Genomic DNA, 57,671 nt, shown 5'->3' with positions numbered 1-57,671 from the left:
TGCTGGCCATTCTGGATCGGCGCTTAGTCCAACTGCTCATCACCGATATCCGGATGCCCGAGCTGGGCGGCCTTGCTATGATTGAAGCGCTGCAGAGCAAGCCGCATAAGCCGGTTGTCATCGTCATCTCGGGCCATCCCGAATTCGATTATGCCCAGAAGGCGCTCCAGCTTGGCGTTGTGGACTACCTGTTGAAGCCCATCGACAAAGCGAAGCTTGTCCGGACGGTCGAACAGGCGCTGCAGGTGGACGAGAAGCGGAACCGGATCGAGAAGATGGAGAAGCTTGTAGACACCAAGCTGCTGGAGACGGGCGATGAAGAATCGCGTTACAGCCCACCGGTCCGAGAGGCGATTGCCTATATCGATACCCATCTCGGCGAGGCCATCGGCATGCGGCAGCTGGCGGATATGCTTCATCTCAATCCGAGTTACTTCAGCGTGCTGTTCAAGGAGCAGACGCAGTTGACGTTCAGCGATTATTTGACGCGCCGGCGGATGCAGCGCGCGAAGCAGCTGCTTGCGCAGACGCGGCTGTCCATTGGGGAAATCGCGGAGCAGGTCGGATATCAGACGGATAAATATTTCATTAAAGTATTTAAATCGATGGAAAATACGAGTCCAAGCAAATACCGCAGCAGTCTGATAGACGGCTCGGATATAATCTAATAAAAGTGGAATAATACCTAATCAGCGGTAGCTTATAGTCAGACTTCCGCGGTGTTAGAATCAATGTAAAGCGGTTACATTGTTTCTGGTCGCCGCGGAAATTTTTTTATTTAGGGGGATTACGGCATGACAAAAAAAACGGTTACATCAATGCTGCTTCTTATGCTAGCGCTTACAGTCGTATTAGCGGGTTGCGGCGGTAAATCGAACGACGGCGGTCAAGCGGCGGGAGGCAATGAAAACGCGGCGGACTCCGGCTCGAAGGTTACGATTAATTTCATGCACTTATGGCCGGCCGGCAGCTCGGCGCAGCAGAACAAGCTGGTCAACGATATTATTGCCGAGTACCAGAATGAACATCCGAACGTTACGGTTAAGCAGGAAATATTGGAAAACGAGCAGTACAAAAATAAACTGAAGGTCATATCCGCTTCAAACCAATTGCCGGATGTAGGCGTAACGTGGGCGGCCGGCTTCCTGGAGCCTTATGCCAAAGGAAATCTGTTCGCGCCGCTTGATGATTTGCTGAGCGGTGACCTGAACGGTCAATTCGTATCGGGAACGACGGAAGCTTACGCGATTGACAAAAAAACGTATGCGCTCCCAATCGAGCTGAACATTTCGCCAATCTACTATAACAAAGCGATTTTCGAGAAATATAACCTGGAAGTTCCGCAAACGTACGATCAATTTCTGCAGGTTGTGCAAACGCTGACAGAAAACGGAGTAGCTCCGATCGCGCTCGGCAACAAGGACCGCTGGACAGGCTCGCTCTGGTACATGTATATGGCTGACCGCCTGGGCGGCGCCGATACGTTGAAGAACGCAATCAACCGTACGGGAACGTTCGAGGATCCCAGCCTCATTCAAGGCGCGGCGGAAATTCAAAAGCTCGTGGACATGAACGCGTTTAACAAAGGTTTCAACGGTTTGTCCAATGACGAAGGCAAATCCGAATTCATGAACGAGCAAGCGGCGATGTACATGATGGGAACATGGGAGCTTCCGAACTTTACGACAAACCCGGATATCCCGCAGGAATTCAAGGATAAAGTAGGCTTCTTCAAATTCCCGTCCGTCGAGGGCGGCAAAGGCGACATTAACAGCTGGGTAGGTGGACCGGGCGTAGGCTTGTTCGTAGCCGAGAACTCGAAGGTGAAGGATGAAGCGAAAGCGTTCGTGAACTATTTTGTGCAAAAGTGGGGCGAGAAATCGGTTGTCGACGCGGGCGTTATCCCGGCAACGAAGGTGGACACAGCGAAGGTTGAACTGCCGCAGTTGTACATCGATCTGCTCAATGAGCTGAACAATGCAAGCAACCTGACGCTGTTTGCAGACGTGCAGCTAAAGCCGGATGCGGCCCAGACGCATTTGAACATGATTCAAGCGTTGTTCGGCAAAGCGGTCACGCCGGAAGAATTCGCGAAGAAGCATGAGGAAGCGATTGCGGAGGGGAACTAAGCGACCCTCGTCTCCCTGACGGAGCAAGGGACATGTCCGCAAGTTAAGGATATGTCCCTTCCCTTTTGTGCCAGCTTAGAGAGGAGAACGATTATGGATAAAGTAATGTCGAATAAATACGTCATTGCCCTTTATGTCCTGCCTGCGCTGCTTCTTATATTGGCAATCATCTATGTGCCGATTGTGCTGACCGGGTACTATGGCTTGACGGAATGGAACGGTATCGGAGCGATGAAGTTCACCGGTTTCGATAATTACGCAAGAGTGCTTCAAGATAACGCCTTCTGGCAAAGCGCAGGCCATTCGCTGCTGCTTGCCGTATTCTCGGCGGTCAGCCTGTTCGGTTATTTGCTGGTGGCGCTTGTATTGTCGGGCAAGGTGAAAGGAGCAAATACATTCCGTAAAATTTATTTGATTCCGATGCTGCTTTCATCCGTCGCGATCGCCCAGCTGTGGCTGAAGGTGTATCACCCGACGAACGGCGTGCTGAACAGCTTTCTCGAATCGCTCGGCTTTAGCAATCCGCCGGCCTGGCTGGCTGAAACATCGCTGGTGCTTGGCGCGCTGTTCATCCCGATTTTGTGGCAGTATGCCGGATTCTATATCCTGATTTACTACGCGGCGCTCAAGAACATCCCGGCATCGCTTGAGGAAGCGGCGAAGATCGACGGCGCGAACGCCTGGCAGATCGCCTTCCGCATCAAGCTGCCGCTTATTATGGAAGTGATCAAGGTTACGATCGTACTCGCGGTCGTAGGCTCGTTGAAATATTTTGATCTGATTTACGTGATGACGGACGGAGGGCCTAACGGCGCGAGCGAGGTTATGGCGTCGTATATGTACCACCAGGCGTTCCGCGGCTTCGACTTCGGCTTCGGCAGCGCGGTCGGCTTCGTACTGCTGTTGATTTGCTTGATTATTACATGGATTATCCGTAAACTGACGGAATCTAAAGATACGATTCAATATTCGTAAGGGGGAACGGACATGAAAATAGTAAGCGCAGGTCGTCTCCCGGCGGAGCAGTCCTATGAAGGGAAAAGCGGATTAGGGAAAATCGGCGTCGGCTTGCTGTACGTGGTGCTGGTTGCCGTTGCTTGCCTGCAGGTGCTGCCGCTCGTATGGCTGTTCATATTTTCCTTGAAAAACAATCAGGAGGTCTTTAATTTACCGCCATTCGCGCTGCCGCCGAGTCCGCATTGGGAAAATTACGCCAAGGTATGGACGGAAGGCAACATCAGCCTCTACTTCTTTAACAGCGTATGGGTCACGGTCATTTCCGTCGTCTTTACGGTGCTGCTTGCCAGCTTCGTGACCTTCGCGATCACAAGGATGAAGTGGAAGGGCAGCAAACTTGTGCTTGGCTTATTTATGATTGGCTTGATGATTCCCATTCATTCTACGCTTATCCCGTTATTCAGCATGTTTCTGAAACTGAATTTGACCGACCATCCGTTATCGATCATCCTGTCGTATATCGCCTTTAATCTGCCGATTACGATTATGATATTGTTAGGCTTCTATTACGCGCTTCCGCGTGAGGTGGAGGAGGCATCCGTCATTGACGGCTGCTCCGTGAACCGTATGTTTTTTCAAATCGTGCTGCCGATGACCTCGTCCGTCGTCGCCACGACGGCCATCATTAATATGATCTATAACTGGAACGAGTTCGTATTCGTCAATACGTTCATCAGCTCCGACAAGTTCAAGACGCTGACCGTCGGCGTCCAAAATTTTATCGGTCAATATACGACGGATTGGGGCGCGATCGGCGCGACGTTAATGATCAGCATACTGCCGATACTGATTTCCTTCTTTATTATGAGCAACCGGATCGTTGAAGGCATTGCGGCAGGATCGGTTAAGGGCTAGACGCCCGCCGTCCTGCCGCCCTGCCGGATTACATTAAGTCTCAACGTTGAACGGACGAAGAAACAGCTTGGGGATTTCCGTCTCGAAGCGGACGAGCTTGCCCGTAACCGGATGTGTAAACGCAAGCACGCGGGCATGAAGTCCTAGACGGCCGAGCGTTCGGGTGCGAGCGCCGTACTTCTTATCGCCCGCTACCGGATGGCCGATGTCCTCCATGTGCACGCGAATCTGGTTTTTTCGGCCCGTTTCAAGCTGAACCTCAAGAAGCGAGAAGCTTTTGTTCGAACGAAGCACCTTGTAATGCGTAACCGCATGCAGGCCGTCGTTCGGATGAGAGCTGGAATACATTTTGAGCGTTTTGCTCTCCTTGAGCCAGGAAGTGATCGTTCCCTGCTCCTTCTTGACCTGGCCTTCGACAAGCGCCACGTAGGTTCTCTCCTGCACGGTATCCTGCCAGCTGTTCTGCAGCTGCTGCTGCACGGCCTCGCTCTTCGCGAACATCATCACGCCGGACGTATCGCGGTCAAGGCGATGCACGATGAAAATCCGGTTCTTCGGATGATCCATCCTGACATGCGCCATGAGCTGACGATAAGCGGTCAGCTCATTTTCTTTGCCCGTATCCGAGGCTACGGACAAGAGGCCGGCATCCTTCTTGACGACAATAATATGCTCGTCCTCGAATAGGATGGACAATCCCTCGAACGGCAGCTTTTCTTTCGGCCCTTCCTTACTTACGGTTACCGTCTGTCCGGGCTGCAATTGAAGATTATAGGCCGTTGTCGCTTTCCCGTTCACGGACACCTGGCCGCGTGCCAGAATCGACTTCACCGCATTGCGGCCGGAGCCGGAAATATTTTTTATAAGAAAAGGCAGCAGCTCCATCGGTTCCGTAACCGGATAGGCTTTGCTTTTGTCTGCTTGCGCTTGATGGCTGCTTGGGCGTTTTGTCCCCTTATGCATGTAGGTAACCTCCTCATTTCAATGCTCCTACTATACCACGAGTGGCGGCTGTTGTTCTAATCTATCGGCCCTGATACTCCCGCTGTCTATGAAACCTATTTTCATAGACAAAGCTTTGGTTGGATGATACGATGAATTTGATAGTTTTAACGTGGAGATAACAGGAGAATTTGGGGGAAACATGGCGTGAAAATGAAATTCATGAAGTCGCTGATCAGTCCTATGCTCGTTGCCGGTTTATTGCTGGCTCCGCTGCCTGCTCTGGGTGAAGGAACGGTCTCGGCTGCAAGCGCGGCGAAGGCTGTTACTGCCTCAACAAAGCAATTGCAGGTGTTTGTTGACGGAGAGAAGCTGTCGCTGTCGGCGCCGGCTTTTGCGGAGAAGGGCGTAACATTCGTTCCGGCCCGCGATATTTTCAAAGCGCTGGGGACGTCGTTCACATGGGAGAGCAAGACCCAGACGATTATCGGCCGCAAGGGCAATATTACGGTATCGTTTGCAGTTGGCAAGAAGGAAGCGGTTGTTAACGGGAATACGGTGAAGCTGGACGCTGCCCCCGTCGTGAGAAACAATGTGACATTCGTTCCGGTACGTTCTATAGCAGGAGCGCTGCACGCCACCTTGACGTGGGACAGCGCAGCTAACGCAGTACGCATTACGACCCCGGAGGCGGCTGCCGATGCGGAATATGAGGATTGGCTGGGGGAACAGGAAAGCTTGCCGCTGCTTACAACGGCGGAGATCGTTGACCAATACGATGAAAGCGTCGTTCTCATTACGACGAATCGCGGCCAAGGCAGCGGCGTTGTCATTGGGGACAACTTGATTCTGACGAACTATCATGTCGTCTCGGATGCCTCCTCGGCAACCGTTCTGACGCTTTACGGCGATGAAATAAAGGTTGCGGGTGTTGTGGATTACGACGATCACTCCGATCTCGCGATCATTAAGACGGAAGACGAACTGGATGTTGCGGCGGTTAAGATCACTTATGCGCTGGATTCCGGCAAGGGCGATAAGGTCATCGCAGTCGGAAGCCCGCTCGGATTGCAAAACACGGTATCGGACGGTCTGATCAGCAACATTACGTTCGAAGCCGGCGTCCGATACCTGCAGACAAGCGCGCCGATTGACCATGGAAGCTCCGGCGGCGCTTTGTTTAACGAATACGGCGAGCTGGTCGGCATTACGACTCTTGGCTATTCCGGCACGAATGCGGATTTGAATTTTGCCGTATCGGTATTTCATGCGGCTGTTCTCGTTGAAGATTTGACGGAGGAAATGGTGGAAAAAGCGAAATTCCTTCCGTCCAGACTGCCTTCTACGTTAGTCGGCGCTCCGCTGACCGACATTCAGAAGCTGCTGGCTGACCAGTTCTCCTCGGTATCTACAACCGAAGGCGCGGCTAAATTCACGAAATGGGAAGCAAAGCGGGATGCTGCGGGCTGGCTTGTGCTAAGCGCTGACATCGATCCGCTGTTCTATATGTATTATGGTCCTGCGACGGCGCAGGAGCTTCGGATGTGGGCCATCAATATGGGCTATGATTTCCATGATATGCTGCCGGATGAGAAGATACAGGTGGTTATCTCCTACGAGCGGGAATTCGGCTTCGAGCCGCGCGGCTTCGCGGACGGCGAGGTCACATCGCTCGGCGGGGGGAAATGGCGCGTCCGTTATCCGGTCATCGACATGCAGTTTAAAGATCAGCTGCACATTACAGTAAGAGACTAGCATGATCCGAGGCACTTGTTTCCGCGTTCCGCGGAAAGGGTGCCTCTTCTTTTTTGCGTTGATTTTCGATACAATAGAAGGCATCGCGCAGCAGGCAGGCGTTATTGAACCAAGTTGGAACGCTTCGAAGCGCCGAATGCCTGTTATGCAAATGCATAAGTTAGAGAGGTCCTATTATGAAAGTGGTTTTATCCACGTTAAACGCGAAGTTCATTCACACCTCGCTCGCCTTGCGATGCCTGAAGGCATACAGCGGCGAGCGGTTCGATATCGCTATTGCCGAATATACGATTAAGGATCCGGCGATGAATATCGTGTCGGATATTTTCTCGCGCCAGCCCGACGTCGTGGGCTTCTCGTGTTATATATGGAACATTGAAGAGACGGTAACGGTCGTTAATATGCTGCGCAAAATTATGCCTGAAGTGAAAATCATACTCGGAGGACCGGAAGTCAGCTACGATATGGACTATTGGATGGACCGCGTGCAGGAGGTTGACTTCATCGTTGCAGGGGAAGGCGAGGAGACCTTCCATCATCTGCTGACGGAAATCGAAGGAGACGGCAAATACCATATGGTGTTCGGCATCACCTACCGGAAGCGGCGCGAGGACCGTACGGAGGTCATCACCAATCCGCCCCGGCCGAAGCTGAATTTGAATGAGCTGCCCTCGCCGCACCGTTTTCAGGAGGATATTCCGCACTTGGCGAGCCGCGTCGTTTATTTCGAGACAAGCCGGGGCTGCCCGTTCAGCTGCCAGTTCTGCTTATCCAGCATCGAGGTCGGCGTTCGTTACTATGATATGGAGCGCACGAAGGCGGATATCCTTTATTTGATCGATTCGGGCGCGAAGCTGATTAAGTTTGTCGACCGTACCTTTAACATTAAGCGCGACTATGCGCTGGAGATCTTTCATTTCCTGATCGAAAATCATCGCGGCTGCGTCTTTCAATTCGAGATTACGGCCGATATTATGCGTCCTGAGGTGCTGGATTATTTGGCCGAGCACGCGCCGCCGGGCATCTTCCGGTTTGAAATCGGCGTGCAGTCGACGAATGATCCGACGAACGAAGCGGTTCAGCGGAGACAGAACTGGTCGAAGCTGGTCCGTACCGTAACGAAGGTGAAGGAGTCCGGGAAAATCGATCAGCATCTCGATTTAATCGCCGGACTGCCGCTTGAGAACTACGGCACGTTCCGCGGAACGTTCAATGACGTGTTCGAGCTTCGCCCGGAGGAGCTGCAGCTGGGCTTTCTGAAAATGCTGCGGGGCACCGGGCTGCGCCGCGAAGCCGGCAAATGGGGCTATATCTATATGGACAGATCGCCTTACGAAATGCTGGGGAACGACTTGATGCCGTTTGCCGATATCATCCGGATTAAGCGCGTGGAGGATGTCCTCGAGAAGTATTGGAATGCGCACCGGATGGATCATACGCTGCTTCATCTGGTCGATCGGGTGTTTCCGTCGCCGTTCGATTTCTTTCAAGCATTCGGCGACTTCTGGGAGCGGAGCGGCTGGCAGAAGATCGGCCATCAGCTGGAGGATCTTTTCTCGCGGCTGTGGGCATTCCTTGAATCGCTGCCTGCTTCAAGCCCGGACTCGAATTCGGCGCCGCAACAAGAAGCAGCAGACGAAGGTCACTCGTTCGAGGAGATCATTGCCTATGCGGGTGCCCGTCTGGACCTGGATGTCGTGCTTGGGCTGATGAAATACGATTATTTCCTTAACCATAATTATAAGCCGCGCAAAACATGGTGGGAATTTACGATGGACAAGACGGAGTGGAGCGGATGGATGCGCCGGTTAGCCGAGCGGCCAAGCGAGGTATCGGCTGATTTCGCCGCGCTGGGTATGGGCGACAGGGACCTTCAGAAGCATGCCGTTATTGAGAAGCTTCCGTTTGATCTGGCCGCATACCTCGCTTCCGGCGGGGTGAATAAGGAACGGCACACGCTGCTGGCGGTGCTTTATGCCATTGAAGCGGGCAGCAGCAAGCCGAAGGCTCGTCCTTATATGCTCACCGTAGAGGCAGAGAGCGGAGCTTTGCCGCTGTAGATTTTACAAAAAGAAACTGTTCCAATCGTAACCGGCGGACTGCCGTGCAGCGGTACGATGGCGCAGTTTCTTTTTTGTGCTGCCGCTTATATCTCCTGGGTCGCCAGCCTTCTTGCAAGCTATGATTTACATATGCAGCAAGTCCTCTCAGGAGGTTCATGACTATATTTTTACATAAAATAAGCGGCGCCTAACATAATAAACGTAGAACGAAAAAGCTGGGAGGCATTCTGTTTGAAAATTCAAACCGTCGAAACATTTCCGCTCTTCTATCAACTTCCAAAACCATACGGGGATGCTAACGGCATGAAAGCATATCGGACTTGTTATTTGATTCGGATCACGACAGATAGCGGAGCCTCCGGCTGGGGCGAATGCGTCGATTGGCTGCCAACGCTGCACAAAGGTTTTCAAGAACGGATCATCCCCTATTTGATTGGGCAATCCGTCGCCGACAGGCGCAAATTAGTCCGGACCATCAAAAAATGGCATGCGCGAGCGGCCGCCTCCGTAAGTATGGCCTTAATCGAAATCATAGCTTCTCATTCGAGGCTTAACGTATGCGACCTCTGGGGCGGTAAGTTTCGGGAAAAAGTGCCCGTTTATGCTTCGTTTCAATCCTATTCGGAGGATTCGAGCTGGCAGAAGCAATCCGTTAAAGCGATTGAAAAAGCGGCTGCCGAAGGCTTTAGCACCTTCAAGGTTAAGATAGGCGGCAAGTCAATTGCGGAGGATCAACAACACATCCTCTCCGTACAGAACTTTCTGCTTGGGAAAATGAATCTGGTGCTGGACGCGAACCAAAGCTATGATGCGGCTGCCGCGCTCCAGTGGCAATCGTTGCTTCAGAAATGGCCGAATGTCTTATGGTTTGAAGAGCCGATTCCGGTCAAGCAAGTCACCGAATACCGAACGCTCAGACAACGGCTGGCTGTACCCTTGGCCGGCGGCGAAAATATGGAAAGTACGGCGGACTTTATTCCTCTGCTTTCCGGGCATGCCTTGGATTTCATCACGCCGGATCCCTTGCACATTGCAGGGATAGACGAATATAGAGAAACGGCAAGTCTCGCCCGAACATTTGGCATCCGTATGACGCCTCATGCCTATGATGGAGCACTGACACGTTTATATGCCCTTTTCGTTCAAGCCAGCTTGGAGCCGTGGAGCAAGATGGAGGAGGATGCCATTGAGCCCGTAGAATGGGATGTGATGGAGAACCCTTTTACTCGCTTGATTCCTATTCAGCCTTCGAACGGTGAATTTGCCATTCCATGCGGCAACGGGATCGGGACCGAGATCGATATGGACCTTCTGGCATTTTATAGCTGGGATGGAAGCAGTTACGGATAAGCGAGAACGAAAAGGAGCAGTTTGCTGCGGCAGCTGCTCTTTTGCTTTTCTACGGGCGGTTTACGGCATTAATCGTTAATTTTTCCCATAGTTTGTGTCATAATGTAAGAGTGAGAAGAAAGGGGGATAAAGTTGATCAGACGTTCCCTTCAAGAAATAGTACAGATGACGGATGGAACCGAGTTATTAAACAAATCCGATACTATCCATGAGCTTTCGGTACATGGTGTTTCCATTGATTCTCGAACGATTGTGCCGGGGAATCTTTTCATTCCGATCATTCGATTGGATGACGGGCATAAGTATGTTCAACAAGCTGTCGAAAAAGGGGCAGCAGCTTCTTTGTGGCAAATCGATCATGGACCTCCTCCGTCAGAAATACCCATTATATTGGTGGATGATACGTTCAGGGCTCTGCACACCCTCGCAATGGCATATCGCAATCAAATCCCTTCTAAAATTATTGGTGTCACAGGCAGCAACGGGAAAACAACGGTTAAAGATATGATCAGTTCTGTATTAGGAACCCAGTATAAAGTGTATCGGACATACGGGAATTTAAATGGCGAATATGGGCTTCCCTTATCCATATTAGAAGTTGAAGAAGGTACCGAGGTTGTCGTTTTGGAAATGGGTATGAACAATAAAGGGGAAATCAGTATTCTTTCTAAGATCGCTAAGCCTGATATAGGCATCATTACGATGATCGGCGTTTCTCACCTTTCTACACTTGGATCCAGAGAAGGAATTGCACAAGCTAAATTAGAAATATTGGATGGGCTAAACCCGGAAGGTACTTTTATTTTAAATGGCGATGAATCCTTACTCATTCATGAGCTTGAACATCGGCAGCTTCCGGAAACGTTGAGAATGATCACTTTTGGAGTAGAAACATCCAATGATTATTATTCTGTAGGTGTAGAATTTACTTCTTCAGGTTTGCGCTTCTCAACGAATAAACACGATAGGCCGATCCGTTTATCCCTGCTTGGCAGTCATAATGTACTCAATGCGCTGATAACGATTGCTGTCGCCGACTTATTCGATGTTACTGCAGAAAATATGCAACAAGGTCTTTTGAATCTTAGACTTTCTAGTATGAGAATGGAACGAATTCAATCTGAGAAAGGATTTCTTATTATCAACGATGCTTGGAATGCGAGCCCAATTTCAATGAATGCGGCAATCGACACTGTACAATCCATGGAAGGGTATGACAAGATTATCTTCATACTAGGAGACATGCTGGAGCTCGGAGAAAGAGAAAGGCTTTACCATGTTGAAGTGGCTAACAGTATTGACTTCTCAAAAGTCCATGCAGTTTACACTTATGGAGAGATTAGTAAAGTCATAACGGACACGCTCGCATCATCCGGTTACAGCGGGGTTGCGAAGCATTTTACTTCTAAAGCCGAGCTTGCGGATGAATGCAACCAAATTTTGGGTATAAATGATGTAGTCTTAATTAAAGGATCGCGAGGTTTAAAATTAGAAGATGTATGTTCGATGTTGGGATAATGAATGAAGAAATGGTTTAGACAAATGGATCCACCGCGACAAACGGGCTGCCGAGATATTCGGCAGCCCGTTCATCTGCAATCATGGATTGAGCCACTATGTATGCTGAATCTTAATGCTTAAATATCTTTTGAATAAGATTGTAACGAATAGGCGGTTAGCCAGTCTTATTAATGTAAGGTGGTGAATTAGTGGCTGATTTGGAAAAGATCTACGATCAGTATTTTCAAGACGTATATTTATTTGTTTTGTCGTTAAGCCGAAGCGAGCAGATTGCGGAGGAGTTGACGCAGGAAACTTTTTTTAAAGCGCTAAAAAATATAGATCAATTTAAAGGTACATGTAAAATTAACGTCTGGTTATGTCAAATTGCAAAAAATACCTTTTATACTTATGTAGACAAGCAGAAACGATTCAAACCGAACGTTTATCATGAAAGAGCTGACGGATTAGATATTGAGAAAAAATTTGTCGACAAAGCGGAAACATTGCGGATCCATAAGGTATTGCATGGTTTGGACGAGCCCTATAAGGAAGTATTCACGCTTAGGGTGTTTGGAGAGCTATCTTTTGATCACATCAGCCAAGTTTTTGGGAAGACGGAAAGCTGGGCAAGGGTGACGTTCCATCGAGCGAGGCACAAAATACAAGTTTTATTAAAGGAGGAAGTTCAATGAACAAAATCCCATGCGATGTCATTAAAGACCTGCTGCCGCTTTATTACGATGACGTATGCAGCAGGGCCACTCAAAAAACGGTAGAAGAGCATATTGAATCTTGTACGGATTGTAAAAGGATACTGGATAAGATGCGTATCAACATCGGTTTGTCGCCGGAAACCATTGAAAAAAATAAGCTGGAGGGAGAAGCGCTGAAAAGCATTAAGACATTTTGGAACCGTTCCAAAGCAGCGGCGTTTATCAAAGGCCTCATTTTAGCCACTATAAGTTGCGCTGTATTATCTCTAGGTTATATCGGGTTAACCCAATGGAATATTACAAAGGTACCTGCAGATGTTATTCAGATAACGGAGGTAAGCCGACTGAAAGGTGGAAGAATCGCTTACCATGTTAAAATGACCGACGGTTACAATGTAAACCAAGTGAATTTCAAGTTGGACAACGATGGAAATTTTTATATGACGCCTGTCCGTCCCGTTATTAAATCCAAGAAGTTCGCGGATATCGGACTTGCCAATAGTTATGAATTCGTCGATCTCGAGCAGGTAAATGCCAATCAAAAAGCGAAGGGCAAAGATGTGGAAATTCAAGCCGTTTATTATGGGTCACCTGAAGATCATATACTAATATGGAAAAAAGGGATGGTATTGCCGGCTGCAAGCGATGCTATTGAAGCTCAGTTTGTAAACTTGGACAAGGACTAATAGAGTACATGTAAGGATTTTAAGCTGAAGAGGAGTGATATTTCTGGGCTACATGATGGATTTAAGAGCGTTAGTCGGAACACGCCCCATCGTTATGGCAGGCGCATGTGTGCTGTTAACGGACGGTAAGAATCGATTATTATTGCAACTCAGATCCGACAATGGATTATGGGGGCTGCCTGGCGGTTCATTAGAGCCGGGAGAGAGCTTGCAGGAGGTAGCCAAACGGGAACTGTTTGAAGAGACGGGTCTGACCGCCAACTCATTGAATTTATTTGATGTGTTCTCCGGCAACGATTTCTATTACAAATATCCGCATGGGGATGAAGTATATAATGTTGTGACCGCCTATACGTGCAACGATTACGGCGGGACTTTAGTCCATGATAGGAATGAAGGGATAGAACTGCGATTCTTCGAATTAAATGAAATCCCCCTTGCAATCTCTCCGCCGGACTTGCCGATAATTAAGCAATACCTGCTGAGCTGATAGCTGCAGCTTTAATTTACGTTTCCCCCGACAATAAACGGATTCGTTCATGTGCGATTGGAACAGTCGCCGACGAGCTCGTCGATAATAAATTGAAGCTGAACAAGACCGGCGGTTCGGAAAATGTCTGCCAGCCATCCTAACCCTTTTGTAACGAAATAGGCTTTAAAATAGACTACTTCAGGCTTCAGCTTCCGGCACTTGGTCTTTATCCTGTATTTCATCCAGCAACTTTGACCGAAATCATGCAAATTGGATGCTATCCTGTATTATTGCATTAAAAAGCGGATTAATGAGTAAAATCGGCGTAGTCGGCTGCGATATTGTTGGATGGAATCCACAATAACGGTGAAATATTCGATTGATGAGATTCTATCGTGGATAGTTTCCAATATAACAGTGAAAATATTTTGTTATGAGCTTCTATCGCTATCGTGGATGATTCTATTATTACGATATATGGGATTGGATTGAGCCGTATTCGCATCAAGCCAATCTTGTAAGAAAGGGTGCCCCATAGGGTCTTCAAGACCTGATGGGACACCCCCTTTGATTTCGCCGCGAGCGGGCGGCGTAAGATGTTACTCATGTATGTCAGTTACCGCGATCCGGCATCCGCTTAAGCCGGAACAACGCTGCGGAGAACGGTCATGCTGCCGGACAGCTCATAGCTGCCGAGCGTAGCGGGAAGAAGGAAGCATTCGCCGGCTTTGACCGGCTGCTCGCCGTCAGCCCATTTCAAGCGGCCTTCGCCTTCGGCTACAACAAGAATAACGAAGCTTTCTCGCGATGTGACGAGCGGCCAAGGAGCGGATACAATCCCTTTCTCCACGATAAAGTAAGGGGAGGAAGCAATGTTCAGCCATTCTCCTGCAACCGCGTTATCGGTCTTCATGCGCTGGGCGCCCGCTCCCGTATAAGCGATAACATTAAGCGAATCCCCGATATGAAGCTCGCGCAGCTTGCCGTCAAGTCCCGGGCGGTCGTAGTCATACAGCCGGTAGGTCGTATCGGAATTTTGTTGAATTTCGGCAACGACTACGCCAGAGCATAGCGCGTGAACCGTTCCTGCCGGAATATAGAAGGCGTCGCCGGCTCCCACGGACACTTCCTGCAGCGTATCCATAATGCGGCCTTCGGCAATCGCGGCTTCCATCGCCGCGCGGTCGACGCCGTCCTTCAGACCGTAAATGATTTTGGCGCCGGGCTTCGCATCGAGAATGTACCACATTTCCGTCTTGCCAAGCTCGCCGGCCGGGAGACCCTCGTAGGCGTCGGTTGGATGGACCTGAACGGAAAGGTCGTCATTGCAGTCCAGCAGCTTGATGAGCAGCGGGAATCGTCCGTTTTTCTCGGAAAAGCCTTTCGTGCCGAACCATTCGCGGCCGTAAGCTTCGCGGATCTCATCAAGGCCTGTTCCGGCAAGCTCGCCGTTCATGACCTTCGTCGTGCCGTTCGGATGATCGCCGATCATCCAGCCTTCGCCGATCGAGCCCTTCGGCAGCTCCAGGCCGAAGCCCTCCAGCGCGCGGCCTCCCCAAATACGTTCTTTCATTTCCGGTTTGAATTGCAGCGGATAAGGTTTTACAGTCATCATCATTTCTCTCCCATCTATTCGTTTCTATGTATAATGTTTGGTGCTCCGATAGATTATAAAATTAGAATTGAATGGATCTATCGGAGCACTCGTGTTACCTGCAGTTAAATGGTCTTGCGGCCTGTCGGGATTAGAATCCTCAGAATTAGACGCGACAGCCGCTTCTTCGGCGTCACGGCCGTTGCCGCTTCTCCGCCGCGACCAAATACGGAGCGGTTGGCCGCTGCGGCTGGCGGTAAATAACCGCTTGCGCCAGCGTCTGCGGCAGATTTGCGGCCCAGGCCTCGACGGCAGCCGCTTCTTCCGCGCCTCCAGGGTGGCCGGGATACAGCACGCAGGTGACGATCCCGCCCGGGCGGAGCAAGGTTACAGCCGCATTCAACGCGGCGATTGTGGAAGCAGGTTCGGTGATGACGGACAGATCGCCGCCGCCCGGCAAGTAGCCCAGGTTGAACATGACTGCGGCCGTGCGTCCGATCGCATCTTGTTCGACCGCATCGGCCATGCCGCTGTGGCTTTGAAGCAGAAGCTTCACCTCGGGAAGCGCCGCGGCATCTGCGTAAGCGGCGAAGCGAGCGCTTGTCCGGTCAAGCGCCTCCTGCTGGATATCGAAGGCATATACCTTGCCTTTCGGTCCGACAAGCTTGGCAAGCGCCAGAGTATCGACGCCGCCGCCTGCCGTCGCGTCGATGACAATATCGCCTGGCGAGGTCCGCTCGGCAATCCATTTGTGCGCTATGCCCAGCACGGAGAGAAAGCCCATACCGCACCTCCGCCGGCTGAATGTTTTCCCGCCGCTACAGGTGCATGGCACACAGCAGGCGTACCGGTAGCTTTTAAAGCCTCAGAAGCCTCATAGTACCCGAGCGCTTCATTAGATCCGCTGAGCGCCATGCTGCACCTCCGGCCGCCAAAGCTTGCCCTGCCACGTATTGCGGCGGCGAAGCTCGTCATCGAAGGCATTGAGCACTTCCCACTTCTTAAGGCTCCACATCGGTCCAATCAGCAAATCGCGCGGCGCGTCTCCCGTCAGACGGTGAACGATCATCTCCGGAGGAAGAAACTCCAGCGTATCGACGATCAGCTTCACGTATTCGTCCTGCTCGAGAAAACGGAGCAAGCCTGCCTCATATTGGCGGACCATCGGCGTCTTGCGCATGAGGTGGAGGAGATGGATTTTGATCCCCTGCACATCCATTTGCGCCACGGCCCGGCCAGTGTCCAGCATCATCTCGTGCGTTTCCTGCGGAAGGCCGTAGATGATATGCGCGCATACGCGGATGCCCCTTTCTCTCAGCCTGCGGACCGCATCGAGGTAACACGCCGTATCATGAGCCCGGTTAATAAGCCCGGATGTGGACTCATGCACCGTCTGCAGCCCCATCTCCACCCACAGGTACGTCCGTTCGTTCAGCTCCGCCAAATAATCGACGACATCGTCGGGCAAGCAATCGGGACGAGTCGCGATCGATAGGCCGACGACGCCGGGCTGCTGCAAAATAACCTCATAGTATTCGCGAAGCTCCTCGACCGGAGCATACGTATTCGTATAAGCCTGGAAATAGCCGATATATTGCGCGTCAGGCCATTTCTGATGCTGCCGGTCGCGTATATTGTTGAACTGCGTGACGAGATCGTCGCGCCTGCTCCCGGCGAAGTCCCCTGATCCCCGGGCGCTGCAGAAGGTACAGCCGCCCTTGGCAATGGAGCCGTCTCGGTTCGGGCAGGTAAAGCCGGCGTCCAGCATGACCTTGAATACTTTGCCGCCGAACTGCTCGCGCATCTCGTAATTCCATGTATGAAATCTTTTATCGCCCCAGAGCCGCGGCTGCTGCGACGATGTTTGTAGATCAATCATCGTTTTTCTCCTTCTTTCAAGACATACACCCTATATTTTAACGAAAAACGGTTTGAAAAGCCATTGTTGTTGTTCGGCACGGCCCGGAATGTTCGGAAACCGCTTTATTTGGAAGAAATGTTTGGAATCGAAAATTTAGGCTTGCGTAACCTAACATGAAGTGTTATATTAAAAGTGCGACAAAACAATAAAAAAACCTAACACAGCCCATTTGCACCCGGATAAATGAAACGTCGATTAGTTGGAAATACTGTTATAAAAAATCGATGAGGTGATGTGAGATGACAACAACAAAAATTCCGCACGGTGACGACAAGGTAACGGTTGAGCTGACGGTTAAAGAATTAATGGCATTGACGGGAGTCCGTTTCCATAATAATCACGGCATTGAGATTTCCGCCCGCAAGAAGCTGAACGAAGTGCTGGTCGAGACATACGAGCGCGAGGTGCGCGACGAGGGCCCGATTTCGTATCAAATGCTTTCCTGATCAGTCCGCAGCCGTATACTGATATGACATGAAAGCCGCATGGCCGAGAGGCCGCGGCTTTTTTTGCGTCTATCCCTTTACTTTGCCTCCATTCTTGGGCACAATAAGGACTAGTTTGATAATTGGAGGAATTACTGCATATGCGTTTGAGAGGTAGAAAAGGCATCCGGGAAAGCCTGGAGGCACAACCGGAGCTTGTTGTGCTTGACGCGGCCCCGCATAAGGGAAAATGGCGCGAGTTTTTTGGAAACGATCAGCCGATTTACGTGGAGCTGGGCATGGGAAAGGGCCGGTTCATCAGCCAAATGAGCGCCCGGTATCCGCATATTAATTTTATCGGCGTCGACATGTACGACGAGCTGATTCGCCGCGCAAGCGAGAAGGCGCGTATCGTCTGGGAGCAGAAGGGCGAAGCAAGCCCTCCGAATCTTGCGCTGCTGCGCGCGAATATCGAAGGAATCGAGAATATGTTCGCGCCGGGCGAGATTGAGCGCGTGCATCTTAATTTCAGCGATCCGTGGCCGAAGAGCAAGCATGCCCGCCGGCGGTTGACGCATCCCCGCTTTGTCGCCAAATATATCGAGCTGCTGAACGATCGCGGCGAAATTCATTTTAAGACCGACTCACAGTCCTTATTCGAATTTTCGCTTAACAGCTTCGCGGAGATGGAACTGGTTATGCGCAATATTTCCCTGCACCTGCACAAAGAAGGTCCCCGGGAGGACCTTGTGTTTACGGAATATGAAATGAAGTTTATGGAAAAAGGACAGAACATCTACCGCTGCGAGGTGGTTATCGGCTCCGAGGCGCTGCAGAAGCATCGCGATGCGAAGCATGAGAAGTCGTTAATAGAGGAAGCCGAAGCGCTTGAAGCCGCTGCGGACGAATCGGACGACAACTAATTAACCGGCTGCCGAGGCAACCCAGTAGTAGTTGACCGCGAATGCGGTCGCCGTGCCGATGAGCGCTCCTGCCGCGACGTCGGATGGGTAATGCAAGCCGAGGTACATTCTCGACCAGCCGACCGATACGCCGACGACAAGCGCTGCGGGTATTAAGACCGTCAGCCAAATGCCGCTCGTCAGCAGGATCGGAACAAGCCAGGCGAAGATGGCCGTTGTATGGCCCGACGGGAACGAGGAGTCGACCAGCGGCTTTAGACATGTATTGACATCGGGCAGCGCTTGGTATGGGCGCAGCCTTTTGAATTTTCTTTTGACGACGGCAACGGGTATATGGCTGATGATGACCGCGGTCAGACATTGCCACCCGGTTATGCTCCAAGGAGCAGGCGCCAGCAGCGCGTAAAGGAGGGCGGTAGCAAGCGTAAAGGTTGCGCCGCCCATATGCGTAATCGTGCTGAACCAACGTTCGAGAAACTTGTGGCGTTTTCCCCCCGATGGTCTGCGATTAGCCCAAATCAGCATTCTCTGCTCATTCGTTTTCAGCCAGCCTATCATTCTTTCCATCGTTGTTATCCCCCCAAGTGGCTTACTTCTTGCATCTGTTCATCAAGTTTAACATGTTTTTGTTTCGCCGGCGTAAACTATTTCTTGTACCGATATTAAAGTTTCATTTAAATATGATGATGATTTCGGTTTAATAAGGTGCATCTAATGGTAAAACTGATACGGTTAGATTTGTGAAAAAAGTGTCGAATCGGCGAAGTCTGTCGGACAGGCGGTATCTGCTCGTTTTCCTGCCCGGGATTCTAAAAAACTTCTCAGAAACATTTACAAACCTTTTTTCGTAAATAAGGACGTTAGTGCTAAAAATTTAGAAAACGGTTGAAAATAAGGCTGAGTTGCCGTAAAAGGAGGGAATGTGATCATTCACCCGATATGCAAGCGCTTTTCCGGCGGGATTAAGCGTAATCGCGCCGTATATTGCTTTTGACAAAGACGTTGTTTCTGTGGAGAATCAGTAATGGTCACGAGGCGTTTACAAAGCACGCCCATACAAAAAGAGAAAATATATAATAAAAAGCTTGTCGGCCTCCCGCAGCGGATGTGTTGAAGCAAGCAAAAAAATGGGGTCTCAAGGGGGCAGTACCTATGGTTTTGAATGTTATTTTCATTGCATTTCAGGCTGTGATGGCGATCATCGCCGTGTATCAGTTCGGGCTTTCGATTTTCGGTTTGTTCAAAAATAAAAGCAGGAAGCGGCATGCGCCTCAAAAAACGTTTGCCGTACTGGTAGCCGCCCACAACGAAGAGCAGGTTGTAGGAGCGCTAATTGAAAATTTGAAAAAAATGGATTATCCGGAAGAACTGTTCGATATTTTCGTCATATGCGACAATTGCACGGATAAAACGGCAGATATAAGCAGAAGCCTTGGCGTTCAAGCTTGTGAACGTACCAATCTTCTTTTACGCGGAAAAGGATATGCAATTGAATGGATGCTCAAAGAGCTCTGGAGCATGCCTCGCCAATATGACGCTATCGTGATGTTTGATGCGGACAATCTGGTAAACCCGGACTTCTTGCAGCTCATGAACGACGATTTGTGCGAAGGCCATCAGGTGATCCAAGGCTACTTGGACACGAAGAATCCGGCCGACTCTTGGGTTACGGCCGCATACGGCATTACCTACTGGTACTGCAACCGTCTGTGGCAGCTGTCGAGAACGAATTTGAAAATGAGTAATTTCCTCGGCGGAACCGGGATGTGCTTTGATTCTGCCTTGCTTAAGGAAATGGGCTGGGGAGCAACGAGTCTGGTTGAGGATTTGGAATTCTCCATGCGCTGCGTGCAGCGGGGAATCTATCCGATTCTTAATTATGACGCAAAGGTTTACGATGAGAAGCCGGTTTCGTTTAAAGCATCTGCAAGGCAGCGTCTGCGGTGGATGCAGGGACATTTTAACGTCGCCCGGAACTATTTTATTCCGCTGCTGTGGGCAAGCATTAAGGAACGGAACTTCGTTAAGTTTGATTCCGCCATATACACCATCTCCGTATATAATACTTTATTAGGGTTCTTGCTGACGTTGTTCATGTGGATCGATATCGCAGTGCCGTCGCCTAACGTATTGAACTCTCTATACAGCTACATGCCATGGTGGATCCTCGTGATCGCGGCTTCTGCCACAATTCTGCAGTTTCCGGTGGCCATGCGGCTTGAAGGCGTGAAATCGTGGAAGATGTACGCGCAACTTCTCACCTTGCCGATTTTCCTGATTTCGTGGTGGCCGATTACGTTCTATGCGTTCTTCACTCAGAACAATAAAACATGGAGCCATACGCAGCATACCCGCGTCGTCCGGATTGAGGAAGTACAAGGGAAGTAGCGCTGAACCGTCACCGCTCTCGAAGAACTTTCATATGAGCTGTTGACACCGCTTTGAAGGCTATGGTATAGTAACACGGTAACATTTTAACTAATAATTCATGACGCACAAGCAGAAGCGCCCGCTTCTCACCTTTCGGCTCTGGCTGGCTGGTTCGCGATAATCGATTGGTCATTCCATTGTTTCCACTGAAATAATGTACTGGCATAAATGTACGGTTATGAGATGCGGGTTCGAGCGAACCCGCATTTTTTTTATTGTGTAAGACATGAAACAGACCAATTTTGGAGGTGGCACGTTATTAGCAGAGAACATCAAATCAATGATGAAATCCGGGCCAGAGAAGTACGCCTGGTCGGCGCAGACGGTGAACAAATCGGGATCAAGTCAATTCGCGACGCCCTGCAGCTTGCAATTGAGCTTAATCTGGATCTGGTGAACGTCGCTCCGACGGCCAAGCCGCCGGTTTGCCGCATCATGGACTACGGAAAGTTCCGTTACGAGCAGCAGAAGAAAGACAAGGAAGCCCGCAAAAACCAGAAGATCGTTGATCTGAAGGAAGTCTGGTTTCGCGCTAACATCGAGGAGCACGATTACCAAGTGAAATTTCGCAACGTCGTGAAGTTCTTGAATGAAGGCGATAAAGTGAAGGCTTCCGTCCGATTCCGCGGCCGTGAAATCACGCATGCATCGATCGGACAGAAGATTCTGGATCGGCTTGCGAAAGAGGTTGCCGAAATATGCAGCGTAGAACGCGCTCCCAAGCTGGAAGGCCGGAGCATGATTATGATTTTGGCACCCAAAACAACCAGCTAGCAGCTGACCACGACTATTAAGGAGGATAAACTGATATGCCTAAGATGAAAACTCATAGCAGTCTGAAAGACCGCTTCAAAATTACCGGAACAGGTAAAGTAAAACGTTACAAAGCTTACCGTAACCACTTGCTTTCGCACAAATCCGGCCGTCAAAAACGCGTACTTGCAGGCCAGCCGCTTATGGCTCCCGGTGACGTTAGCCGCTTGAAGCAAGGCCTTGCTAACTTGAAATAATCGGTTTGATCAAATAAAGCAAATTCAACCTACAGGAGGTTTCCACTCATGGCAAGAGTTAAAGGCGGATTTGTCCGCACTCGTCGTCGCAAAAAAATTCTAAAGCTGGCTAAAGGTTATTTCGGTTCGAAACATCGTCTGTTTAAATCCGCAAAGGAGCAGGTTGGCCATTCCTTAATGTACGCTTACCGCGACCGTCGCAACAAAAAACGCGACATCCGCAGACTGTGGATCGTTCGTATCAACGCGGCTGCCCGCGTTAACGGCCTTTCGTACAACAAATTCATGCACGGCTTGAAGCTTGCGGGCGTAGAAGTTAACCGCAAGATCCTTGCTGATCTGGCAGTTAACGATATCACTTCGTTCAACTCGCTAGCAGGCGTTGCTAAAGCAAAAATTAACGCCTAGGCGTTATGAAAATAAGGGCTGTCCGCGCATCTTTTCGAAGATTGCGGGGCAGTCTTTTTTTTTTTGCGCACATTTCGAGAAGACATCGGACAAATATACAATCGATAGACCTCCTTTCTGAATATGTTGAAGAACAACAGGAAAGGAGGGATTTTGCATGCGTAAGGTTTCCAAGCAGCAGGTAAGGAAACTGATCGGCAAATCCATTTATGCAGTACGCGGGGACGGATCGGTCGTAACCGGCAAGCTGGTACGGATTCACCAAAATAAACTTATTGTGGCTCCGCTCAAAAAGGATAAAGGCAGGGTTGTGCGGACAAAAGCGATTTTGCCTCTCGTTTTATTCGATCTACTGGCTATCGGTACGCTTCCGTTGTGGGGCGGCGGTTATGGCGGCGGCTTCGGCGGGGGATACGGCGGCGGCTTCGGCGGCGGCTACAACCAGTGCGGTTGCGTAGAACCCTACGGCGGCTACGGCAAAGGGTTTTATTAATGACGGTTAGGTCATACCAGTCAATTTAACGGCTTAAGCAGCTCAAAGCAGCGAAGCTCCGGGTGATAACGGACGGTTTCATAGCCAAGCTTAGTATAGAGGAGATGAGCTTTGGTATTTTTTTGATCCACGAACAACCGGGCGATTCTGCAGAGCTGCGCTTTGCCGTATGCTTCGCTGTAAGCCATCAGGTTCTTTCCGAAGCCCCGGTTCCGGTGATCGGGATGCGTGACCATCATATCGAGATAAAGCGCCTCTCCCATGACTTCAAAATGAATAAAGGCGACGGGTGGGCTTTTTGCGGATAGACAGCCTACATAAGTAATACCGCTTCTGAATCGTTTAGGCAGCTCGCGAATCGTCTGGGCATCGAGCTGATGAACGGTATGAGACAGCGGGATCAGCTCGGTCCTTATTAGACGAACTAGCTCGGCTTGATCCCGTCTTGGGTCGTATAATCGAATCATGAACATCATTCCGTTTCGGCTGCGCGTTTTTTTGAAGGAAACGCTGCATGAGTTACCCTTTCCGGGGCTAGACTAGTATATGTGCCGCGGCGGCGAAGTGCGCCGAGTACAAATTCAGGTTACATCGGATTAAGCTTCTTGACGTACAGGAATTATCGGCATATAATAAAGAAAGTCTTATCTACCACGTACCGGTATATGAACCATGTGGTAAATACACAATCGGCAATGATGAGGACGAAGTGTTAAGGGCTCTTTTGATCAGAGAGCGGACAGATTAGCTGCAACTGTCGCCAAAATCCCTTTTCTACGAGCTCACCTCGGAGCTGTTCCCTTGAAAAGCAATAACCGTTGCGTATTAGGGGGAATCGCAGGGCAAGCGTTACAGTGCCAATGGTATGAACGATCTGTGCACTCGTTCTTACCTGTGGAGGTTATACATCGAGAGATGTATAACGAATTTGGGTGGTACCACGGAAGATCAACCTTTCGTCCCTCGTTGCTTCTATTTTGAAGCAGGAGGAACGAAAGGTTTTTTTGTATTTTTATACGCTTGAGAGGAGGATGACTGATGGTAACGCAAGGATCACTGCTAAAGTCAAAAGAGGAATTAAAGGAAAAGCTCTCGAAGCCTGAAGTTATTTCCGGATCGGAAATATTGCTTCGCAGCTTATTGCTGGAGGATGTGGATTGCGTATTCGGATACCCGGGCGGAGCGGTATTGTATATCTACGACGCCATGCACGGCAACCCTGATTTCAATCACTTGCTTACCCGTCATGAGCAAGGCGCGATCCATGCGGCTGACGGCTATGCGCGCGCAAGCGGCAAGGTTGGCGTATGTATCGCGACATCAGGCCCCGGCGCTACAAATCTGGTAACGGGCATCGCTACGGCATTTATGGATTCGGTGCCGCTCGTCGTCATTACGGGCAATGTCATGTCGACTCTGATCGGAACGGACGCCTTCCAGGAGGCTGACATTACGGGGATTACGATGCCAATCACGAAACACAGCTATTTAGTTCGTGACGTTGCGGAGCTGCCGCGCATCATTCATGAAGCGTTTCATATTGCAAACACCGGACGCAAAGGTCCTGTGCTGATCGATATACCAAAGGATGTATCCGCGGCGAAGACATTGTTCAAGCCGGTAACCGAAGTAAGCATCCGCGGCTATAATCCGACCGTAACGCCTAACAAGCTGCAGGTCGACAAATTAATTAAAGCGATTGTAGAAGCGGAGCGTCCGCTTATCCTAGCCGGCGGCGGCGTCGTTTATTCCGGCGCTCACGAAGAACTGTTGGAGTTCGTAACGAAAACCGATATTCCGATTACGACTACGCTGCTTGGCCTTGGCGGTTTCCCTAGCGGCAATGATTTGTGGCTCGGCATGCCAGGCATGCACGGGACGTACACGGCGAACAATTCGATTCAAAACGCTGATCTGCTCATTAACATCGGCGCACGATTCGACGACCGCGTTACCGGCAAGCTTTCCGGCTTCGCTCCGCTCGCGAAGATCGTGCACATCGATATCGACCCTGCGGAGATCGGCAAAAACGTTCCTACGGACATTCCGATCGTAGGCGACGTCAAGACGGTCCTTCAGCTTGCGAACAAGCAAGCGAAGCGCGCGGATAAAGCCGATGCATGGCGCGCGCATATCCAGGCGTCGAAGGCCCAGTATCCGTTCAGCTACAAGGATTCGGATGTGGAGCTGAAGCCGCAATGGGTCGTGGAGATGATTCACGATACGACGAATGGCGACGCTATCGTAACGACTGACGTAGGCCAGCACCAGATGTGGGCCGCGCAGTATTACAAGTTCAATAAACCGCGCTCATGGGTAACTTCCGGGGGCCTTGGCACGATGGGTTTCGGATTCCCTTCGGCTATCGGCGCCCAAATGGCGAATCCGGATCGCGTTGTCGTATCCATTAACGGCGACGGCGGTATGCAAATGTGCGCGCAGGAGCTCGCGATTTGCGCGATCAATAACATCCCGGTGAAGGTGGTTATTCTGAACAACCAGGTTCTGGGCATGGTTCGCCAGTGGCAGGAGCTTATTCACGAGAACCGCTTCAGCCATATCGACCTGGCGGGCAGTCCGGATTTCGTGAAGCTTGCCGAAGCGTACGGGGTGAAGGGCTTCCGCGCAACGAACAAGCAGGATGCTCGCGACGTATGGGAGGAAGCGCTTCGTCATCCGGGGCCGGCTGTCGTCGAATTCGTCGTTCGCAGAGATGAGAACGTCTATCCGATGGTAGCGCAGGGCAGCACGATCGATCAAATGATCATGGGGGATGCGGAATGAAAAAGCATACGATCGCAGTAATCGTCAACGATCAGCCCGGCGTTCTGCAGCGCGTATCCGGCTTGTTCGGACGCCGCGGCTTCAATATTGAGAGCATTACGGTAGGAACAAGCGAGGAGCCCGGCTTATCGCGCATGGTCATCGTCACTTCAGGCGACGACCATACGCTGGAGCAGGTCACGAAGCAGCTGTACAAGCTGATCGACGTCATCAAGGTTATCGACCTGAGCGCCAATCCGATGGTAGCGCGCGAGCTCGCGTTGATCAAAGTCAACGCGGAGCCTGCGTCCCGTCCGGAAATTCTCGGCGTCGTCGAGACGTTCCGGGCGGCTGTTGTCGACATCGGCACTCATTCGCTGATGGTTCAAGTCGTCGGCGACACGGAGAAAATCGACGCCATGATCGAGCTTCTGAAGCCTTACGGCATTCGCGAGCTTTCCCGCACTGGCGTGACAGCGCTGATCCGCGGTAACGTGAAGTAGTCTTGGATTAAATGAATCGAATACCATCCCGTTTTGAGCGGGAGTTTAAGGGGAGAACCGCTGCTAATGCGTCATTCTCTGCTTAAACACCCGTTCAAAAGGGTTAAATAAAAGGAGGCAATTATTATCATGGCAGTTACAATGTATTATGAAAAAGACGCTGACCAAGGCGTGCTTCAAGGTAAAACAATCGCAGTTATCGGTTACGGCAGCCAAGGACACGCGCAAGCTCAAAACCTTCGCGACAGCGGCCTGAAAGTCGTTATCGGTCTTCGTCCGGGCAAATCCGCAGACGTAGCTAAAAAAGACGGCTTCGAAGTGCTTACGGTTGCAGAAGCGGCAAAAGTGGCCGATGTTGTTCAAATTTTGCTTCCTGATGAAACGCAAGCGAAAGTATACAACGAAGAAATCGCTCCGAACCTGAAAAAAGGTGCGGCTCTGATGTTCTCCCACGGATTCAACATTCATTACGGTCAAATCGTGCCTAACAAAGATACAGACGTATTCCTGGTAGCTCCGAAATCCCCTGGCCACATGGTTCGCCGTACATACCAAGAAGGCTTTGGTGTACCCGGACTAATTGCAATCGAGCAAGATGCTACTGGCAATGCTAAAGCAATTGGCCTTGCATATGCTAAAGGTATCGGCTGCACGCGTGCGGGCGTTATCGAAACTTCATTCAAAGAAGAAACAGAAACAGACTTGTTCGGTGAGCAGGCCGTTCTATGCGGCGGCGCGACCGCACTCGTTAAAGCGGGTTTCGAAACGCTTGTTGAAGCTGGTTACGCTCCGGAAATGGCATACTTTGAATGCTTGCACGAGCTGAAGCTGATCGTTGATATGATGTATGAAGGCGGAATGGCGTCGATGCGCGATTCTATCTCCAACACTGCTGAGTATGGCGACTATGTAACAGGACCTCGTATCGTAACCGAAGAGACAAAGAAAGAAATGAAGCGCGTGCTGGAAGATATCCAATCCGGCCGTTTCGCTCGCGATTTCATCTTGGAGAACCAATCGAACCGTGCCATGCTTACGGCTACCCGCCGCAATGAGGCTGCGCACCCGATCGAAAAAACGGGTGCTCAACTTCGCGAATTGATGCACTGGATCAAAAAGTAATAAACAGACTCAGAACGAAATCGTTTTCAGAAGAACGATATGATCCCGGTTCGCCGGAGCGTGTGACAAAGCGATTGACGCTTGGCTCATGTCTCAGCGCGTGCCGGGATGATTCTGTTCACGGAGGTGCAGGGCACAAATGCGGAAAATTTATATTTTCGATACAACGCTTCGTGACGGAGAGCAATCTCCTGGCGTAAACCTGAACACGAAGGAAAAGGTAGAGATCGCCCTTCAGCTTGAAAAGCTTGGTGTGGACCGCATCGAAGCGGGTTTTCCGGCAGCATCGCCCGGCGACCTGGCGGCGGTTAACGCAGTTGCCCGCGCAGTGAAGGACGCGACGATTATCGGTCTGTCCCGTTCGCGCGAGCAGGATATCGACGCGGTGCGCGAAGCGCTGACCGGCGCTCAGGATCCGTGCATCCACTTGTTCCTTGCGACAAGCCCGATCCACCGCAAGCATAAGCTGCGGATGGAGAAAGAGCAGGTGCTGGAAACGGCGGAGCGCGCGATTCGATACGCGAAGCAATATTTTGACAAAATCGAATTTTCGCCCGAAGACGCCGGCCGCACGGAGCTGGACTTCTTATGCGAGGTAACGGATATGGCGATCAAAGCGGGCGCTACGGTCGTTAATATTCCGGACACGGTCGGCTATATGAACCCGCAGGAATTCGGCAACATCTTCAAGATGCTGAAGGAAAATGTCCCGAACATCGAGACCATCCAGCTTAGCGCGCACTGTCATGACGATCTCGGTATGGCAACGGCAAATGCGCTGGCGGCGATCTTGAACGGTGCGGATCAAGTGGAAGGCACGATTAACGGAATCGGCGAGCGCGCGGGCAATACGGCGATCGAAGAGATCGCGATGGCGCTTGCGACCCGTCCGGACTTCTTCGGAGCCCAAACGACGCTGAACCTGAAGGAAATCGCGAAGACGAGCCGGCTAGTCAGCAGGCTGACAGGCATGGTCGTACCGGGCAATAAAGCGATTGTCGGAGCGAATGCGTTTGCGCATGAATCCGGCATCCATCAGGACGGCATGCTGAAGGAGAAAACAACCTATGAGATCATCTCGCCTGACGTCATCGGCTTGAAGGAATCGAAGCTGGTTCTCGGCAAGCACTCCGGCCGCCATGCGTTCCGTGAGAAGCTGATCGATCTGGGTTATGAGCTTGACGATGAAGCGCTGAATGAGGCGTTTGCCAAATTCAAGGATTTGGCCGACCGGAAGAAAACCGTCAGCGACGAGGATATTCGCGCCATGCTCGAGGAGAAGCTGATCGATACGCCGGAAGTGTTCACGCTGGAGGCGATCCAGGTGAACTACGGCAATCAATCGACGCCAAGCGCCTCCGTACGCATTCGTAAAGCTGATGGCGATACGGCGCAAGAGGCGGCAATCGGCAACGGTTCCGTCGATGCGATCTACAACGCGATCGACAAGGTTACGCAGGAGAGCGTAGAGCTTGAGGATTATTCGATCAAATCCGTATCGCAGGGCAAGGACGCGCAGGGCGAGGTCCATGTCGTGCTGAAGCAGGATGAGGTATCCGCGCAAGGCCGCGGCCTCAGCACGGATATCCTCGAAGCAAGCGCCCGCGCCTATATCGACGCGCTCAACCGTTTGATTGACAAACGGAAGACGCCGAGCAGACGCGACAAAATGAGCTTGATTTAAACCGGTTACCCGAAAAGACAGTAAGCGGAGGCACTGCCTCCCCGCTTGCTGTCTTTTTTTATGACTTTATAAGTTTGCACTTATATAGCCTTATATTTCATGACAACCGCAAACAATCGTCATAAGTTCACAACATATGCATGATAAGCTTACGGAAGATCAACAGCAAGGGGAGGAATATAGAAAATGATCAACCGGTCCAAAAAAACGTTTAACAGCATAACGATGCTCATCGTGATCATACTGCTCGTCACGGTTGCGGCGGCCTGCGGGTCTTCGATCAGCCTGAAGCAGCCGGAAGAAATAAATATGGGAGATATGAGCGGGCATGCCAGCCACGCACAAGGAGGAGGAGGCGCCGCTGCCGACAACGCCGCATCCTGCGCCGAGAAGACGGAACCGGCGTCGAATGCGCCGGTGAAGCAATTCGAGCTGACGGCTGCGGTTACGAAGCTTACGTTAAATAATGGCAAAAAAGTCGAGGCGTGGACCTTTAACGGTTCAACGCCGGGTCCCGAGCTGCGCGTTCAGGAAGGCGACCGCGTTGTCGTCAAGCTAAATAACAAGGATGTAAAAAAAGGAGTTACGATCCATTGGCACGGCGTCGTGCTGCCATGCTCGCAGGATGGGGTAGCCGGGGTTACGCAGAATGCGATATGGCCGGGCGAGTCGTTTACGTATGAGTTTGTCGCGAAGCATTCGGGGACGTACTGGTACCATTCGCATCAGCAGAGCTCCCAGCAGGCGAACAAAGGGCTGATCGGCCGGCTGATCGTGGAGCCGAAGACATCCTCCTTCACGTATGACCGCGATTATGCGGTGACGATGCAGAAGCTGGAAGACAAGCATGTGTTGACGAACGGCCAGACCGGCGGACTGCATCTTGATGCCGAGCCGGGCGAGACGGTTCGCCTTCGGCTCATCAATTCCTCTAATCTTGTGCAGTGGATGGGGGTAGCCGGGGCACCGTTCCAGGTGATTTCCATGGACGGACAGGATTTGAACGGACCTGGCCTACTCGAGGGCGAATGGGTAGGCGTCGGCGGAGGCCAGCGGTACGATTTGAGATTTACGATGCCGGCATCCGGCAAAGTGCGTGTATACAGCAAAGAGGAATCCAAGTGGAGTATTACGCTCGGCGAAGGCGCAGAACCGGAGAAGCACCGCGAGGATGCCAAAACCTTCGATTTCACTTCCTACGGCACGCCGAAGGATGACGGAATTACCTCCGACATGGCATTTGACCGTACGTATAAGCTGGTGCTCGGGCCGATCGACATTAACGGGAAAAGCGGCCACCAAATCCCGCATCTGATGGTGAAGGAAGGCGAATGGATTAAGGTTCGCTTCGAGCATCAAATGGGGCAAGAGCACCCGATGCATCTTCACGGGCATCTGTTCAAGGTTTTATCCAAAAACGATAAGCCGCTGACCGGCAGTCCGATCTATGCGGACAGCATCATGCTGTTCAAAGGCGATGTGTACGAGGTCGCGTTCAAGGCGGATAATCCGGGCTTATGGATGGAGCACTGCCATAACCTGGGCCATGCCTTCGTCGGCATGACGATGATGGTCAATTACGAAGGAGTGACGACGCCCTACCGCGTCGGAACGAAATCGGGCAATCTTCCGGATTAATCCTTACTTCTTAATATCGGCAACGAATCTAGAATTGCATCCATAAACAGGAAGGGGGTTGTGTCAATGAAAAAAGCAGGGATCTTCGTTCTTTCATTAATCGGGGGCTTGATCGGCGGCTTCGTACTGTATGAAATGATCGTAAGAATCAGTTTGCAGCTGCTTAACCAAGTGCCGATCGTCTTTATCGCGATCCTATCCGCCGTGATGCCGCTCGCGGGAGCGGTAACAACCGTTATTCTTACCAGACGGCATTGGTCGGGGCAACGGCCTTAAGCTGCGCTCATTGCCCTCCCGTCTTACTCCAGCAGCTTCTTCAACAGCTGCGTTCGATTCGAAGCATTCAGCTTGGCAAGCATCGACTTCATATGTTTCTTAATCGTCGCCTCGCTTAAATAGAGCTTGGCAGCGATTTCTATATTCGTCAGTCCTTGCTCGAGCAGCTTGGCGACTTCCTTCTCCCGCTGCGTGAGGTTGTTTCTTGCCATAATCCGGTCTTCGCCCGGAGCAGCCGCTTCCGCGCCGGCAGCCTTTCCGCTCCAATCGCCTGCAATATCGCCGGCTGACATTCCTGCTCCCGTATTCCGAATCATCCGGTGGATGTAACTGATCAGCTTTTCATTTCGCATATCGATAACGAAGGTATCCGCTGGCGTCCGGCCGTCATAATGGGTATGGGCCGCACCGGGAACGGCTTCGAAGCCTAAGCTTTTGTGCGTCTCAATGAAATACGAAATCGGAGCGGGCGATTCGACGATAAGCTCCTGCGTGAAAATAAGCGCATGGAGAAGGTGGCCGATCGCCGTCTGCTGCGAGGCATCATTGAAGCTTTCCGTATCAATCGTTTCGATGAACCAGCCCGAACGGGTCGTTGCCGGAACGGCGAGCTTCGCCTCCTCGCCGGCGGACAGGCTGGAGAAATAAGCGCTGCCTCTCGGCGATGCTTTTAAATAAGGAAGCGTTTGTCTATTTATGGGAATGACGACGGCAACGCCGACGATTCCCTTTAACGGATCCCTGATCACGCGAACAACATCGTAGCCAAGCGAGAACAGCTTGTCAAAATCAAGCCATTTTAACGTGTAACAGGTCTGCTCGGCCGTCATGCTGAAGTTGAATTGGCTGTTCGAATGGGAATCGAACAGCTCGATTCGAACCTCTTTCGCCTCCCGGCGCCTTCGCTCCACATACGCCTTCAGCTCATCGATGCTGTTAACGCCAACCTGCTCGAATAACCGCGGAACGACGTCGAACCAATTCATAAACGCACGAACAAGAGCGTCACCGATATAATACATCAGCTCGGTCGCATCTCTCGGATTCGCATCGAACGAGCGGGATTGCTTGAAACGGTCGTAATAAAAGCGCAACCCCCTTCCTCTCAACTGCTCGTATCGCTGCGGCGCCCGCGCAAGCAGCTCTTGGTTAACGGCTTCCCTCATAAGGGAGTGTACCGTCCAGCCCCGGTCCGCCTTCCTGATAAACGAGAAACGAACGAGCCGGTAAAATTCTGTGGGCGAAATGTCCCTATCCAAGACGTAAGAGAGGCTTTCCTGGTTGAAATGCCTCAAGACGGAAGCCGCTTCGATCAGCGGGCGCAAATGCTCGCCCGGCACCTCCCGCAGCCACTGCTCTACGATATAAGGCAGCATCTCCTGACCGCCAAACGACATGCCGTCGTAGATCGGTCCGCCCTGCTGAAGCATGAAGGTGATGAGGGAAAGCGTGAGCGGATGTCCCTGCGAATAGCGCCACAGCCGGTTAACCGAGACCTCGTCCGAAACGCCGCTGCGGCCTGCATATTGGACGACGGCTCTTAATTCGAGCTCAGCCAGGGGCATTTTCGTCACACATTGACGCCATAAAGGCGACAGGAACCACGGCTCCGCGAGCGGGGTTCTTCCGGCTATGACCAATAATACACCGGGGTGGAGCTGCCTGAGAAAGTAATCTCTGAGCCACTGGTCCAAGCTTTCCATCTTCTCATATTGATCCAGGAAGAGGACAATCCGCTGCGAAGCGGCCAGTTCGTTCAAAGCTTGGATGCATGCTTCCGGAGGCGCGTGCCCGCTCTCCCGTTCCCGGCTGCCGGGAGGAATGGCCTGCAGAAGGTGCCGGCAGAAGGAGTCGGGAGAGGCCGCAAAGCCGTCGCAGTCAACGGTGACCGCTAGCGCTTGGCAGGATCGCGCATGCCGCACGAATTCGTCGAGCAGGAAGCTTTTGCCGATTCCGGCCGTCCCGTATACGTTTAAAATGGTGATGAGAGGCGAAGCCTCGGTTAACTTATGTATAAACACAGCGATTTCGTCACATCGTCCGACTAGAAATCGGCTCTCCAACACATCAAGCGATTCGTCTTGCCTCATTCCGGTTCACCTGCTCGTATAAAATAAAATCATGCCAGCTTCATTTTACACGATATGGCGATCGTCGACACGAACTTCTTTTGCGGGAGCAAAAGTATCCGGATGGATACCGGAAAGGAACCGTAAGGGTAATGGGACCGGCGGCGGTTCGATGATACCCTTAAGGTAATGAATCGAGCAGGATGCTGCGGAGTACCAAAGGCGAGAGAGGAAGATGGACGGATGGTTGAAAGGTTAGTGCGGGAGCTGGTTGAGGGCGACGTATTGGCGAAGCCGATACTGGGTCCGAACGGGATGATGATTTTAGGACGGGGGACCGAATTGACCCGTCTTTATATCGAAAAATTGACCGAGCGCGGGATTGCGAAGGTATATATCGAGAACTCGGCCGAGTCAAGCGAAATGGAAGCGGCGCGTACCGTTCCGGTCGGCCAGCGGGATAAACAAAAGAAGGATTTTATTTATAACGATTTAATGGACCGCATTCATTCGAAACGCTTCAACACGGTGGCGATGAGCAGCGAGAAGGAGAACCGGTTTAAACGGCTGTTCCGAAACGCCGTCATCGATATTTTATCGCAGCCTCAGGTCGTCGATCTCTTGTGCAGGCTGTATGAATGGGATCCCTACATCTACGAGCATTCCATGAACGTTGCCGTCTTGTCCGGTATCATCGGAACGGAGTGCCGTTATGACGGCGCCAAGATGCTGGAGCTGACGATTGGCTCTCTGTTGTTCGATATCGGCATGACCCGGCTTCCGGCGTCCATCGTGCAGAGCAGCGGGCGATTGAGCGGGGACGAGCGGGCGGTGCTCGAGAGACATACGGTTGACGGCTACAATCTGTTAATGGCTATCGAGGGCATGCCGCAGTTGTCCGCACGGTGTGCGCTGCAGCATCATGAGAAGTTTGACGGCTCGGGGTATCCGCTCGGCCGGCAAGGGAATGACATTCCGGAATATGCGCAAATCGTCGCCATGTCCGATATATACGACGCATTAATTTCGCCGAGGCGGTACCGGGAAGCTTATAAGGCCGATAATGTGATCGAATTTATGTTAGGATCGGGGAATACCTATTTCAATGCGGATTTGGTGAAAATATTTCTAAAGCATATCACGGCTTTCCCGCTCTCCAGCGTATTGAAGCTCAGCAGCGGGCAGACGGGAATCGTAACGGCTTACAGCTCATCCATTGCGCACCGTCCAGTCGTGCAAATCATTCGCGAAGCGAACGGCACGAACGTGCCTTCTCCGTACGAGCTCGATTTGGCGGATATCCGGAACATTACGGTCGTTTCCTGCACCGGCTGAGCATGACCAATCTCATATGCGGAAACCGCTGGCTCTATAGACTGTGTCTATAGAGCCAATAGATTTTATATCTTTGTAATCAAGTTGGTTTTATGGTACAAATGATAATAGATTGAGAATGAATAGGAGATGTTATTTATATTATGGCAGACGTGAAAAAAATCGCAGTCATCGCCGGCGACGGAATCGGTCCCGAGGTTGTTGGCGAAGCGCTTAAAGTGCTCAAGAAGACAGAAGAGCTGTTCGGCTACCAATTCGAGACGGAGCACGGCCTGTTCGGAGGCATTGCAATCGACGAGAAAGGCACGCCGCTGCCGCAGGAGACGCTCGAGCTTTGCAAAGGCGCGGATGCCGTGCTGCTAGGCGCGGTAGGCGGCCCGAAATGGGATAACAATCCGAAGGAGCTCCGTCCGGAAACAGGCTTGCTCGGTATTCGCAAGGAGCTGGGCCTGTTCTCGAACATTCGTCCGGCTACCGTATTCGACTGCCTGAAGGAAGCTTCCACGCTGAAGCCGGAAGTGCTCGAAGGAACGGATCTGATCGTTGTCCGCGAGCTCACGGGCGGCATTTATTTCGGCGAGAAGTTCCGCCGCGAAGGCGCTCACGGGGAAGAAGCGGTTGATACCTGCGTATACAACGTCAAGGAAGTGGAGCGCATCGTCCGTCAAGCCTTCGAAATCGCGATGACCCGCGGCAAGCGTCTTGCTTCCGTCGACAAAGCAAACGTTCTTGAGACCTCCCGCCTATGGCGCGAAGTCGTTAACCGGATTGCTCCTGAATACCCTGAGGTTGAGCTTGAGCACGTACTGGTCGATAACTGCGCGATGCAATTGCTCCGGCGTCCGTCGAGCTTCGATGTAATCGTGACGGAGAACATGTTCGGGGATATTCTGAGCGATGAGGCGGCTATGCTGACAGGCTCGATCGGCATGCTTTCCTCCGCATCGCTTGGAGAAGGAAGCTTCGGCTTATACGAACCGGTACACGGTTCGGCTCCCGATATTGCCGGACAAGGCATCTCCAACCCGATCGCGACGGTTTTGTCGGTAGCTCTTATGTTCCGTCTTACCTTCGGCTATCATGACGCGGCGGCGGCAATCGAAGCAGCCGTTAAGGAAGTGCTTGACGCCGGCCACCGTACGGGCGATATCGCCGTGGATAAGAGCAAAGCGATTGGAACGACGGAGATGGGCGATTTGATCGTGGCGTCGATCAGAAAATAATATTCAGATTATAATTATTATAAAAAAGTATTTATTATAATATTGACTTCATTATAGTCTAGTGATACTATTTATTAGGTAAGTCACACATAAATGAAGTGGCAGAAACAATAAATCTATGGATAGGTCAAGGAGGTTTTCGAAAATGGCAGAACGTTTGGTAGGCCGTAAGGCACCGGATTTTACAATGGAAACAGCAACAGGTAACGGACAAGACTTCGGTACAGCATCCCTTTCCGATTACAAAGGCAAATGGCTGGTATTGTTCTTCTACCCGCTTGATTTCACGTTTGTTTGCCCGACTGAAATTACAGCGCTCAGCGCTGCAGCCGCAGAATTCAAGAAGCTTGACACGGAAATTCTTGGCGTCAGCGTAGACAGCAAACATAGCCACCGCGCATGGATCAACACGCCGGTGAACGATAACGGTCTTGGCCAATTGGAATTCCCTCTTGCCGCAGACATCACGAAGAGCGTTGCCCGTGATTACGGCGTCCTGATTGAAGAAGAAGGCATCGCGCTTCGCGGTCTGTTCATCATCAATCCGGAAGGCGAAATCCAATACCAGGTGGTTAACCACAACAATGTGGGCCGCAGCGTTGAAGAAACGCTTCGCGTATTGCAAGCTTTGCAATCCGGCGGACTTTGCCCAATCAACTGGAAGCCAGGCCAACAGCACTTGGTTGCGAAGTAAGCTTCATACAAGAATAGAGACGGTATCGTGCCCGAATGGGTACGATGCCGTCTCTTTGCGTTTTTAACCCTTAACAGCCCCTGCCCTCATCCCTTTCATGACCTGCTTCTGGTGCCGCGATACATAAAAATTTTAAAAATATCTTACCATACTTTTTTTTAGGTTAACAGATTTTTTGTTTGATTTTTTTTGCGAGTCATAGTACCATGTGGGCAACGAGGCATGAGGAAAACGGGAGAGTGGCGGAAGTGGAAGCGATATCGCAGGAATTTCTTTTTTTTACGGAGATGGCCAAAGGCATAGCGGCACAATTCGGAGACCGCTGCGAGGTTGTCGTACACGATTGGTCGAAGCCGGTTGACAGCACGATTGTGGTCATCGAGAACGGGCATGTCACTGGACGAAAGGTCGGGGATCCCGGCACCAATCTGGGATTGGAGATTATGCGGGGGACGTCGGAGGGCGACAACCGCCATAACTACGTGACGCAGACGCAGGACGGCCGTATTCTCCGCTCCACCTCCATGTATGTCAAAAATAACGCCGGAGCCATTATCGGAGCGGTGTGCATCAACTTCGACATCACCGATCTGATGGTAGCGGAGAAGACGCTGCAATCGCTAACGGCAAGCGGATTAACGCCGGTTCGGGAATCCTTCGTCAGCAACGTGGGCGACCTGCTCGATACGCTTATACAGGAAGCGCAAGAAACGATCGGCAAGCCGCCGGCGGCGATGACCAAGGAGGACAAAATCAAAATCATTCAACTGCTCGATCAAAAGGGCGCTTTTCTGATTAAAAAGTCGGGTGAAAAGGTCTGCGGCTATTTAAGCATTTCTAAATTTACGCTGTACAGCTACTTGGAGGAGTCCAAAGGCGCGGACAGTGAAGGAGGAGCTGTAGAATGAACGGCAATTTGAACGTATCCCTGGATGATGTCGGCATGCTGGAAACGCCCTGCCTCGTCATTGACGGCATGCGGGTAGGGGCTAACGTCTCCGCGATGCAGGAGAAGATCAATTCCTTAGGCGTGAAGCTGCGTCCCCATGCCAAAACGCATAAGCTCCCGGAGATGGCAATCCGTCAGCTCGCCGCAGGCGCTGTCGGCATTACCGTTGCGAAAATTTCCGAGGCTGAAGTGATGGCGGGCAGCGGCATTCGCGATATCTTTGTCGCTTACCCGGTGATCGCCAAATCCAAGCTGGAGCGGGCCGTGCGTTTAAGCCTGTTGGGCAATCGGATCATTATAGGGGTGGAAAGCCTGGAGGGGGCCATGCGGATATCCGAGGCAGCCGCCCGTGAGGGCGCCGAGCTGGAGGTGCGCCTTGAGCTGGATACCGGATTGAAGCGCACAGGAGTGACGGTTGATAAGGCCGTGCCGCTCGCCAAACAAATCTCCGGGATGAAGGGGATCAGGCTTAGCGGCATTTTCACGTATCGCGGCGCGATACTTGCCGGAGAATCGACGCTCGACGTAAGATCCGCCGGTCTTGAAGAAGGCCGCTTGACGGCCGATGCGGCGAAAGCCTTGCGAAGCGCCGGCATCGCGATAGAGGACGTAAGCGTCGGCTCCTCGCCGACAGCGGCCGCCGCTGCCGAGGTAGAAGGCGTGACGGAGGTTCGGCCCGGCACTTACATTTATCAAGACCGCATGCAAGCCGCATACGGCGTCTGCGCCCTGGAGGATTGCGCAGGAGCCGTGCACGCAACGGTCGTCAGCCGTCCCTCGGATGATTTAATCATTATCGACGGCGGCAGCAAAACCTTCGCGACCGACGTGCAGCCAGATCAATCGCCGTTGTTTCTCAAGGGCTTCGGCTCTATCGTCGGAGACCCCGATGCGGTGCTCGTGCGAATGAATGAAGAGCACGGCATGATTCAGGTGCGGCCGAATTCGGCCTATCGGGTCGGCGATGTCATTCGCGTCATCCCCAATCATATTTGCAGCACGGTTAATTTACATAACTTCATATACATCAAGGAATCGGCGGGCGTTCTGCGCAGAATGGCCGTAGCGGCGAGAGGAATGCTCGAATAACGAGAAGGAGGAGGATCGAGGCATGCTTGATCTTATTCTGAAAAACGGCAAAATCGTCGATGGCAGCGGCAATCCTTGGTATAGCGGAGACGTTGGCGTAAAGGATGGCCTGATCGTCGCTATCGGGCGAATCGAGCAAGAGGCTGACCGGGTGATTGAAGTGGAACGAAAAGTCATATCCCCCGGCTTCATCGACGGGCACTGTCACTCCGACCTGATGATTATCGATCATCCCCACAGTGAAATAAAGCTGCAGCAAGGCGTAACGACCGAGGTTGTCGGCAACTGCGGGCTGGCTCCCGCTCCGTTCGTCCGGGAGAAGGCAGGGCTGCTGCAGACATACGTGCAGCCGGTGCTTGGCAGCACAAGCTGGGAGTGGCCGTGGGAAACCGTCGGTCAATATATGGACTTTGTGGGCCGTTCGAAGCCATCCGAGCATATAGCCGCCTACGTCGCGCACGGAGCGCTTCGTATCGCGGCAATGGGCTTCGAGAACCGCCCTGCGTCGAGAGCCGAGATCGAGCGGATGAAGACGCTGTTGGAAGAAGGGCTGCGCGCCGGGGCGATCGGTATGTCCATCGGCCTGTTGTATGCGCCGGGAAGCTACGCCTCCCGCGAGGAGCTTGCCGAGCTGTGCAGCGTGCTGCCGAAGTATAACGGCCTGCTCTCCACCCATATTCGCGGAGAAGGCAACAACCTGCTGCCATCCGTCGCCGAGGTCATTTGGATCGCCGAACGGGCCGGCATCCCGCTTCATATCAGCCATTTGAAGGCGGCGGGACGCGCCAACTGGGGCAAGGCGCTTGATGCGCTCGAGCTGGTGGAAGCGGCAAGGGCGCGCGGCATGGATGTAACCGTCGACGTGTACCCTTACGCTGCCGGGTCCACAACATTGACGACCGTCCTTCCTCCTTGGGCGCTGGAAGGCGGCATTGATGCGACGCTTGAGGCGTTCCGGGATAAGGCGCTCCGCGCGCGCATCCGGGAGGAGCTCAGCCGCGAGCAGGATACGTGGGACAATCTCGTCTGCTCTACCGGCTGGACCAGCATCATCATCTCTTCGATGCAGACCGAAGCGAACAAAAGCCTGGAAGGCCGATCAATTGCAGAGGCTGCCGCGCTTCGAGGCCAGCATCCGGTCGATTGCATGATGGATCTGCTGCTGGAGGAGAACGGCCAGATCGCAATCGTCTACTTCCATATGTCGGATGACGACGTCAAGCAGGTCATCGGCTATGAGAAATCGCTCATTGCGTCCGACAGCCTGAATTGCGAGACCGGGAAACCGCACCCGAGGACATACGGCACCTTCCCGCGCGTCTTTGCCAAATATGTGCGGGAGGATAAGGTGCTGTCCCTGGAGCAAGCGGTCCGCAAGCTGACTTCATTTCCTGTCCAGCGCTTTAAGCTCGGCAAACGCGGTTTGCTTGTGCCGGGCTACATCGCCGACATTACCGTGTTCGACCCGGCCGTGATTCAAGATACGGCTACCTTTGAAGAGCCGCGTCAATATCCGTCGGGCATCTCGCAGGTGATCGTCGCCGGACAGCTTACGCTGGAGCACGGCACGCATACGCATAAGCGTGAAGGGCGGCTCATTCACGCGCAGCATTGCCGTACGCATTAAAGCTTTCCGTTATCGTTCAAATATAAGAATCTATTCGTATAAGGAGATGTTCCAATATGTCCATTATTGAAAGACGTCTCGCCGAGCTTGGCATTACATTACCCGAGACGACCAAACCGAAATTTTCCTACATCCCGGTGAACCAGACGGGCAATCTGCTCTATACGTCGGGCTTCGACTGCCGCATTGACGGCGTTCTCATGTACGAAGGGAAGGTCGGCTCCGATCTGACGGTCGAGCAAGGACAGGAAGCGGCAAGGCAAGTCGTTATTAATCTGCTTGCGGCGATGAAGGCTCATTTAGGAGATCTGGACCGCGTAGTGAAAATCGTCAAAATTCTCGGCTTTATTAACAGCGCTCCCGGGTTTGGCGATCAGCCGTATGTGCTTAACGGGGCATCCGATTTGTTAATCGCCGTATTCGGGGAAAACGGCAGGCATGCCCGTTCAGCGATCGGCACCAGCGACCTTCCGTTCCATACGCCGGTTGAAATCGAGCTCATCGCAGAGGTCGGGGAATAGCACTCCATGCCTACGCCCAAAGGGGTATATTGGGTAGGTAGGTGCCTTAAGATCTTCCGTGCTTCCGCTCCTGCAGGGGTACGGTTTTTTTTACCTACCGGCCGGCAGGCTGGAAAAGCAGGAATTTCAGCCTTATGAAGCGAATAAGGTATACTTAGCTTTCCGTTCATTTGGTGCATTTGCGGTGCAGAACCTGCATACGCAAACTTAAGCTCATGCTTTCGAAGCCAGGTTTGCATCCGCAAACCTAAGCTCACGCTTACGAAGCCAGGTTTGCATCCGCAAACCTAAGCTCACGCTTACGAAGCCAGGTTTGCATCCGCAAACCTTTTGGGAGGGGTTGCAAATGAGTTTTTGCTGTGGAGCTAGTATGATCGGTACGAAAGGCACTTTAAAGCATTTTCGCACGCACATCCATAATGTGCCTATCTTGTTTTGTCCGGTTTGTCAGCGTGTAGACATTCATTACTTAGTCGAGAACGAATACGAAATATTAGCCGAATTTGCGCATGGCGACGGTGCCTCCGAGGTTGATTTTCAGGAGTATGTGGAGCATGACGAAAGCTCGCTGCTTGAAAACTGCGTGAATCATGAAAGCGAAGACCCGATGGACGTCGTTCACAATCAAATCGATATGGCTCTTGACTTGCTCAGCTTTGCGAAGCAGATTGAGGATACGGAGTGGCAGTTTGTTTTGAAGAAACGGCTCGGCATGCTGAACAGCAGAAGGAATAAGCTTCGACAACGCCGGACTTCCGTTTAATGTATGCGAAACGAAATGTGAGCCTCCTTTTCGGAGGCTTTTCTTTTTTCATAATTTTAATCTTTTTTTCAAAGTACCCCCTTACCCGAATGAGCAGAAACGAATCCTACTAGTAGTGAGGTGGAGCGGTTGTTACTTGTATTGTTCAAACGCTTCCTGCGGGGATCAGACAGCGCAGGAGCCGAGGAGGGCGGGCAGCAGCTTGCTCCCGAACAATGGGTTGCTCGAATTCGTCAAGGCGACGAACTGCTTCGCGAGCAGTTCATAGCAGATTACAAGCCTTATATATTGAAAGTAACAAGTCGATTTTGCAAGCGGTACATAGATCCGACAAGAGATGATGAATATAGCGTGGCGCTCCTGGCATTTAATGAAGCGATAAATCAATTCGCCAGTCATGCCGGAAAATCATTTCTCGGATTTGCCGAAACCGTTATTCGCCGTCGGCTTATTGACCATGTCCGAAAAGAGCAAAGGCATGCGCAGGTCGTACCTTACAGCATGTTCGATTCCGAAGATGAGGAGCAGCCGCATTACAACTCCGTAGAGACGAAGCAGGCGCTGTCAGCTTATGAGATGAAGCGGACGGAAGATGAGAGACGGCAGGAAATCGGAGATTTGAATCTGGAGCTGGACCGGTTCGGCATCACGTTCGCGGAGCTGGTCGAGCTTTCACCGAAGCATTCGGATTCCAGAAGGCTGTTGATCGGAATTGCTCAGACGCTTGTCAGCCGCGCGAGTCTGTTCGAGTCTTTAAAGCAAACGACGAAGCTGCCTGTGAAGGAGCTGACCGAATTATGCGGAATTTCCCGTAAGACGGTCGAGCGGAACCGGAAATATATTATATCGATAGCTCTTGTATTATCGGGAAGCTATCCTTTCATGCACGATTATTTAAGCATATCCGCAGATCAGATGGAAACGAAACGGGAGGCGAGCAAATGAAACGCGGAGTCGTTATGAGTATTCAAAAGCAGCATGCTGTTGTTATGACAGCAGACGGCCAATTTTTGCGAGCTCCAATATCGGGGATGCCGAAAGTAGGCGAAGAAATTGTTTTTGATGAGGAATATAAGCATCAACGCAAATTCAAGCCGGCTTATTGGTGCGCTGGAGCCGCAGCCGTGTTATTCATTTTATTCGTACCGCTGCTGCTGTTTATTCAGAGAGATACCCATCCCGTTGTCGCCTATTTGAGTATGGATATTAACCCGAGCGTTGAAATCGGAGTGGACGGCGAAGAAAAGGTGCGCGAGCTTCGCGCATTAAATGAAGACGGAAAGTTGATTATTGAAGGGCTGGCCTATAGGGGAATCGACGTGCAAACCGTTGCGGCTTCGATTCTGGAGAGGGCTAAAGGCTCACATTACTTGGATACGCCGGATAAGGATATTGTCGTGACGAGCGTTATCATTGGGGATAAAGCAAAGCTTAAACTCGATTTTGAGAGCATTCTGACGAAAAAGGTCGACCAAACGCTTCGCGAGCTTCTCACGGCATTAGCGGAAGAGGAGGCTGAAGCCAATGTTACGACGTTGTCCGTGCCGAATGAGGTTCGCGATGCCGCTTCCGCTAACGGCATATCGTCTGGAAAGATGGCGGTGTACCTCATGGCCAAGGAGGAAGGCTACGAGCTGGAGCTAGAGCAATTGAAGCTCCAGTCGATCGATCAGGTAACCGAGCAGCTTGGCGGAGTAGAGACGATTATCGCGAATGCGGCGGATACGAGCAAGGAAAAGCTGAAAGAGCTCGTTGCCCGCGAGCAAGAGGAAAAAGTCAAGCAGAAGGAAGACGATAACAAGTCCGATTCAGCCGAACCCTCTGCTAGTCCGAAGCCGAATAAACCGGATAAAGCCGAGAAACCGGGAAAGCCAAGCAGCAGCGGAGCCGATAAAGCCGGTGAGACGGATAAGCCTAATAAACCTAATAAACCGGATAAGCCGGACAAAAAGTCGAATCAGGGCCAATCGACCTCATCGGCAAATCAGCCGAAGGATAACGGGAAGGACAAAGAAAATCGCGGTGACCGGCGCGACCGGAAGGACGATGACTCGGATAAGCGCAATAGCGAAGATAACAATAGTGACGATGGTCGCAGTGACGACCGGAAGAACGATAGCAACGACAGGGATATGGATAACAAGAAGGATGACGACAATCAAAGAGGCTCGGATCGTGACCGCAAAACCCAAGATGATCGAAACGACTAAATAATTAGGGTAAATAGACTCTTGGCTTTGCAGGTGAAATAAAGAAGCATATACATCTTAGAACGGGGGGGCTGCGGTCCTATCCGGTTAACAGGATGTCTTTATGCCTATTTGGCGCACAAAATTCGACAGTATTTCCGATTGACAGCGATTGTAAACTCCCCCTATCATTAGTATTAACTGTTACCGTTGTTCATAGATGTTGCCGGGGAGGAGTAGATGATGCAAGCCATTCGAAAGCGCTATTTCCCGGCGCTTGCCGATTATATCCGAAATGGAAAGGAAGCATCGTTGTATCATGCCAATGAACTTGGCAAAGAGCTTTACGGGATAAACCCCGAAGAAATTATTGCGGTACATGAAGAGTGTATACAGTCTTTGGTGGCGAATGTCGATTCGGATGAAGCTTTGCGATTATATAATCGATCATTTGTTTTTTTGATGGAAATTATGGTTGCCTGCAGGTTCCGACTTCAGCCTGAGCCATCATCCGAGCAGAAGTTCACAGAGATGCGCGAAATGCTGTTTCGATCCAATCGTTCCTTTGAGATGGTCAAGAATAAATACGAAAACGTATTGCAGCACATGGACAGCGGTATTGCTTTATTTGACAGTGACGGTATATTGTCGTTTATTAACGTTCAGATGGCCAAGCTGCTTGACATACCACGCAAAACATTAATCGGTTGCAATATAAGAGAAATGTTAAGGCACCCGCAGCTTACCAGGAGCACGAAACGTACGGTTCTCAGGCTTTATAAGGAAATGTTTCTAAGACACAGCAGGTATTATGAGTTCCAGCACAAGGACGGCAAGCACCTTCTCGTTACGGTAACCTACGGCGATCAACTAGACGGAGATTTTTTATTCAGCGTCAAGGATGTATCCGAATATAAACAGATCGAGCAGACCGCCTTGCAAAATGACAAGCTGGCCATGCTTGGCAAAATAGCCGCTGCAATTGCTCACGAGATCCGCAATCCCTTAACGAGCATTCGCGGTTTTATTCAATTGCTGCGCCCGTACTTGCTTGAGGTCGGCAAGGAGGAATACGCCCGCATCATATTAACGGAAATCGACCGGGCGAACGACATTATTTATGAGTTTCTAAATTCGTCCAAACCTTCCGCCCCGATGAAGCAGCTGATCCCGATCGATCACCTCATCAAGGAAGTCGTCTTGCTGACCGAAAGCGAAGCGCTTATGCGTAACTGTGAGATTAAGGCCGAGTTCTACAGCTCGGAAAACGTCGTGTCGATCGATGTGAAGCAGGTCAAGCAGGTGATTTTGAATATTGTCAAAAATTCGCTCGATGCCATCGAGGAGGTACACAACGACCGGAGAGGCCTCATTGAAATTATTACGCGCAGCGAGGGTCAATTCGCCCAAATAATTATAAAGGATAACGGCAAAGGCATGGATAAATCAACGATGAACCGGCTGTTCGATCCTTTTTTTACAACGAAGCAGGAAGGTACGGGGCTCGGATTATCCGTAAGCTACCGCATCGTACGCAATCATAACGGGACGATTCGCGTCGACAGCCAAGCAGGCGTCGGAACGGAGTTCATTATTTATTTGCCGTTAGCGGAATAAAAGAACAGCAGACTGCATAAGCCAACATGGCTTTGGCAGTCTCTTTTTTGTTTCATTTCAAATATGTAGCAATTTAAAAGAAATTTCTTGTTTTTTTTATGGTATGGTAAGTTTAGTCGAGAATGTCGAGGAGGAGATCTTTATGAAAATGACAGAAACGTTGATCGCAGAACTCAAACAGGAAGCGGAATTGACCCGGAGAGTGCTCGAAAGGATACCCGCAGACAAGCTTTCATGGAAGCCGCATACAAAGTCGATGTCAGTAGGTCAGCTTGCTTTGCATACCGCGGGCGTACCTGGAGGCTTGGCTGAGTTTTTGGATGAACCTTCACGTGAAGTCCCGGTCGTTCCTCTACTTGAGGCGGCATCGCTGAACGAGATCCTTACGGCATTTGATAGATACATGCTTGTGGCTGAGAATAAGCTTCTCGAATGGGGAGAAACCGGCCTGACGGACACATGGAAGCTCACTCGCGATGGCATCACGATCCTTGAGGCGCCCCGAATCGGGATGGTTCGCACGTTAATGCTCAATCATTGGTATCATCATCGGGGGCAGCTAACGGTGTATCTTCGACTGCTTGAGGTCCCGGTTCCGTCCATCTACGGCCCAAGCGCCGACGAGAGTTAGCAAGAACGCGCGTATGTCTCACGAATGTGAAACAACGGAATTCGAGCTGCTGAGTCATCGGCATGAACAACCAATGGAGGAAAAATGTTAACGACACAACAATTAGAAGAGATTGAACAATTGCAAAAAGAGTGTGAGACTCATGATCGCATACAACTGAAGCTTAACTGGGAAATGCTCCGAAATCGCGAGCTCGGTCAGCAGGATTTTTTTCATTATGAAAATGGCGAACTTGCAGCGTTTTTAGGTTTGTATGCTTTTGGTTCTACAGTCGAAATATGCGGCATGGTGAAACCAAGCGAACGGCGGAAGGGGCATTTCCATCGATTGTTCCAACAAGGAATGGAAAAAGCCAAACAAAACGGCTTCAAGAACATCCTGTTGAACGCGCCTGCGGGATCGGATGCGGCAAAAGCTTTTTTGAGTAAACATGGCGCTGCGTATGCCTTCTCGGAGCATCAAATGGTGTGGCAAGAAAAGGTTCTTGAAGAAACGAACGGTATTCATTTGAGGCGGGCGACATTGGAAGATTATGAATTGCGCGTACGTTTATCCGTTACGGCGTTCGGATTGAGCGAAGAAGACGCCAGAGCGATGGAGGGCATAGTCTTTGCGGATAACACCGATATGCTGATGATTGACGCAAGCGAAGGAACGGTAGGGAAAATCAGGGTGAGCCGGGATAAGGGGCAAGCGTGGATTTATGGATTTTCCATTTTGCCGGAACACCAAGGCAAAGGAATAGGCCGTAAAGTGTTGCGCCAAATCATTAAAGAGCAAGTCTCGGCCGGATACTCGGTACACTTGGAAGTCGAAACGAAAAACGACCACGCGTTAGGGTTGTATGAATCGGTTGGATTCAAAGCGGTACATTCGCAGGACTACTATAGTTTTCAACATGGATGAAAACGAATCTATATTTTGTTTATTCCGCTTCCGGACATTATAGCTTCATACATCAGAGCGAGGCTGCCAGCATAGAACTGGAGCCTCGCTGAGCATTAAATTCAAAAATTTTGTTTTGTACTATCAAATTGTTGAATAGAAACACCGAAACCCTTAAACCTTCTGATTGCCGCATCAGGCGATACAAGCGTTTCAGGCAAAAACACGCCGCCATCGACAGCAGATTGGCCGTCTAATCCTAGAATCCGCTCAATTGCAACCAATACCCCAAGACCCGTAAGATGTGCCTGACCATTTGGATCGGACACAACGATCCTCCGAGTGGCGGTGCTCCCGGTATTCATAACGCCTTCAATATCAATATAAACATCGTGCGATGCTTTGATTCCGGCTCTGGTGCCCATGGATTCGCCATTAACGTAATCCCAGCGGACTCTGGATGCACGAGTGATTCCTGCCAAACTAGGCACGTCAAGCAATGGAACGGGATAACCTTCCAAAAAATCATTCGCGATCCGGACTTTGCGTATATTGGCACTAGCATCCACCCAAGCCCATATTCCGGCATTCCGGAGGAGTACCCGATCCGACAATCCTGCGTTATTATCGAAATCACTGGCGTTCATAGGACCGATCGGATCGAGAGGATCATAGAGTGCAGCCACTTCAATGGAGTGTATAGATTGAAATTCCTCAGCAGCCTTTTGTGCAACGATCGTATTAACTCCGCCATCCGAATGGCCCAGTAGAACGATTGGTCGCTTCGGTGGCGATTGCATGGCAGCAAATGTGATGGGTCCAATGTCTCCAGCCAGTTTTGTTATACCGATATGTGCTATATTTCGTTCGATAGCAGCATGGATGAGGGTATCGGCAGGATCTTGCAGGGCTGCCACGATGAGGTCGATCTTGCCAACATCGCTTAATGTTTGATCGATATTATTAATATCAAGATAGACCGTCCGGGTTCCGCCCAATTCCCGTGCAAGCGCCTCACCCTTCTCAGGACTTCTTCCGGCAAGTATGATCTCGACTTCCTTGTTGATCTTTCTTAGATGCCGCGCGATGTTACTCCCGATAAGCCCATACCCGCCAGCGATTAGGATACGCAAACTCATACCTGCTCCTCCTCATAAACGGTTTGGGTTTTGATGACCTCATAAACACTCGCAATCCCGTTGGAACCGTGCCCTGCCGCTATTCCCCGATCAATCAGAGTCTTAAATAGAGACGGCACATCTATACGGATTCCATTGGCCTGGCTGGTATGAATAAGATGATCAATCGCCCCCGCGTGAATGTCAAGCGTGCCCTCTCCATTTGGGTAATGTCCATCTTCGATCTGATGCGAATAATCGGTCATGAGCGAAGTTACGAATGGCAAGTATGCGGTCGCCACAGCTGCGAAAGTGCTTGCATCGACTTCTTTGCCAACCAGGGAGACGGCGTGGAAAAAGCCGCTAAGCACTCCCCAATTCATGCCGTACAGGGCCGTATCGTAGAGCGAAGCCAATCCGGGATCCTCTCCAAGGTGTGTTGCCTCGCCAAGACTCTTCAGCAAGGATTGATGAGCCGTAAAGGCAGATGGCGAGCCGCTGTAGAGGAATAAGGCTTCAGGCCTTCCGACAAGTCGGGTGCCGCTCATGGCCGCGCCGTCGAGATATTCAGCGCCGAGAGATGATACCCACTTGGACATCTCACGTGCTTGTTCCGGCGTACCAGAACTCAGGTTCACGAGGGTTCGGCCAGAAAGAAAATCACTGTAGGGAGTGAGAGTCTCTCGTACACTATCGTATTCAGATACGCATATCACCACAACCGGGCTCGCTGACAGCGCTTCTGCGACATCGGCGGCACGTAACGCGCCATTGGCGATGAGGTCTTGGCCTTTGCTAAGCGAACGATTCCAGACAGTCGTCCGGTGCCCCTCTTTTAAGAAAGCATTGGCCAGCGCATTGCCCAACATTCCCAAGCCGATGACTGTCACTGCCGAAAGGCCTTCGATTGTCGTCAATACTGAACCATTTTCCGCTTCATTGATTGCTTTGTTTCCTTCTTTCGTTACGTTCATTCTTATCACTCCCTGGTACTGGTATGAGGGTATTATGCAGCATATAATGGTTATAGGGAAGAACGCACTTTTTTGTGATATTAACACTTAATAGTACCGTAGGAACCAAATAGTACCCATGAGAAAATCTGAAGTACATTTCTTGCCGAGTAGAAAATTCCATTATTTTGATTCTGCGAAAACCGTGCTAAAACTGCTGTCTATGCCTTCGATAAACAAAGGCACATATTATTGAACCGTTTTTTTGTGCTGGATATCCTTTTAGTCATATTTCCATATCGAGGGGGCAATAATATTGCATTTACAAGCGAACGTAGAAGAGGCAGCCTTTGAAACTCTTAATCAATATGTGTTGGAGATAAAGAATCTAATTGCTGCGTCGGCTGCATCTGTATTGATTATTCAAAATGATTCGATTGTTCATGAATGGTATTCCGGTCGTCATGAAGTAACGGAAACCGGTCGTATTGTTGATCAAAAATCACAGTTTAATGTTGCATCGGTTCGAAAAACGTATATCGGATTTGCTATTAGTCTGGCTCTTTATGAAGGAAGAATAAAAACCCTCGATGACTATGTTTCATATTATCTTGATAACCTGGACGAAAACGTAACTGCCGGTACAACCATCCGCCATTTATTGACGCATACACACGGTTTGTATAGTCCAATGAAAAGATTGTTCCCGGCGGGCAGCGATTGGGAATATAACAACGTTGGTGTCAACTTTCTAATACAGATTGTACAGAAGGTTTTCGATCAGCCCCTAGCTAAGGTAATGGAAGAGAAGGTATTATTGCCATACGGATTTTCAGAAACAGGCTGGAGAAAAGAAAAAAGGAAGGAACTCGTGTGGGTTAACGAAACCTATGCGGGAGAGCTGGGAGGAGAAGCGAATCTTTTTGTAAGCACGAGGGAATTGGGTTATTGGGGATATTTACATCTTACAAAAGGCATTTATGGAGGGAGACAAATATTACCCAAGTCCATATTCGAACAAGCAGTAACTATGATTACTCCTCCCTCACTTGATGTTAGCTTGCCCCGTAATGCATTTTTCTGGTGGGTACAAGATAAGGCCCGCCACCCTATGTCTGAACTTGGCGGCCAACTTCCAATGGGTTCTTATCAATCTCTTGGAATTTATGGAAATGCCCTGTTAGTCATTCCCGAATATAATGCCGTAGCCGTAAGAATGCTAAATCAAACCGAACGGAATCCCGCAGGTTATAATTATTTGAAAGACATACAAACCTTTGGAAATAGGGTTCTTCATTGCATCTTGTCAAAAAAATGATTGCCTGCCAGAAGGGATAGGCAGGACTCCCAGCTCCGAAATGCTTTGTCGTATCCCTTTCCTTGTCCCATTTGAACCCCGTTCTTCGTTACTGCAATTCGGGATCGATTGGGGTTGTATGGTGGTTTATTTTTGTTTCTAGGAATAAACTGCTTTGTTCCATTGCCGCTCCGGATTTTAAATTAAGAATACGCTCCAATTCCCCAATCGTTACAGGTTTGGCATGCCGCATTAACTCGTACCCGACTTGACCATTGGGTTCGAGTGTAGCGAATTTGACATCGCTTATATTAGAAATTCCATTTTGCCGCAGCCGCATTTCTAACTGATCGACTGTCATTCGAATGGAGCGTAAATTATTGGAATTGATTTGACCATTTTCGATGATGATTTTAGAACGGCCGCTCAAGAGATACTCCAGCCAATCAAATTTCAATTGCAAATATTCAATGATTAGCAGTGAAGCAATAAAGATCGCAGCGGAGCCTATGGCTTTCCAAAGTTGATTGTTGGCAATCGGTTGAACAATGGTTGTACCAATCGAGATCATGATTACAGTAGTAGCTATGCTCATCTGAGAAATTGATTTTCTGCCGGCAATACGGAGAAGTATCATTCCGGCAACGACCAATAAGGCTGATTTCCAAATCCAAGCTATATCCATTGCGTTGCCCCCTAAAAATAAGAATCCAGAATTAGGATGGGTACCTTTGTCTAGATTTATTCATAGCGCGAAGGAAGGCAACAGCAGAAGGGTTGAACCGCCGGTTTAATCCTTCTGCGCTCATCGAGAGATGTCTGGAGGCATCTAGTCGGTTGCATAATCAAAGTTATCGTCCAAATGCTGACGAGATAAGACTGCATAATGTTCAATTGTATAGTGTGCATATTTATAGCATATATTTAGCTGAAGGAGTGGTATTTTGTGCGTGAAACCTGTGTTCCGACCGGCGTGGAACTAAAAGACACCGGCTTTGGATATACGTTGTCCTTAATAGGCGGTAAATATAAAATGATTATCATGTATTGGCTGTCTGAAAATAAGGTTATACGGTTTAATGAGCTGAAGAGAAGTATCGGAACCATTCCCTATAAAACTCTAAGCATCATGTTAAAAGAGTTGGAGGCAGATGGCCTTATCATGCGCAAGGAATTTCCCCAAATACCTCCAAAAGTTGAATATTCATTAACTGACCGCGGTCTTTCGCTCATTCCATTATTAACCATGATGTGCGAGTGGGGGGAGAAAAACAGTCCGTCGGCTCTTGAGGCTGTACACCGGTAGGCCTATTACAGATTGTCAATAAAATTCAAATAATCTTGTGCGCTTTTTTCCAATTCGCTTACAGACGGCTCAATTTCTGTATCAGGCGTATTTTCTCCAGGCTCATTTTCTGTGCCGTAAAACGCAAAAAACGAACGATAATCTGCATTGCAGTATAGGAAGGTCGTTTCAAAAGGAGATAATAAATGTTCAAGCGTATAGCGATATCTTCCCTCCTCCCGGTAGTCTTCTTTTTTAATTCCGGCAGATACGGCTAAAGCAGCTTTGCGATTCTTTAATTTATCGCCTCCATTTGAACCATAAGCCCAACCGTAGGCAAAAACATCGTCAAGCCATTTTTTTAGAAGGGGCGGACAATTAAACCAATAAATAGGGAACTGTAATACAAGATTACTATGCGATTCAATTAATCGCCGTTCTTTTTCCGCATCCATGTTTCCGTCGGGATACACCTTATGCAATTCGTGTACCGTATACTTTTCCGGATATTTGTTGAGCTCTTCTACCCACCGCTTATTTATGACGGATCTATCTATGCTTGGGTGTGTTACGATAACAAGAGTTTTCAAAACTTTGTCCTCCTAAAGTATGATTTCATTTCTTTTTTGAGTATAGAGTTTACACGGCAATTATGTAAGTATGCACTTTTAGTTCAGGTACTTTCCTAAAGGTGAGTGTCATCCCGAGCTTCCATGTTCATTAGAGAGAGCCAATCGTTCTGGAGAAACGAAATGGTCGCTTTTTGCAGTCCAAATGGTTATCTAACAGGTTTACCTATACAGACCATTTGGCTGGAACAGCGACCGTAAGAATGATTTGCTCTCGCAGCGATAACAGCTGATGTAAATCAATCGTTCAACTTATATAGGTAATGTTTATGTTCTGCGAAAGGCGAGACAAGCCTCTTAAAAATTTTTTTTCATTCTGCGATAGAAAATATGAGCGAATGGCATCCATAGGTTATGGACGCGGAAGGAGCGAGTGGATTGCAGGCTGCAAATAACGGGATGCAGGAAGCTTATATTAAGCTATCAGCTGACAATCGGGCGAAAGAGACGTCTATATCCGGCTTCCGCGGCGAGCCCGCCCCTGATGGGGGCGGGTGTCCGGAGCCGGCGAGCGAGAAAGAATTGGTCGAGAAAGCGAGGACCGGGGATCCTGACGCATTCGGCGAGTTGGTACGCCGGCACCGCGCCAAAGCGTTCGGGATCGCGCGTTCGCTTACGAAGGACCACCATCTGGCCGAAGATGTCGTCCAAGATGCCCTTGTTCGCGCGTTTCTCCATCTTGGAACGCTGATTGACACTGCACGCTTCTCGCCTTGGCTGGCGAAAATCATTCGCAACGAGGCCTACATGAAGATACGCCGGGGCGGTCCGCATGGGAAGGAACGGCCGTTCACCTGCCTGGAAGGCGCCGCTTCCCCGAATATCGGCGCCGACGATTGGCATGACATCGACCGCGTCCTCTTCCGGCTAAGCCGCTCGGCGTTAGAATCCGCGAGGCAGGCGCATGATCCATCCGCCGCTCTATTGCGCAAAGAATTGATTAACGGCATCCGCAGCCTGCTGCACTGTTTAAGCCCCAGGGAGAAGCGGATTTTCGAAGCCTATTTCTTTGAGCAGCTTCCGCCGAAGGATATCGCCATTCTATTGAACACCGCGGTTGCAAACGTGTATAACAGTATCTCCCGGGCGCGCGGCAAAATGCAGCAGGAGCTCATTCGCGCCCACATCAGCATGTATGTGAAGCATCGCAAGAAAATGGGCAAACCGGCCAAAAAGCTGCTTGCCCCGCCTTTATTCAAACCAGTATGGAAGGATTGAGAGATCGCATGGGGAAAAGAACAAGGGACGATTTTACATGGAGCAAGAATACGGATACGAGCGCGATCCACAGCATGATTCAGTACACGGACAAAGCAGGCATGTCGGTGGTTGACGTTATGGGCTACACTGCCCATGCGTTTCGCATCATTATTGACCGGGAAGCGGTCGAAGTAGGCAGCTACTCCGCTTTCGATTGGCCGCTTCATCATGCGGAGCAGCTGCAAAATCTCGGCTTTGCGGTGCAGACCGCGGGCAAACCGAACCATATCCCGCCTACTTCGGAAGAGTTGGAGGAAGCGCTTGGTTACATTCAGACGAGCCTTGACAAAGGTGTTCCCGCGCTTAGCTGGGATCTGTTTATCCCTGAGTGGGGCGTTATTTATGGCTATGACGACGAGAACAAAGTGCTTCGCTGCCGCGACGTAAGGAAGGACGGCGATCTTCCATATGAGAAGCTTGGCCGGGGCGAAGTAACGGAAATGTATGTGTTGACGATCACCGGCTCCTACCCTGTCGATAAGCGCAGCATGCTGAAGGGAGCGCTAAAGCTTGCAGTCAAACATGCATACCGGCAAAGTTTCGAGAGCGAGCACGCTAGCCATCGTAATGGCCTGGCCGCATACGACGCTTGGATCGAAGCGTTCACGAAACGGACTGTCGATCCTTTCGGAAACGGCGTCAACACCGGCAAAGTGTGGGACACGCGAGAGTTTGCGGCCCAGTTCCTACTTGAGCTTTCGCAGAACTGGGAAGGGTCATCCCCGCAGGACGACCGGCTCCGCACCCTCGCTTTGGAAGCGTCGGAGCAGTACGCCGCCGTAGCCGAACGGCTTGGCGAAATGCGCGATATGTTTCCCTTCCCGCATGGCGGCGAACCGAACAGCGACGCTCAAGCCGGGCGCGCTCTGACGCTGCTCGGGGAAGCTAAAGCCGCGGAGACGTCCGGTATCACGCTGCTCGAACGCATGCTGGAGATCTTAGAGCAGCCGCCGGCAAGCGAGGTTATCGAATAATAGGAGCCATGATCACAATTATCGGCAGCTTCGATTTGCTAACGGAACATGACAGTTAACAAGGAACAACCGCCGTGCTTTACGGCGGTTGTTCTTTGCTTGGCGGAAACGGGTCTAAAACCCGTTCCAGATGATCGTCTGTTCTACCGGGAAGCGGGAGGTAGGCCGGGCAGGCCTGGCCGCCTTGCCAATGGCTACGAGCAGGACCGGAACATAACGCGGCGGGACATGGAACGCCTTGACGAAAGCTTCGGCGTCGAAGCCGACCATCGGGCCCGAGTCAAGACCTTTCGCTTTCGCGGCGAGCATAAGCTGCATGGCGGCCAGCGATGCGTTGCGGATCGCTTCGTCGCGCCGATAGGAGGAAGATGCGCCTTCGATTTGAGCGATCATGGCCTGATAGGAAGAATAGCCTGCGTAAGTATCTTCAAGTCCGGCCTGGACGGCGGGTCTGTACACCGCTTCTGCATTCCGATTGGCCTGCAGGTCCCCGAGTATCGCGACGGTAACGGAAGCGTCGATGACTTGTTTTTGGCCGTTCGCGACAGGAAGCAGCTTTTCCTTGGCTGCCGCCTCGGTAATGGCGACGAACTTCCAATGCTGAAGATTCCAAGACGACGGGGCGCTGCCCGCAATTGTCAGAAGCTCCTTGATTTCTTGTTCGCTGAGTTTGTGCGACTCATCAAAATGTCTGACGGAATGACGTTCACGGAATAGGGTGATAAAATCGGTATGCGCAGCGGATGACATATCCAAATCGACTCCTTTAAATGAATTATCTGAACGGACTCTTGCACCTCCTGAAAAGTTGGATCCTGTTCGCGAACTTGAATCCGTTACTTGACATGTTAGGCCGATCTGCGGTTTGGAACAATAGCATTTTTTCCAAAGTGTATCGATACAGTTGACCGAGTCTAATATAATGGTTATAGGAAAGCGAGGGGAGCGGAATGAAAAAGTATTTGGATATTCTCTCCGATATGGAGCAAAAAATGAATGAAGGGCAATTCGTTTCGGGTCAAAAGCTGCCTTCCGTCCGCGACGCCGCGAAGCAGTACGGCTGCAGCGTCAGCACGATTACACGGGCATACTCGGAACTTACGAAACGCCACGCCATTTACTCGATTGCTCAAAGCGGCTTCTACGTGGTGGAGAAGCCGGGGAACCGGCTGGACGTCCCGGAGAGCAAGACGACCGATTTCGCCTCTGCGATGGCGGATCCGGGCGTTTTTCCGTATTTGGATTTCCAGCACTGCTTGAACAAAGCGGTAGACACTTACAAATACGACCTGTTCACCTGCGGCGATTCGAAAGGAATGGAGTCGCTTCGTCATACGCTTGTTTCCCATTTGGCCGGAGATCAAGTGTTTGCCAAAGCGGAACAAATCATCGTTATGTCAGGTGTCTCGCCTGCGCTCGAAATATTGGCGAGAATGCCCTTTCCGAACGGGAATCCGGTCATCCTGGTCGAACAGCCGAGCTATGATATTTATTTGCGGTTTCTTGAAGCGGAGGGCATTCCGGTATGCGGAATCGCCCGTACAAAGGCAGGCATTGATTTGCGGGAATTGGAGGAGAAATTCAGACAAGGCGGAATCAAGTTCTTCTACACCATGCCAAGGTACCACAATCCCCTCGGCACCTCGTACAGCGCGGAGGAGAGGAAAACGATCGCCCGTTTGGCGAGCAAGTATGACGTATATATCGTAGAGGACGATTACATGGCCGATTTGGGCGAAGAACCGGGCCTCGATCCCATTTACGCCTATAACGGTACGTCGCATGTCGTTTATTTGAAAAGCTTCTCGAAAATCATTTTCCCGGGACTCAGGCTCGGAGCCGCCGTTTTGCCGGAAAAGCTGCTGAAGGCGTTCTGTGAGCGCAAAAGATACGCGGACACCTCGCTCCTTTCCCAGGCGGCACTCGAAGTGTATATCAAAAACGGCATGTACGAGCGGCACAAACGCAACATATACAGCCAATACGCAGCGCGGATTCGCGCTTTGAACGAGGCGGTGCGGCTGCATAACGATGCAGGACTGCTCGAAATATCGGATATCCGCACCGGTGTGTTCGTGCAGTTCAAGCTGCCGCAAACGGTCAATCTTGAACGGCTGATCGAGCGGCTTGCGTCGAAGAACATCAATGTCGTCTCCGGCAAGCGGTTTTATTTATCGGATTATTTGGAACGGGAGAAGTTTCTGCGGATCAGCATCTCGCGAGCGCAGCCGGAGCAAATCGAGGATGGGGTTTGGGAGATCATCGATGAAGTGCATCGGGAAGTCAAGCGGCAGAATACCTTCAAAAAATAAAGCCTTTGGAAAAAATCCAAAGGCTTTTTGTACGGCTATTTTTTTCGAGACCTTATTCAACATCATAACAGAGCGGGAAGAAACAGTCTATACTTTTCTTTTAATTTTAGATACAGTTGGGTTGCCGGCAAAAATATAAAATTTGGAGTGTTGCTCGTTGGACATAAATTGCCATCTCGATCATGCTGATTTGCAAGATGATTTGAGGAAGGTTTTTGGTACCGGTTATTTCATTGAGAATGTCTCGAAAATGCATGGCGGCGCGCAAAAGGCAGTTTACAAGGTCGACTGCACCAATGGATTTTGCTGCGTGTTGTATGTGTGGGATCTTGCTGTTAATTTTTTTCAAGAAGAAGTACGGAAAAACGAAGATATAATTGAACGATCCTACGGCGCTGACTTATTCAAGCTAAATAATGAATATTTAACGCAACAAGGAATCGGAACTCCGACGCTATACGATCTAAATACGGAGAGAAACCGTTACCCGTTCGATTATGCACTCGTTGAATATGTGGCTGGACAAAAAGCGGAAGCTTATTTTCACGACTCCAATTCACGTGTTCGAGATCAACTGTTTCAGCGAATTGGCGATATGCTGACCGGCATGCATGCCGATGTTAGCGACGCTTACGGGAAACTGAACCTCAAGGCGTCCAATACGGAAAAGTGTCATCAATTACAGATGAACAATGCCATAACGCAGTTGGCTTATGCCTCCCAATATATGAACCGCATCAGGGAAAATCAAGATAGATTACTCGATATTTTGTATAAACTTGAATCAAGAATCTTACCTAGAGCCCAATATGGATTTATACATGGGGAGCTGGGTCCTGATCATGTTTTGGTTAACAACAAACTTGAACCGTTATTGATCGATATCGAAGGGGCTATGTTTTTTGATATTGAGCATGAACACAGTTTTTTAGAAATGCGGTTCGGGGATTATTACCGATATTTAAAGAACGATGCTCTCGATCCTAACAGGATGTTATTTTATCGATTTCATCACCATATCTCATTAACATCAGGCGGGTTGAAGTTGCTTCATAGAGGATTCCCAGACAAGCAATTCGCCAAAGGTCTAGCCGATCACCATTCCCGGCTTGCTTTGAGGTTTATGGAATAAAGGGTTAAAATCTACAGGTTTTCCTCGGGACAAACATCGATGAGCAGGCGATGCGTTAGGGTGCTCAAGAAGGATACGGGAGAGGAGGAGCTTGCTATCGAGAGGCTCCTCTTTTGGTTTATTGAAGTTATGCTGGAAATCGTACATGATCAAAGAGAACGGCGGTCCGGACATATATCATGTCTGGACTGCCGTTCCACACACATGTTCGTCTGCCGTATTACAGGCAGGCGTACACGATATTTTTCAATCGCGGAAACACGTAGGGCTCCTGGTTATTCAGCAAATGCTGCGCATACATGACGGTCAGCTGCGAATCCGGATCGATGATCGCCAGGCATCCGGCAGCGCCGCTCCAGCCGAATTCGCCGAGTGGGCTTAACGAGCCGCTATCGGCTTTGGAGATATGGGTTCTGACGCCCAGTCCATAGCCATAACCGGCAA

The 57,671-nt window shown here is 50.6% G+C and carries 56 protein-coding genes and 1 other annotated feature (2 of these 57 running past the window's edge); of the genes, 43 read left to right on the top strand and 13 right to left on the bottom strand.

The window, feature by feature from the left end; translation table 11 throughout:
- From H581_RS0123270 to H581_RS0123255, 4 genes are all read left to right on the top strand, one after another.
- Positions 1-668, top strand: the 3' portion of a protein-coding gene (locus H581_RS0123270) for a response regulator transcription factor (RefSeq protein WP_036719624.1). The gene continues 124 nt to the left of window position 1, outside the view; 668 of the gene's 792 nt are visible here — the last part of the coding sequence; its start codon lies beyond the left edge, outside the window; its stop codon occupies positions 666-668.
- A gap of 126 nt (positions 669-794) precedes the next feature.
- A complete protein-coding gene (locus tag H581_RS0123265) occupies positions 795-2,129 on the top strand; it encodes an extracellular solute-binding protein (RefSeq protein ID WP_028612108.1) in 1,335 nt (444 codons plus the stop codon).
- Between the two features lie 93 nt (positions 2,130-2,222).
- Complete coding sequence (locus H581_RS0123260; RefSeq protein ID WP_028612107.1) at positions 2,223-3,104, top strand: carbohydrate ABC transporter permease; 882 nt, start codon at positions 2,223-2,225, stop codon at positions 3,102-3,104.
- 12 nt (positions 3,105-3,116) lie between these two features.
- Entirely contained in the window at positions 3,117-4,001 is an 885-nt protein-coding gene (locus H581_RS0123255) for a carbohydrate ABC transporter permease (protein ID WP_028612106.1), read from the top strand.
- 33 nt (positions 4,002-4,034) lie between these two features.
- Here the strand turns inward: H581_RS0123255 and H581_RS0123250 are convergent, their stop codons facing one another.
- A complete protein-coding gene (locus H581_RS0123250; RefSeq protein ID WP_028612105.1) occupies positions 4,035-4,964 on the bottom strand; it encodes an RluA family pseudouridine synthase in 930 nt (309 codons plus the stop codon).
- Positions 4,965-5,156: 192 nt separating this feature from the next.
- Between H581_RS0123250 and H581_RS0123245 the strand changes: the two genes are divergently transcribed.
- From H581_RS0123245 to H581_RS0123215, 7 genes are all read left to right on the top strand, one after another.
- Positions 5,157-6,698 carry a stalk domain-containing protein gene (locus H581_RS0123245; RefSeq protein ID WP_028612104.1) on the top strand — a complete coding sequence of 514 codons (1,542 nt, stop codon included), beginning with the start codon at positions 5,157-5,159 and terminating at the stop codon, positions 6,696-6,698.
- Between the two features lie 176 nt (positions 6,699-6,874).
- The gene (locus H581_RS0123240) at positions 6,875-8,758 is read left to right on the top strand and encodes a B12-binding domain-containing radical SAM protein (RefSeq protein WP_028612103.1); all 1,884 of its coding nucleotides are present in this window, start codon (positions 6,875-6,877) and stop codon (positions 8,756-8,758) included.
- A gap of 234 nt (positions 8,759-8,992) precedes the next feature.
- A complete protein-coding gene (locus H581_RS0123235; RefSeq protein WP_028612102.1) occupies positions 8,993-10,111 on the top strand; it encodes a mandelate racemase/muconate lactonizing enzyme family protein in 1,119 nt (372 codons plus the stop codon).
- A gap of 132 nt (positions 10,112-10,243) precedes the next feature.
- Positions 10,244-11,629 carry a UDP-N-acetylmuramoyl-tripeptide--D-alanyl-D-alanine ligase gene (locus H581_RS0123230; protein ID WP_028612101.1) on the top strand — a complete coding sequence of 462 codons (1,386 nt, stop codon included), beginning with the start codon at positions 10,244-10,246 and terminating at the stop codon, positions 11,627-11,629.
- Between the two features lie 191 nt (positions 11,630-11,820).
- Positions 11,821-12,306, top strand: coding sequence for an RNA polymerase sigma factor (locus tag H581_RS0123225; RefSeq protein WP_028612100.1), 486 nt, complete (start codon positions 11,821-11,823; stop codon positions 12,304-12,306).
- Positions 12,303-13,013: a zf-HC2 domain-containing protein gene (locus tag H581_RS0123220; RefSeq protein WP_028612099.1), complete on the top strand. Its 711-nt coding sequence runs from the start codon at positions 12,303-12,305 to the stop codon at positions 13,011-13,013. The genes H581_RS0123225 and H581_RS0123220 overlap by 4 nt, the downstream gene beginning before the upstream one ends.
- Positions 13,014-13,056: 43 nt before the next feature.
- Positions 13,057-13,503: an NUDIX hydrolase gene (locus H581_RS0123215; RefSeq protein WP_028612098.1), complete on the top strand. Its 447-nt coding sequence runs from the start codon at positions 13,057-13,059 to the stop codon at positions 13,501-13,503.
- A gap of 619 nt (positions 13,504-14,122) precedes the next feature.
- On the opposite strand, the gene H581_RS0123205 is transcribed toward H581_RS0123215, so the two are convergent.
- From H581_RS0123205 to mnmL, 3 genes are all read right to left on the bottom strand, one after another.
- A complete protein-coding gene (locus tag H581_RS0123205) occupies positions 14,123-15,097 on the bottom strand; it encodes a type I phosphomannose isomerase catalytic subunit (protein ID WP_028612096.1) in 975 nt (324 codons plus the stop codon).
- Between the two features lie 175 nt (positions 15,098-15,272).
- Positions 15,273-15,863: a tRNA 5-(aminomethyl)-2-thiouridylate-methyltransferase MnmM gene (mnmM, locus tag H581_RS0123200; RefSeq protein WP_028612095.1), complete on the bottom strand. Its 591-nt coding sequence runs from the start codon at positions 15,861-15,863 to the stop codon at positions 15,273-15,275.
- Between the two features lie 111 nt (positions 15,864-15,974).
- On the bottom strand, positions 15,975-16,958 hold the full coding sequence (gene mnmL, locus H581_RS0123195) for a tRNA modification radical SAM protein MnmL/YtqA (RefSeq protein WP_028612094.1): 984 nt from the start codon (positions 16,956-16,958) through the stop codon (positions 15,975-15,977).
- A gap of 281 nt (positions 16,959-17,239) precedes the next feature.
- Between mnmL and H581_RS0123190 the strand changes: the two genes are divergently transcribed.
- Both H581_RS0123190 and trmB read left to right on the top strand, forming a co-directional pair.
- Complete coding sequence (locus H581_RS0123190; protein WP_028612093.1) at positions 17,240-17,446, top strand: hypothetical protein; 207 nt, start codon at positions 17,240-17,242, stop codon at positions 17,444-17,446.
- A gap of 140 nt (positions 17,447-17,586) precedes the next feature.
- Complete coding sequence (trmB, locus tag H581_RS0123185) at positions 17,587-18,348, top strand: tRNA (guanosine(46)-N7)-methyltransferase TrmB (RefSeq protein WP_028612092.1); 762 nt, start codon at positions 17,587-17,589, stop codon at positions 18,346-18,348.
- On the opposite strand, the gene H581_RS0123180 is transcribed toward trmB, so the two are convergent.
- Positions 18,349-18,915 carry a phosphatase PAP2 family protein gene (locus H581_RS0123180; RefSeq protein WP_028612091.1) on the bottom strand — a complete coding sequence of 189 codons (567 nt, stop codon included), beginning with the start codon at positions 18,913-18,915 and terminating at the stop codon, positions 18,349-18,351.
- A gap of 585 nt (positions 18,916-19,500) precedes the next feature.
- Between H581_RS0123180 and H581_RS0123175 the strand changes: the two genes are divergently transcribed.
- The 5 genes from H581_RS0123175 to H581_RS0123155 all read left to right on the top strand — a co-directional run bounded on the left by H581_RS0123175 (position 19,501) and on the right by H581_RS0123155 (position 22,689).
- Positions 19,501-20,736, top strand: a complete 1,236-nt coding sequence (locus tag H581_RS0123175; protein WP_028612090.1) for a glycosyltransferase family 2 protein — start codon at positions 19,501-19,503, stop codon at positions 20,734-20,736.
- A 103-nt stretch (positions 20,737-20,839) separates the two neighbouring features.
- Positions 20,840-20,997: a sequence feature (ribosomal protein L20 leader region), on the top strand.
- Entirely contained in the window at positions 20,962-21,552 is a 591-nt protein-coding gene (infC, locus tag H581_RS0123170) for a translation initiation factor IF-3 (RefSeq protein WP_084134754.1), read from the top strand. Its footprint overlaps the feature before it by 36 nt.
- A gap of 35 nt (positions 21,553-21,587) precedes the next feature.
- On the top strand, positions 21,588-21,788 hold the full coding sequence (gene rpmI / locus H581_RS0123165) for a 50S ribosomal protein L35 (RefSeq protein ID WP_028612088.1): 201 nt from the start codon (positions 21,588-21,590) through the stop codon (positions 21,786-21,788).
- Between the two features lie 48 nt (positions 21,789-21,836).
- Positions 21,837-22,196: a 50S ribosomal protein L20 gene (rplT, locus tag H581_RS0123160; protein WP_028612087.1), complete on the top strand. Its 360-nt coding sequence runs from the start codon at positions 21,837-21,839 to the stop codon at positions 22,194-22,196.
- Between the two features lie 157 nt (positions 22,197-22,353).
- Positions 22,354-22,689, top strand: coding sequence for a hypothetical protein (locus tag H581_RS0123155; protein WP_028612086.1), 336 nt, complete (start codon positions 22,354-22,356; stop codon positions 22,687-22,689).
- Positions 22,690-22,709: 20 nt separating this feature from the next.
- Here the strand turns inward: H581_RS0123155 and H581_RS0123150 are convergent, their stop codons facing one another.
- Positions 22,710-23,156 (bottom strand): GNAT family N-acetyltransferase, encoded by a 447-nt coding sequence (locus H581_RS0123150; RefSeq protein WP_028612085.1) that lies wholly within the window; start codon positions 23,154-23,156, stop codon positions 22,710-22,712.
- A gap of 571 nt (positions 23,157-23,727) precedes the next feature.
- Here H581_RS0123150 and ilvB point away from each other — a divergent pair.
- The 6 genes from ilvB to H581_RS0123120 all read left to right on the top strand — a co-directional run bounded on the left by ilvB (position 23,728) and on the right by H581_RS0123120 (position 30,675).
- Positions 23,728-25,473: a biosynthetic-type acetolactate synthase large subunit gene (gene ilvB / locus H581_RS0123145; protein WP_028612084.1), complete on the top strand. Its 1,746-nt coding sequence runs from the start codon at positions 23,728-23,730 to the stop codon at positions 25,471-25,473.
- A complete protein-coding gene (gene ilvN, locus H581_RS0123140) occupies positions 25,470-25,955 on the top strand; it encodes an acetolactate synthase small subunit (protein WP_028612083.1) in 486 nt (161 codons plus the stop codon). Before ilvB ends, ilvN begins: the two co-directional genes overlap by 4 nt.
- Before the next feature lie 129 nt (positions 25,956-26,084).
- Positions 26,085-27,077, top strand: coding sequence for a ketol-acid reductoisomerase (ilvC, locus tag H581_RS0123135; protein ID WP_028612082.1), 993 nt, complete (start codon positions 26,085-26,087; stop codon positions 27,075-27,077).
- A 139-nt stretch (positions 27,078-27,216) separates the two neighbouring features.
- Positions 27,217-28,761 carry a 2-isopropylmalate synthase gene (locus tag H581_RS0123130; protein ID WP_028612081.1) on the top strand — a complete coding sequence of 515 codons (1,545 nt, stop codon included), beginning with the start codon at positions 27,217-27,219 and terminating at the stop codon, positions 28,759-28,761.
- Positions 28,762-28,947: 186 nt separating this feature from the next.
- Positions 28,948-30,399, top strand: a complete 1,452-nt coding sequence (locus H581_RS35135; protein WP_051251255.1) for a multicopper oxidase family protein — start codon at positions 28,948-28,950, stop codon at positions 30,397-30,399.
- Positions 30,400-30,465: 66 nt separating this feature from the next.
- Complete coding sequence (locus H581_RS0123120; RefSeq protein ID WP_028612080.1) at positions 30,466-30,675, top strand: DUF5957 family protein; 210 nt, start codon at positions 30,466-30,468, stop codon at positions 30,673-30,675.
- 23 nt (positions 30,676-30,698) lie between these two features.
- Here H581_RS0123120 and H581_RS0123115 read toward each other — a convergent pair whose 3' ends face one another.
- Positions 30,699-32,765, bottom strand: coding sequence for a helix-turn-helix transcriptional regulator (locus H581_RS0123115; protein WP_028612079.1), 2,067 nt, complete (start codon positions 32,763-32,765; stop codon positions 30,699-30,701).
- A 222-nt stretch (positions 32,766-32,987) separates the two neighbouring features.
- Here H581_RS0123115 and H581_RS0123110 point away from each other — a divergent pair, with 222 nt between their 5' ends.
- The 13 genes from H581_RS0123110 to H581_RS0123045 all read left to right on the top strand — a co-directional run bounded on the left by H581_RS0123110 (position 32,988) and on the right by H581_RS0123045 (position 46,288).
- The gene (locus H581_RS0123110) at positions 32,988-34,079 is read left to right on the top strand and encodes an HD-GYP domain-containing protein (RefSeq protein ID WP_028612078.1); all 1,092 of its coding nucleotides are present in this window, start codon (positions 32,988-32,990) and stop codon (positions 34,077-34,079) included.
- Between the two features lie 143 nt (positions 34,080-34,222).
- On the top strand, positions 34,223-35,302 hold the full coding sequence (leuB, locus tag H581_RS0123105) for a 3-isopropylmalate dehydrogenase (RefSeq protein WP_028612077.1): 1,080 nt from the start codon (positions 34,223-34,225) through the stop codon (positions 35,300-35,302).
- 145 nt (positions 35,303-35,447) lie between these two features.
- Positions 35,448-35,996, top strand: a complete 549-nt coding sequence (locus H581_RS0123100; protein ID WP_028612076.1) for a peroxiredoxin — start codon at positions 35,448-35,450, stop codon at positions 35,994-35,996.
- Between the two features lie 248 nt (positions 35,997-36,244).
- Entirely contained in the window at positions 36,245-36,904 is a 660-nt protein-coding gene (locus H581_RS0123095; RefSeq protein WP_036719911.1) for a helix-turn-helix transcriptional regulator, read from the top strand.
- Positions 36,901-38,034 carry an alanine racemase gene (locus H581_RS0123090; protein WP_036719618.1) on the top strand — a complete coding sequence of 378 codons (1,134 nt, stop codon included), beginning with the start codon at positions 36,901-36,903 and terminating at the stop codon, positions 38,032-38,034. The genes H581_RS0123095 and H581_RS0123090 overlap by 4 nt, the downstream gene beginning before the upstream one ends.
- Positions 38,035-38,056: 22 nt before the next feature.
- Positions 38,057-39,661, top strand: coding sequence for an N-acyl-D-amino-acid deacylase family protein (locus H581_RS0123085; protein WP_028612073.1), 1,605 nt, complete (start codon positions 38,057-38,059; stop codon positions 39,659-39,661).
- A 56-nt stretch (positions 39,662-39,717) separates the two neighbouring features.
- Positions 39,718-40,182, top strand: a complete 465-nt coding sequence (locus H581_RS0123080) for a RidA family protein (RefSeq protein ID WP_028612072.1) — start codon at positions 39,718-39,720, stop codon at positions 40,180-40,182.
- A 346-nt stretch (positions 40,183-40,528) separates the two neighbouring features.
- Positions 40,529-40,945, top strand: coding sequence for a hypothetical protein (locus H581_RS0123070; RefSeq protein WP_028612071.1), 417 nt, complete (start codon positions 40,529-40,531; stop codon positions 40,943-40,945).
- 120 nt (positions 40,946-41,065) lie between these two features.
- The gene (sigI, locus tag H581_RS0123065) at positions 41,066-41,890 is read left to right on the top strand and encodes an RNA polymerase sigma factor SigI (protein WP_425414632.1); all 825 of its coding nucleotides are present in this window, start codon (positions 41,066-41,068) and stop codon (positions 41,888-41,890) included.
- The gene (locus tag H581_RS0123060) at positions 41,887-43,155 is read left to right on the top strand and encodes an anti-sigma-I factor RsgI family protein (protein ID WP_028612069.1); all 1,269 of its coding nucleotides are present in this window, start codon (positions 41,887-41,889) and stop codon (positions 43,153-43,155) included. Before sigI ends, H581_RS0123060 begins: the two co-directional genes overlap by 4 nt.
- A 222-nt stretch (positions 43,156-43,377) precedes the next feature.
- Positions 43,378-44,751, top strand: a complete 1,374-nt coding sequence (locus tag H581_RS0123055; protein WP_028612068.1) for an ATP-binding protein — start codon at positions 43,378-43,380, stop codon at positions 44,749-44,751.
- Positions 44,752-44,893: 142 nt separating this feature from the next.
- Positions 44,894-45,382, top strand: coding sequence for a DinB family protein (locus H581_RS0123050; protein WP_028612067.1), 489 nt, complete (start codon positions 44,894-44,896; stop codon positions 45,380-45,382).
- Between the two features lie 84 nt (positions 45,383-45,466).
- Positions 45,467-46,288 (top strand): GNAT family N-acetyltransferase, encoded by an 822-nt coding sequence (locus H581_RS0123045; protein ID WP_028612066.1) that lies wholly within the window; start codon positions 45,467-45,469, stop codon positions 46,286-46,288.
- Positions 46,289-46,389: 101 nt separating this feature from the next.
- On the opposite strand, the gene H581_RS0123040 is transcribed toward H581_RS0123045, so the two are convergent.
- Both H581_RS0123040 and H581_RS35130 read right to left on the bottom strand, forming a co-directional pair.
- A complete protein-coding gene (locus tag H581_RS0123040; protein WP_028612065.1) occupies positions 46,390-47,406 on the bottom strand; it encodes a saccharopine dehydrogenase NADP-binding domain-containing protein in 1,017 nt (338 codons plus the stop codon).
- Positions 47,403-48,359 carry an NAD(P)-dependent oxidoreductase gene (locus H581_RS35130; RefSeq protein WP_084134736.1) on the bottom strand — a complete coding sequence of 319 codons (957 nt, stop codon included), beginning with the start codon at positions 48,357-48,359 and terminating at the stop codon, positions 47,403-47,405. Before H581_RS35130 ends, H581_RS0123040 begins: the two co-directional genes overlap by 4 nt.
- A 295-nt stretch (positions 48,360-48,654) precedes the next feature.
- Here H581_RS35130 and H581_RS0123030 point away from each other — a divergent pair, with 295 nt between their 5' ends.
- On the top strand, positions 48,655-49,656 hold the full coding sequence (locus H581_RS0123030) for a serine hydrolase domain-containing protein (protein ID WP_028612064.1): 1,002 nt from the start codon (positions 48,655-48,657) through the stop codon (positions 49,654-49,656).
- 88 nt (positions 49,657-49,744) lie between these two features.
- On the opposite strand, the gene H581_RS0123025 is transcribed toward H581_RS0123030, so the two are convergent.
- The gene (locus H581_RS0123025; protein WP_084134735.1) at positions 49,745-50,320 is read right to left on the bottom strand and encodes a DUF421 domain-containing protein; all 576 of its coding nucleotides are present in this window, start codon (positions 50,318-50,320) and stop codon (positions 49,745-49,747) included.
- Positions 50,321-50,581: 261 nt separating this feature from the next.
- On the opposite strand from H581_RS0123025, the gene H581_RS0123020 reads away from it, so the two are divergent.
- Complete coding sequence (locus H581_RS0123020; RefSeq protein WP_028612062.1) at positions 50,582-50,941, top strand: winged helix-turn-helix transcriptional regulator; 360 nt, start codon at positions 50,582-50,584, stop codon at positions 50,939-50,941.
- Positions 50,942-50,946: 5 nt separating this feature from the next.
- Here H581_RS0123020 and H581_RS0123015 read toward each other — a convergent pair whose 3' ends face one another.
- Positions 50,947-51,510, bottom strand: a complete 564-nt coding sequence (locus H581_RS0123015) for an NAD(P)H-dependent oxidoreductase (protein ID WP_028612061.1) — start codon at positions 51,508-51,510, stop codon at positions 50,947-50,949.
- A gap of 417 nt (positions 51,511-51,927) precedes the next feature.
- On the opposite strand from H581_RS0123015, the gene H581_RS35125 reads away from it, so the two are divergent.
- Positions 51,928-52,767, top strand: coding sequence for an RNA polymerase sigma factor (locus H581_RS35125; protein WP_051251251.1), 840 nt, complete (start codon positions 51,928-51,930; stop codon positions 52,765-52,767).
- Positions 52,768-52,775: 8 nt separating this feature from the next.
- Complete coding sequence (locus tag H581_RS0123005) at positions 52,776-53,783, top strand: hypothetical protein (RefSeq protein WP_028612060.1); 1,008 nt, start codon at positions 52,776-52,778, stop codon at positions 53,781-53,783.
- Between the two features lie 114 nt (positions 53,784-53,897).
- Here H581_RS0123005 and H581_RS0123000 read toward each other — a convergent pair whose 3' ends face one another.
- Positions 53,898-54,533, bottom strand: a complete 636-nt coding sequence (locus H581_RS0123000) for a nitroreductase family protein (protein ID WP_028612059.1) — start codon at positions 54,531-54,533, stop codon at positions 53,898-53,900.
- Positions 54,534-54,733: 200 nt separating this feature from the next.
- Here H581_RS0123000 and H581_RS0122995 point away from each other — a divergent pair, with 200 nt between their 5' ends.
- Positions 54,734-56,095, top strand: a complete 1,362-nt coding sequence (locus H581_RS0122995) for an aminotransferase-like domain-containing protein (protein WP_028612058.1) — start codon at positions 54,734-54,736, stop codon at positions 56,093-56,095.
- A gap of 202 nt (positions 56,096-56,297) precedes the next feature.
- The gene (locus H581_RS0122990; protein ID WP_028612057.1) at positions 56,298-57,227 is read left to right on the top strand and encodes a phosphotransferase family protein; all 930 of its coding nucleotides are present in this window, start codon (positions 56,298-56,300) and stop codon (positions 57,225-57,227) included.
- Positions 57,228-57,447: 220 nt separating this feature from the next.
- Here H581_RS0122990 and H581_RS0122985 read toward each other — a convergent pair whose 3' ends face one another.
- Positions 57,448-57,671, bottom strand: partial view of a serine hydrolase domain-containing protein gene (locus tag H581_RS0122985; protein ID WP_028612056.1) — the end only. Its footprint extends 910 nt past the window's final position; the window shows 224 of its 1,134 coding nt (coding positions 911-1,134); its start codon lies beyond the right edge, outside the window; the stop codon is at positions 57,448-57,450.

This window comes from Paenibacillus harenae DSM 16969 (assembly GCF_000422465.1).
Classification (GTDB): Bacteria; Bacillota; Bacilli; order Paenibacillales; family Paenibacillaceae; genus Pristimantibacillus; species Pristimantibacillus harenae.
The sequence above is the reverse complement of the archived record's forward strand: the minus strand, read 5'-3'. Positions and strand labels throughout refer to the sequence as shown.

Bases quoted from the DNA above. Each gene is read 5' to 3' on its own strand.
- H581_RS0123265 (WP_028612108.1), top strand. From the start codon at position 795: ATGACAAAAAAAACGGTTACATCAATGCTGCTTCTTATGCTAGCGCTT.
- H581_RS0123260 (WP_028612107.1), top strand. From the start codon at position 2,223: ATGGATAAAGTAATGTCGAATAAATACGTCATTGCCCTTTATGTCCTG.
- H581_RS0123255 (WP_028612106.1), top strand. From the start codon at position 3,117: ATGAAAATAGTAAGCGCAGGTCGTCTCCCGGCGGAGCAGTCCTATGAA.
- H581_RS0123250 (WP_028612105.1), bottom strand. From the start codon at position 4,964: ATGCATAAGGGGACAAAACGCCCAAGCAGCCATCAAGCGCAAGCAGAC.
- H581_RS0123245 (WP_028612104.1), top strand. From the start codon at position 5,157: ATGAAATTCATGAAGTCGCTGATCAGTCCTATGCTCGTTGCCGGTTTA.
- H581_RS0123240 (WP_028612103.1), top strand. From the start codon at position 6,875: ATGAAAGTGGTTTTATCCACGTTAAACGCGAAGTTCATTCACACCTCG.
- H581_RS0123220 (WP_028612099.1), top strand. From the start codon at position 12,303: ATGAACAAAATCCCATGCGATGTCATTAAAGACCTGCTGCCGCTTTAT.
- H581_RS0123205 (WP_028612096.1), bottom strand. From the start codon at position 15,097: ATGACTGTAAAACCTTATCCGCTGCAATTCAAACCGGAAATGAAAGAA.
- mnmM (WP_028612095.1), bottom strand. From the start codon at position 15,863: ATGGGCTTTCTCTCCGTGCTGGGCATAGCGCACAAATGGATTGCCGAG.
- mnmL (WP_028612094.1), bottom strand. From the start codon at position 16,958: ATGATTGATCTACAAACATCGTCGCAGCAGCCGCGGCTCTGGGGCGAT.
- H581_RS0123190 (WP_028612093.1), top strand. From the start codon at position 17,240: ATGACAACAACAAAAATTCCGCACGGTGACGACAAGGTAACGGTTGAG.
- trmB (WP_028612092.1), top strand. From the start codon at position 17,587: ATGCGTTTGAGAGGTAGAAAAGGCATCCGGGAAAGCCTGGAGGCACAA.
- H581_RS0123180 (WP_028612091.1), bottom strand. From the start codon at position 18,915: ATGGAAAGAATGATAGGCTGGCTGAAAACGAATGAGCAGAGAATGCTG.
- H581_RS0123175 (WP_028612090.1), top strand. From the start codon at position 19,501: ATGGTTTTGAATGTTATTTTCATTGCATTTCAGGCTGTGATGGCGATC.
- infC (WP_084134754.1), top strand. From the start codon at position 20,962: ATGCGGGTTCGAGCGAACCCGCATTTTTTTTATTGTGTAAGACATGAA.
- rpmI (WP_028612088.1), top strand. From the start codon at position 21,588: ATGCCTAAGATGAAAACTCATAGCAGTCTGAAAGACCGCTTCAAAATT.
- rplT (WP_028612087.1), top strand. From the start codon at position 21,837: ATGGCAAGAGTTAAAGGCGGATTTGTCCGCACTCGTCGTCGCAAAAAA.
- H581_RS0123155 (WP_028612086.1), top strand. From the start codon at position 22,354: ATGCGTAAGGTTTCCAAGCAGCAGGTAAGGAAACTGATCGGCAAATCC.
- H581_RS0123150 (WP_028612085.1), bottom strand. From the start codon at position 23,156: ATGATTCGATTATACGACCCAAGACGGGATCAAGCCGAGCTAGTTCGT.
- ilvB (WP_028612084.1), top strand. From the start codon at position 23,728: ATGGTAACGCAAGGATCACTGCTAAAGTCAAAAGAGGAATTAAAGGAA.
- ilvN (WP_028612083.1), top strand. From the start codon at position 25,470: ATGAAAAAGCATACGATCGCAGTAATCGTCAACGATCAGCCCGGCGTT.
- ilvC (WP_028612082.1), top strand. From the start codon at position 26,085: ATGGCAGTTACAATGTATTATGAAAAAGACGCTGACCAAGGCGTGCTT.
- H581_RS0123130 (WP_028612081.1), top strand. From the start codon at position 27,217: ATGCGGAAAATTTATATTTTCGATACAACGCTTCGTGACGGAGAGCAA.
- H581_RS35135 (WP_051251255.1), top strand. From the start codon at position 28,948: ATGATCAACCGGTCCAAAAAAACGTTTAACAGCATAACGATGCTCATC.
- H581_RS0123120 (WP_028612080.1), top strand. From the start codon at position 30,466: ATGAAAAAAGCAGGGATCTTCGTTCTTTCATTAATCGGGGGCTTGATC.
- H581_RS0123115 (WP_028612079.1), bottom strand. From the start codon at position 32,765: ATGAGGCAAGACGAATCGCTTGATGTGTTGGAGAGCCGATTTCTAGTC.
- H581_RS0123110 (WP_028612078.1), top strand. From the start codon at position 32,988: ATGGTTGAAAGGTTAGTGCGGGAGCTGGTTGAGGGCGACGTATTGGCG.
- leuB (WP_028612077.1), top strand. From the start codon at position 34,223: ATGGCAGACGTGAAAAAAATCGCAGTCATCGCCGGCGACGGAATCGGT.
- H581_RS0123100 (WP_028612076.1), top strand. From the start codon at position 35,448: ATGGCAGAACGTTTGGTAGGCCGTAAGGCACCGGATTTTACAATGGAA.
- H581_RS0123090 (WP_036719618.1), top strand. From the start codon at position 36,901: ATGAACGGCAATTTGAACGTATCCCTGGATGATGTCGGCATGCTGGAA.
- H581_RS0123085 (WP_028612073.1), top strand. From the start codon at position 38,057: ATGCTTGATCTTATTCTGAAAAACGGCAAAATCGTCGATGGCAGCGGC.
- H581_RS0123080 (WP_028612072.1), top strand. From the start codon at position 39,718: ATGTCCATTATTGAAAGACGTCTCGCCGAGCTTGGCATTACATTACCC.
- H581_RS0123070 (WP_028612071.1), top strand. From the start codon at position 40,529: ATGAGTTTTTGCTGTGGAGCTAGTATGATCGGTACGAAAGGCACTTTA.
- H581_RS0123060 (WP_028612069.1), top strand. From the start codon at position 41,887: ATGAAACGCGGAGTCGTTATGAGTATTCAAAAGCAGCATGCTGTTGTT.
- H581_RS0123055 (WP_028612068.1), top strand. From the start codon at position 43,378: ATGCAAGCCATTCGAAAGCGCTATTTCCCGGCGCTTGCCGATTATATC.
- H581_RS0123050 (WP_028612067.1), top strand. From the start codon at position 44,894: ATGAAAATGACAGAAACGTTGATCGCAGAACTCAAACAGGAAGCGGAA.
- H581_RS0123045 (WP_028612066.1), top strand. From the start codon at position 45,467: ATGTTAACGACACAACAATTAGAAGAGATTGAACAATTGCAAAAAGAG.
- H581_RS0123040 (WP_028612065.1), bottom strand. From the start codon at position 47,406: ATGAGTTTGCGTATCCTAATCGCTGGCGGGTATGGGCTTATCGGGAGT.
- H581_RS35130 (WP_084134736.1), bottom strand. From the start codon at position 48,359: ATGAACGTAACGAAAGAAGGAAACAAAGCAATCAATGAAGCGGAAAAT.
- H581_RS0123025 (WP_084134735.1), bottom strand. From the start codon at position 50,320: ATGGATATAGCTTGGATTTGGAAATCAGCCTTATTGGTCGTTGCCGGA.
- H581_RS0123005 (WP_028612060.1), top strand. From the start codon at position 52,776: ATGGGGAAAAGAACAAGGGACGATTTTACATGGAGCAAGAATACGGAT.
- H581_RS0123000 (WP_028612059.1), bottom strand. From the start codon at position 54,533: ATGTCATCCGCTGCGCATACCGATTTTATCACCCTATTCCGTGAACGT.
- H581_RS0122995 (WP_028612058.1), top strand. From the start codon at position 54,734: ATGAAAAAGTATTTGGATATTCTCTCCGATATGGAGCAAAAAATGAAT.